Raw genomic sequence first — 57,671 nt, 5'->3', positions numbered from 1 at the left:
GCGTTGGCCGGGAGGCTGTTCATGATCTCGGCGCGGTTCGGCGAGGCGAACAGGCCCATACCGATGCCGTTGACCAGCAGGATGACCGCGAAGGCCCAGTAGTTGAAGTTGACCGGCAGGATCTCCAGCAGGATGAAGCTGATCGCCGTGATCACCATGCCGCCGGTGGTGAACCACTTCGTGCCCCACTTGTCCGACAGCACGCCGGAGAGCGGCGCGGAGGCGAGGAAGCCGACGGTCAGCGGGAGCATGTAGATCCCGGCCCACAGCGGCGTCTGCTCGAAGCTGTAGCCGTGCTGCGGCAGCCAGATGCCCTGCAGCCAGATGATCAGCACGAACTGCAGGCCACCGCGGCCGAGCGAGGCGAGCAGGTTGGCCAGGTTGCCGAGCGTGAAGGGCCGGTTGCGGAAGAGCGAGAGCTCGAACAGCGGGGCCGCGACCTTCGTCTCGATGATCCCGAAGATCACGAGCACGACGATGCCGCCGATGATGCAGCTCAGGACCATCGGGCTGCCCCAGCCCATGACGCTGTCGCCGTAGGGCTGGATGCCGTAGGTGATGCCGATCAGCAGCACGATGAGGCCCACCGCGAAGGTGATGTTGCCCCACCAGTCCATCTTCGCCCGCACGCGGCGGCCGTTGTCGTGCAGCTTGTAGTAGGCCCAGAAGGTGCCGAACAGGCCGAAGGGCACCGACACGACGAAGATTAGGTGCCAGTTCACGGGGCCCAGCAGGCCGCCGATCACCAGGCCGAGGAAGGAGCCGGCGATCGCGGCGACGCCGTTGATGCCCAGCGCGAGACCGCGCTGGTTGACCGGGAAGGCGTCGGTGAGGATCGCGCTCGAGTTCGCCATGAGGAACGCGCCGCCGATGCCCTGCACGATGCGCCAGGCGATCAGCCAGATGGCGGCGGCGTCGCCCTGTTGCCAGGTGACGGCGAGCAGGATCGACGAGATGGTGAAGACCGCGAAGCCGAGGTTGTACATCTTGACCCGGCCGAACATGTCGCCCAGCCGGCCGAAGCCGACGACCAGCACCGCCGTGACGACCAGGAAGCCCATGATCATCCACAGCAGGTAGCTGGTGTTCGACGACTCCAGCGGGTTGATCCCGATGCCGCGGAAGATGTCCGGCAGCGCGATCAGCACGATCGACGAGTTGATCGTGGCCATGAGCATGCCCAACGTGGTGTTGGACAGCGCGATCCACTTGTAACCGGGGCCGGGATCGCGGACCTCCCCCGGACGGTCGATGACGGCAGCCTGCTCGGCCGGCACGTGCCCTCCCATGGACGACGATTAGTTGTCTCAGGCTAACCGTTTCGGCGTGCCACGGTCGAGCGCGAAGTTCCGCGATCGTGGGTGTGATGTCCCACAGTGGAGTCGGCCGAGCACACTCCGTGAGGATCAGGCGTTGCCGTAGGCCTTCGTCGGAGTGACGAGAACGGCGACCCGGCCCTCCTCCCGCATCACGCGGTCGTAGGTCTCCCAGTCGTCGTGCGTGCCGCCGGCCGCGCTGAACACCGCCCGCAACAGCAGCCGCAGCTCCTCGGGATCGGTGTCGCCGGGGCCGACCAGCTCGCTCGTGCCGTCGACCGCCGCCCAGCGCCAGCCCGCCCGCCACAGCACCGACGTGGCCGGGCGCGCCCGCAGGTTGCGCAGCTTGACCGGCCCGTACGTCACGTAGCCGACGACCGGTGTCCCCGTCCGCGGGTGCGCGAGCACCCCGGCGTTGACGAGCGACGAGTGCGGGGTGCCGTCCTGCCGCACCACCGTGACCGACGCGAGCCCGTGCTCCTGCCCGACGATCCGCCGGGCCGCCTCCAGATCCACGCTCATGTCCCTCAGTGTGGACCCGGTCACCGGCGAAACCGTGAGACGCTCGGAGCATGTCCGACCTGTTGTCCACAGCTCCCCGCGCGCGGCTGCGCGACCTGCTCTCCGGGCCCGGCCCGCTCGTCGCCCCCGGCGCCTACGACGCCCTGTCCGCCCGGCTCGTCGAGCAGGCGGGCTTCGACGCCGTCTACATGACCGGTTTCGGGACGACGGCGGGCCTGCTCGGCCGCCCGGACGTCGGCCTGCTCAGCGCGGCGGAGATGGCGGACAACGCCCGTCGGCTCGTCGCGGCCGTCGACGTGCCGGTGATCGCCGACGGCGACACCGGCTACGGCAACGCGATCAACGTCCTGCGCACCGTGCAGACCTACGAGCAGGCCGGCGTCGCGGCGATCCAGCTCGAGGACCAGGTCACGCCGAAGAAGTGCGGCCACATGAGCGGCAAGGAGATCGTGCCGCTGCCGGAGATGCTCGGGAAGATCCGGGCCGCCACCGAGGCCCGTCGCGACCCGGAGTTCCTGATCATCGCGCGCACCGACGCGGTCGCCGTCGAGGGTGTGGCGCCGGCGATCGAGCGGGCCAGGGCCTTCCGCGACGCCGGTGCGGACCTGCTGTTCGTCGAGGCGCCGACCGCGGAGGCCGACATCGAGCGGATCGCGGGCGAGCTCGCGGGCGTGGCCCCGCTCGTCTTCAACTGGGCCGAGGGCGGGAAGACCCCGCCGCTCAGCCTGGAGCGCATGACCGAGCTCGGCTTCGCGCTGGTGATCTACCCCATCGGCACCCTGCTCGCGGCCACCGCCGGGATCCGCACGCTGCTGGAGACGCTGCGCAAGGACGGGACCCCGAAGGCCGTGCTGCCCGGGCTGCCCGCCTTCGACGAGTTCACCTCGCTCGTGGGGCTGCCCGAGGTGCAGGAGCTGGAGCAGCGCTACCGCTGAGCCCGGGTGCGCGGTTCGGTGGGGCGTCCGTCACGCGGAGGGCCGGTCCGCCTACGCTCCCCGGTCATGAGCGTGCCCGCGAGCGAGTCCGCGTCCCGCCCCGGCCGGATCCGGGTGGCCGTCGTCTTCGGCGGGCGCAGCTCGGAGCACGCGATCTCGTGCGTCTCCGCGGGCAGCGTGCTGACCCATCTCGACCGGGAGCGTTTCGACGTCGTCCCGGTCGGGATCGCGCCCGACGGGGCCTGGGTCCTCGGCACGGACGACCCGGCCGCCCTGCGGATCACGGACCGCGCGCTGCCGCAGGTCGACCCCACCGCCACCGCGCTCGCGCTGCCCGGCGACCCGACCCGCGGTGGCCTGCTGCGGCTCGACCCGGGGCGCGCCGGCGAGGTGCTCGCGGGCGTCGACGTCGTCTTCCCGGTGCTGCACGGCCCGTTCGGCGAGGACGGCACCGTCCAGGGCCTGCTCGAGATGGCCGGGCTCCCGTACGTCGGCGCCGGGGTGTTCGCCAGCGCGGCCGGCATGGACAAGGAGTTCACCAAGAAGCTCCTGGCGGCCGAGGGGCTGCCCGCCGGGCGGCTCGTGGTGCTGCGCCCGCAGACGCGGACCCTGTCGGCCGAGGACCGGGAGCGGCTCGGCCTGCCGGTGTTCGTCAAGCCGGCGCGCGCCGGGTCGTCGGTCGGGATCACGAAGGTGCGCGACTGGGCCGAGCTCGACGCCGCGATCGCCACCGCCCGGGTGCACGACCCGAAGGTGCTGGTCGAGGCCGCGATCGTGGGCCGCGAGGTGGAGTGCGGGGTGCTGGAGCTGCCCGACGGCACGCTGCGCGCCTCGGTGCCCGCCGAGATCCGGCTCGTCGGCGGGGCCGGCGAGTTCTACGACTTCGAGGCCAAGTACCTCGACGACGTCTGCGAGTTCGACATCCCCGCCAAGCTCGACGACGTCCTCACCGAGCGGCTGCGCGAGATGGCGATCGCCGCCTTCCGCGCCCTCGACTGCCAGGGCCTGGCCCGCGTCGACTTCTTCGTCGGCGAGGGCGGGGAGCTGACGGTCAACGAGGTCAACACCATGCCGGGCTTCACGCCCATCTCGATGTACCCGCGGATGTGGGCGCACACGGGCGTCGACTACCCCACGCTGCTCAGCACGCTCGTCGACACCGCGCTCGCCCGGGGCACCGGCCTGCGCTGACTGTGGTCAGCGGACGGCGACGGCGGTGCGGGGGAGGGTGCGGGCGATCGCGTCGGAGACCGTCTGGACCGGGCCGGTGCCGACCTCGGTGGGCGTCGTGAGCGCGACGTACACCTGACGGTCGACGGCGACGTAGGTCACCAGCGTCGGCTGCGGGGTGCCGTCGGAGATCGTGAGCCAGCTGACGCCGTTGACGTCCGTGAGTGTGGAGGTCGGCGTCAGCTCCTGGGGGCGCGGGAGACCGCAGCGCAGGACCACCGGTCGGGGCGCGGCCGCCCACGCGCGGGCGCCCGGCGGCACGGGCTCGGCGAGCGGTCGTGCGGGGAACGCGGGGTCGCCGGGGAGATCGGCGGGCAGCGCCGCGAGCAGGTTCGTGCAGGCAGGGGACGACGCGTCGGGGGCGTCGACGGGCGCGAGGGCGAGCGGGCCCGTCTCCGAGGCGGGGGCGGGCGCCTCGAACGCCCCCGCCCGCGCCGCGATCCCGAGGCCGGCCACGACCAGCGCGAGCAGGACCGGCAGGGCGATCGCGAGGACCACCGCCGGCCGTCGCAGGTCGGGGCCGTGCCGCGGGTCGGTCGGGGAGGACATGGGACGGGTCAGGCTCCTTCGGGCTCAGCCCAGCTTGACCACCGGGCAGGTCAGGGTCCGGGTGATGCCGGAGACCCCCTGCACCCGGGCGACCACGAGCTGGCCCAGCTCGTCGACGTCACCGGCCTCGGCGCGGACGATGACGTCGTACGGCCCGGTGACGTCCTCGGCGGTGACGACGCCCTGGATGGCACCGATCTCGGCGGCGACCGCCGCCGCCTTGCCGACCTCGGTCTGGATCAGGATGTAGGCCTGCACCACGGCGTGCCCCTTCCGGTTTGCTTGTCTGGAGACCCGCCGGACGGCATCCGACGGGAAAGTCGGACGCAACGTACCTGAGGAGAGCCCGTGTCCCCATCGTCGCGCACCCCGTCGGGGTCCACCGAGGCGAGCGACACACCGAGCCGAGCGGACGAAACGCCCGCACTGGCCACGATCGGGGAGTTCGGCCTCATCGAGCGGGTGACCCGGGACCGGGTCCAGCCGCCGGCGACGCTGCTCGGCCCTGGCGACGACGCCGCCGTCGTGGCCCAACCGGACGGGCGGGTCGTGGCGTGCGTGGACGTCCTGGTGGAGGGCGTGCACTTCCGGCTCGACTGGTCGGCGCCGGAACACGTCGGGCGCAAGGCGGTCGCGGCCAACCTGGCCGACGTCGCCGCCATGGGTGCGGTGCCCACCGGCCTGCTCGTCGGGCTCGCGGCGCCGCGCGACACCCCCGTCGAGATTCTCGAGGGGCTCGCCGCGGGGATGTGGGCGGAGGCCGGGGTGGTCGGCGTCGGGCTGGTGGGCGGCGACGTCGCCTCCTCGCCGACGCTCGTGGTCTCGGTCACCGCGCTCGGCTCGCTGGACGGGCGCGCCCCGGTGACCCGTGACGGCGCCCGGCCCGGCGACGTCGTCGCCGTGTGCGGGCGGATCGGCTGGGCCGCCGCGGGGCTCGCGGTGCTGACCCGCGGGTTCCGGGCGCCCGGCGCCCTGGTCGACGCGCACCGCGTGCCCACGCCGCCCTACGGCGCCGGACCCGCGGCCGCGCTCGCCGGCGCCACCGCGATGATCGACGTGTCCGACGGCCTGCTCGCCGACCTCGGGCACGTCGCCGCGGACTCGGGGGTGCGGATCGAGCTGCGGCGCGCGGCCTTCGCCGTCCCGGACCGGTTGGCGGAGGTGGCGCCGGCGCTCGGCGTCGACCCCGTCGACTGGATCCTCACCGGCGGCGAGGACCACGCGCTGGCCGCGACCTTCCCGGCCGGCACCGCGCTTCCGGAGGGTTTCGTCGAGGTCGGGCGGGTGGCCGAGGGGGAGGGCGTGGTCGTCGATGGCGAGCCCTACGCCGGGGCGCCCGGCTGGGAGCACTTCACCTGACAGGGCAGGGGGCAGTAGGCCGAGCTGCGGTGCCGGAGCCGCTGTCGCGCGGCTGCGGCACCACGACCGACGCGCTCAGCTCCGGCGGCGGAAGAGCCTGCGCAGCAGGGTGTCCGGCTTGCCCGGAACGGAGCGCTGCGGGTGGGCGAACGGGCGGTCGGCAGGGTCGACCGGCGCGATCGGGAGAGCCGGGATCGTCGCGGGCGCCGGAGACGACGCGAGGGGCTTCAGCACCTTCGTCGACGGCTCGGCGGAGGGCGGGGTCGTCGAAGGCTTCGCGGCGGGGGTCGACGACGGCGAGGACGGCGAAGACGGCGGCGCTGTGGGGGTCGTCGGCCCGGGCTGCGGGATCCGGGCACCGACGGTCAGCCGGCTCGGGAGCACGGGGCGCTTCACCGCCGGCGTCGGGCCCACAGCGGCCCGGGCCTCGGCGGCCCGGGCTTCGGCAGATCGGGTTGCGGCAGATCGGGTTGCGGTGCCCTCCGAACCCGACGGGGCGCGGGGCATCTCGACGGTGGTCTCCAGGTCGGACGGCTCGCCGGGCCCACCCGGACCCCGCTGATCCTTCGCCCCGACGGCCGGCTCGGTCTCCACCTCGGCCGGTTCGGCCTTCACCTCGGGCACCTCGGCCGGTTCGGCCTTCACCTCGGGCACCTCGGTCTTCACCTCGGCCGGCTCGGCCGGCGCCTCGAGTGCCTCGGCTCGGGGCGCGTCGCCGGGCTCGGCCGCGGGCGCCTCGGTGGGGGCGTCCGGGGGCGCCTCGCTGCCGGCTTCGGTCGAGGCCACCTCGTCGGCGGTGAGCTCCTCGACGAGTTCGACGGGAACGTCAGCCGCGGCCGGGCTCTCCGTCGACGGGACGGCGCGGGACTCCTGCGCGGCCTCGGCCACGGCGGGCTCCTCGACCGCCTCGTCCTCGGTGGGCTCGGCGGCCGGTTCGACCGCAGGATCGGCGGCCGGGGCGACCGCACGGTCGGCGGCCGCCTGCGCGTCGTCGGAGTCGGGCGAGGAGGTCGCGTCGGCGCCGTCGACGGCCCCCTTCGCCCCACCCGCCGCGGACGTGTCGCGCGCGTCCGCGGCGGGGGCGGTGCGGGGGCGCGGGCTCGGACGGACCCGCAGGTAGGTGGTGCGTTCGGCGGGCCGGATCGCAGAATCCCCCGTGGTGCCCGGCGACCTGGTCGGCGCGGTCGACTCCTCGGTGGTGCTACGTCCGGACTCGCTCACGGCCCGGCTATCGGGCGCACGGGCGACCCCGTTACGCCCCAACCGCTCATTCACAGCGATCAGGTGACCACCCACCGGTACCGGGGGTGGCCCGCGGCCGCTGGGCGGGAGCAACCCCGGTCGGGTACGCAGGAGCGGTGAACGCACGGTCCGCGTCGCTCGTCCTGGTCGGCCTGCTCGCGCTGTCGCTGAACCTGCGGGCGGCGCTGTCGGCCTACCCGCCCCTGCTGGGCGAGGTCCGCGGGGCGCTGGGGATCGACGCCGGCACCGCAGGGGCCGCGCAGACCGGGGCCATCCTCGCGATGGCCGTCGGCTCGCTGATCGGGCCGCGGGTGGGGGCGCGCTTCGGCGCGGTGCGGGCGCTCGGCGCGTCGGTCGGGCTCGTCGCGCTCGGCAGCCTGGTCCGCGGCGTCCCGGCGCTGGCCCCGCTGTTCATCGGGACGCTGGTGATCGGGCTGGGCATCGGCGTCGCCGGCGTGCTGCTCACGGCGGTGGTGAAGGACCGGCTCGCCGCCCGGGCGGGCATGGCGAGCGGCGCGTACGTCGTCGCGATGATGCTCGGCTCGACGATCGTCAGCGCCCTGGCCGTGCCGGTCGCCGTCGGGCTCGGCGGCTGGTCCTACTCGCTGGCGCTGTGGGCGGTGCCCGCCCTGGTCGCCGTCGGCGTGTGGGTCGCGATCATGCGCGGTGACACCGCCCCGCGCTCGGCCAACGCGACGGCACGCCGACGACTGCCCTGGCGCGACCCCTTCGCCCGGCTCACGGCGATGTACCAGTCCGGGGTGTCGCTCACCGTCTACGGCTCGCTGACCTGGGTCGCGCCGGCCTACGTCGACCGCGGCTGGAGCCCCGGCACCGCCGGCCTGCTCATCGCGGTGTGGAGCGTGGCCCAGATGCCGTCGGCGCTGCTCGTGCCGATCCTCGCCGAGCGCTCGGGGCACTTCCGCCGGTGGGCGCTGCTGATGGCGTCGGGCTCGGTCGTGGCGGTGCTCGGGATGGTGCTCCTGCCCGAACCGCCGGTGGTCGGGGCGTGGCTGTGGGTCGCGCTCATCGGGATCGGCTGCGGTGCGGGTTTCCCGCTCGGGCTGTCGGTCATCGCGCACCGGACCCCCGACGCGGCCGCCAGCGCGGCGACGAGCGGCCTCGCCCTCGGCGTCGGCTACACCGTGGCGGGGCTGGGGCCCCTGCTGATGGGCGTGCTCGTCGACCTGACCCACGGCTACGCCGCGGCGTTGCTGGTGCTGCTCGGCGCGGCGCTGCTGCAGATCGTCGCGACGGTCGGGATCGGCGACCACCGGCGCGAGGCCGCCGCCGCGACGACCTGAGAAAATCCCGGGACCGCGCGACCTGGCCGTCGCTACGCTGCCGCCGTGCCCTTCCTTTGACGCACGTCCCGCCCCCTGCCGCCGGCCGCCCGCGGTCCGGCGCGCCTCGTCGTCGGCTGGGCGGTGCTCGCCGACGCCGTGCCGCTCTACCCCCTCTACGCGCTGTTCTTCGCCGACCACGGCCTGTCCGGGGCGGAGATCTCGGCGCTGTTCGCGGTCTGGTCGGTCACCGGGTTGGTCGCGGAGGTGCCCTCGGGAGCGCTGTCCGACCGGTTCTCCCGACGGCGGGTCCTCGCCGCGGGTGGGGTCCTGCAGGCCGCGGCGTACGCCCTGTGGCTGCTCGCGCCCGGCTTCCCCGGGTTCGCCGCGGGCTTCGTCCTGTGGGGCGTCGGGACGTCGCTGTTCAGCGGCACCGTCGAGGCCCTGCTCTACGAGGCGCTGAGCGCCGCGGGCGCGGCCGACCGGTACGCGGGGGTGCGCGGCCTGGTGACCGCGGGCGGGCACGCCGCCCAGGTCCCCTCGGCCGTCGCGGCGACCGTCCTGCTCGCGACGGGTGGGTACGCGCTGGTCGGGTGGGTGAGTGTCGGCACCTGCCTCGGCGCCGTGCTGCTCACCTGTGCTTTTCCGGAGCCGCCCCGGGCCGGCCCGCCCGACGACGGCACGGACACCGCCGAGGACGCAGCCGAGGACGCAGCTGAGGACGCAGGCGGGGACACCGCCGAGGACCTCACCTACGCGCAGACCCTGCGTGCCGGGCTGGCGGAGGCCGTCGGCAGCCGCGTGGTCCGCGGTGTCCTGCTCGCCGCCGCGCTGGTCGGTGGGGCCGACGCCCTGGAGGAGTACTTCCCGCTGATCGTCGGGCAGCAGGAGGCGGTCGCGCTCGTCGCGGTGCCCGGCCTCCTGGTCCTGGTGGCGCTGGCGGGCGCGGTCGGTGCGGCGCTGGGCGGGCGGGCCGGCGGGCTGCGCGGACGCGGGCTCGCGGCGCTGGTGTCCCTGGCCGCCGCGGCCCTGCTGGCCGCCGGGCACGGGGGAGCGGTCGGCCTGGCCGCCCTCGGCACCTACTACGCCCTGCAGCAGTGCGCCCATGTCGTCACCGACACCCGGGTGCAGGAACGGCTCTCGGGCCGGGCCCGGGCCACGTCGACCTCGGTCTCGGCGCTGGGCACCGAGCTCGTCGCGCTCGCGGTGTTCGCGGCCTGGGGGCTCGGCGGGACGCCGGCGGTCGCCGTCGGCCTGCTGGTCCTGGCCCCGGCGCTGTGGTGGTTGCTGCGGCGGGCGTGAGCTCAGCCGGCGAAGCCGGGCACCCAGCGCTCGACCAGGCCGCGGGCCGCGACCGTGCAGTCGAGCCGGGCCAGGATGTTCATCCACCCCGACAGCACCCGCATGACCAGCGCGTACTCGGGCGGGAAGGAGAGCGCGCGGCCGGTGTCGCGGTAGGCCCGGTTGGTCGGGTTGGCCACCCGGGCCCCCTGGCGGGCGATCCACGCCTCGGTGAAGTGGAACGTCTCGACGCGCAGGGGGTCGGCCAGGGCCCCGACCCAGCGCAGGACGTCGGCCGATCCGGCGTCCGGGGCGAGGAAGCCCTCCGCGCGCAGCAGCGCGTCGAGGCCCTCGGCGTCCCCGTGCGCGGTGAGGCTCAGGATCCGCACGAGCACCGGCGGGATCCCGTCCGGCAGGCCGGCCGCGGCGCCGAAGTCGATCATGCCGAGCCCGCTGCCGTCGGCCAGCACGAGGAAGTTGCCGGGGTGCGGGTCGGCGTGCAGCAGCCCGACCCGCGCGGGGGAGGCGAACATCGTCTCGACGACGGTGTGCCCGAACCGGTCCCGGTCGGCCTGCGCGCCGCGCCCGCCGAGCATCTCGCGCAGCGGGAACCCGTCGAGCCACTCGGTGACCAGCACCTTCGGCGCCGATGCGACGACCCGGGGGATGCGGAGACCGGGCCAGTCGGCGAAACCGGCCGCGAAGGCGCGCTGGCGGTCCGCCTCCAGCCGGTAGTCGACCTCCTCCATCGTGCGCTCGCGCAGCTCGCGGACGAGGGCGCGGGCGTCGAGCGCCGGGAAGATGGCTCCGAACAGCCGGGAGAACCGCTCCAGCGTGCGCAGATCCGCATCGAGGGCGAGGTCGGCGCCGGGGTACTGCACCTTGACGGCGACGTCGCGGGGCCGCCCGTTCGACCCGCGCCACACGGCCCGGTGCACCTGGCCGATGCTGGCGGCCGCACGCGGTTCGTCGTCGAACTCGGTGAACCGCTCCCGCCAGCCGCGGCCGAGCTGCTCGGCGAGCATCCGGTGCACGTCCGCGACCGGCATCGGCGGGCTCGACGTCTGGAGCTCGGCCAGTGCCTCCTGGTAGGGCCCGGCGATCTCCGCCGGGATCATCGCGTCGTAGACCGACAGCGCCTGGCCGAGCTTCATCGCGCCGCCCTTGAGGGTGCCGAGCACCGCGAAGAGCTGCTCGGCGTTGCGGGCGAGGGTGGTGGCGGTGACCACGTCGGCGTCGGCGCCCGCGAGCGTGCGGCCCCAGCCGGTGACGGCCCGGCCGGCGAACGACAGGGGCAGCGAGGCGAGTCGCGCGGAGCGTCCGAACCCGTGGCGCGGGACGCCCCGGTCCGCCCTCTCGTCCGCCATCACGCCCCTTCCCGCGCTTCCTCCCGGCGACCGACGGTGACCCTACTGTCACGCGCCGGGAGGGACGAACGCGGTGCGCGGCTACTGGTCGGGGACCGCCGCGAGCAGCTTCTCCAGGGTGTTCCAGTTCCGGCCGGTGGTCGGGACCTTCCACGCCTTGCGCACGAACGCGGCCACATCGGGGGAGTTCGAGATCCCGTGCGGGCACCACTGGTAGATCCGCCCGTCGCGCACGACGATCCGGTCCGGGTCGAGCTCGGCGGGGCTGGGCGCGTCGGGCGGCGGCGCGCCGAAGAGCCAGAGCACGAGCATCCGCGACCCGTTGTCCGCGACGTCGCGCAGGGGATGGTCGTCGGCCGCGGCCTGCAGGTCGGCCCGGGTCAGCGCCAGCACCCGGATCTCCGTGCCGTACCGCTCGGTGAGGGCCGACTCGACCCGCTCGGCGACGACCTCGGCGGGCTCGTCCGCGGCGAGGACGGCGTTGCCGCTCTGCAGCAGCGTCGTCACCTGCGTGTACCCGAGGCCGGTGAGCAGCTCGCGCAGCTCGGCCATCGCGACCTTCTTGTTGCCGCCGACGTTGACGCCCCGGAGCAGCACGGCATAGCCCGACACGGCGGAAACGTACACCCGCCACGGCGACCCGACCGCTCACCGCACACGGAGCGCATCCGGCTGACCCCGGGGTCGATCCGGGGGTGTTCCCCCGTGACCGCCTTGTGACGTTCTGGGAGTGTGGTCCGAGTACTCCCCGAGACACCCGAGTGGGAAGGACCGTCCCGTGCAGCTCCTCGACGCCGGCGCCCTCGTGGCGCTCTTCGACGCCGTGCTGCACAGCGTGTGGCTGCTGCCGGTGCTCGCGGTGCTCATCGCGCTCGACGGGCCGTTCCCGGTCCTGCCCAGCGAGACCCTGCTGACGGTGGGGGCGGCCGCGGCGTTCGGCACCGGCGACGTGCTCGGCGTGCTCGGGCTGTTCCTGGCGTCGCTCGTCGGTTCGATGCTCGGCGACGTGCTCGTCTACTCCCTGGGCCGGAGCTCGAACCGAATCCTGCGCGGCGCCGGCCAGAAGGACGACGGGCTGGGTGCCTGGGTCCGCCGCAACCTCTGGAGCAGGCCGATCGTGGCCTGCGTCGGCGCCCGGCTCGTCCCCGGTGGACGGCTGGTCAGCACGGCGGCCTGCGGGCGGGTGCGGCTGCCGCTGCGGATGTTCCTGCCCGCCACCGTGGCCAGCTCCGCGGTCTGGAGCGTGTACATGCTGCTGGTCGGCGCGCTGCTCGGCCCGCTCACGAAGGGCAACCCGCTGCTCTGCCTCGCCGCCGGCATGATCATGGCGGTGGTCACGGCGGGCGGCTTCGAACTGGCTCGGCGCATCCGTCGCCGGGTGCTGGCCCGCCGGGCGGCCCGGGCCGCCGCTCTCGCCCCGGTTCCCGCCCCGAAGCCCGCGCTGGCGCGCTGACCCCGTTCGACCCTGCGGCCCGTCTCACGCTGAGACGGGCCACACGCGTGTGGGGCCCGAGAATGATCGGATGCGCGACGAGGCTTGGGTGGTCGAGGTGGGGGCGGCGAACGCGGCCTGGTTGGCTGCGGAGAGCCGGACGGCGCGGCTGGCGCGGGAGTACCGGCCCGTCGACCTCGGGGACGGCAGGGTCCGCTACAACGCCCGCGCGCTGGGCGCGGCCCGCGAGCTGGGCGAGGAGGAGGACGGCTTCCTCACCGACGACGCCGAGGGTCTGCGGGTGTGGATCGGCGACGACGCCTTCGAGCTCGAGCGCGAGTAGCGTACAGAAACGAGAGCACTGCTCTTGACTCCGGATCCGGAGTGCGGTTCACTCGTGTCCGTCGGAGAGCAGTGCTCTCGAACGAGACGAGGAGTCACGATGATCGAGCCGCAGCAGCGCTACCTGGTCCCGAAGAGCGGGACCGCCGTGTTCAACCGCGTGGTCGCCGCGCTGACCCGGGCCGGGATCAGCGTGATGGGGAGCCGTGTGCTGGCCGTGCGCGGCCGCACGAGCGGGCAGTGGCGCACCACGCCCGTGAACCTGTTGGTCGTCGAGGGGGAGCGGTACCTCGTCGCGCCGCGCGGGCACACGCAGTGGGTGCGGAACCTCCGCGCGGCGGGCACCGGGGAGCTGCGCCTGGGCCGGCGCACCGAGACCTTCACCGCCACCGAGATCGACGACGACGCGAAGCTCCCGATCCTCCGGGAGTACCTGCGGAAGTGGGCCTGGGAGGTCGGTGCCTTCTTCGAGGGTCTCGACAAGGACTCGCCCGACGACGCGCTGCGCGCGGCCGCCCCGGGGTTCCCCGCCTTCCGCATCCGGTGAGGATGCTGTCCGGTGCCGGTGGGGGCTCCCCAGTCCACCGGCACCGGTGTCGGGTTCAACGCGGCGGGCCGCCCGGGGTTTCGGTCGGAATCCCACGAATCCCACCAGTCCCGCCGAACGTCGGACGAGATGCGCCGATCGGTCGCTCCGCCGTCGAACTGCGTGCTCCGGCAAGGAACTCCCGGTGATCGCTCCGGGGTGACCGCGCGGCGCCGGACCGGACCTTCCGGACAACCTTCCCGAGCCCGGGCGGAACACGCGGGCCGGCGTTAGGTTCGTTCGGTGGTGGAACACTCGGGGCCCGACCGGCCCGCTCCCTCGAACGACGACAAGGACGCTGACCGACGGCCCGATACGCAGACCGACCAGGACGTGCAGGGCGGATCCGGCGGCGAGAGCACCCTCACCGTCCTGATCGCCGGGGGCGCCAACGCCGCGATCGGCGTCCTCAAGCTGGTCGCGGGCCTGCTCACCGGCTCGTCAGCGATGCTGGCCGAGGCCGCACACTCCGTCGCCGACACCACCACCGAGGGGCTGCTGCTGGCCGCGCTGCGCCGTTCGGCCCGCCGCCCGGACCGTCGTCACCCCTTCGGCTACGGCAAGGAACGCTTCTTCTGGGCGCTCATCGCGGCGGTGTCGATCTTCGTGTCGGGCGGCGTGTTCGCGATCTACGAGGGGATCTCGACGATCCTCGGGGAGAGCGCCGAGCAGACCCTGGTCTGGGTCGCCTACGGGGTGCTCGGCATCTCCTTCCTGCTGGAGGGCACCTCGTGGCTCCAGTCGGTGCGCCAGATCCGCGGCGAGGCCGCGACCGACGAGACGACCTTCTTCCGCTGGCTGCGTGCGACGGACGACCCCACGGTCAAGACCGTCTTCTTCGAGGACAGCGCCGCCCTGATCGGCCTGGTCCTCGCGTTCGGCGGCGTCGGGCTGCACCAGCTGACCGGCTCGGGGATCTGGGACGGCATCGCCTCGCTGCTGATCGGCGTGCTGCTGGCCGGTGTCGCCTACATCCTGGGCCGCACCAACAAGGGCCTGCTGATCGGCCGTCAGGCGGACCTGCGGCTCGTCACGGCCCTCCGCCGGGCGATGGAGGACCGGCGCGAGGTCGAGGCGGTCGTGGACCTGCTGACCATGCAGCTCGGGACGGACAGCGTGCTCCTCTGCGCCCGCCTGGACTTCGACGACGCGCTCGGTGCCGCCGACGTCGAACGGGCCTGCGTCGAGATCGACGCCGAGCTGCGGGAGCGCTACACCGACCTCGCCGAGATCTTCCTCGAGCCCGTCCCGCGGACCGACCCCGTGATGCGAGGGCGGGTGCTCGACCGCTACGGCCGCACCCTCGCCCCCGACACCTGAGCCCCGACACCTGAGCCCCGACACCTGAGCCCCGACACCTGAGCCCCGACACCTGAGCCCCGACACCTGGGGCCGCGGCACGTGCGGCGTTTCCGACCCCTGGCGTGCGTCCCGACACCTGAGGTGCCCCGAGAACGCCCCGAGGGCCCCGGCGCGCATATGCGCGGGGCCCTCGGGGGAGGACGTGCGTCAGGCGATCTGACGGTCCGTGGGGTTGATCGGGCGGGGCAGGAGCTCCCGCCCGGTCAGGAAGGCGTCCACCCCGGCGGCCGCGGAGCGGCCCTCGGAGATCGCCCACACGATCAGCGACTGCCCGCGGCCCATGTCGCCGGCGACGAACACGCCGTCGACGCTGGACATGTAGTTCTGGTCGCGCGCGACGTTGCCGCGCTCGTCCAGCTCCACCCCCAGCTCGGAGAGCAGCTTGCCCTTCTCGGGGCCGACGAAGCCCATGGCCAGCAGGACCAGGTCGGCCGGGATCTCCTGCTCGGTGCCCTCGACCGGCTCGAAGCCCTTGTCGGTCCGGGTGACCTGGACGAGGCGCAGCGCCTTGACCTTGCCGGAGCCGTCGTCGACGAACTCGGTGGTGTTGACCGAGAACAGCCGCTCGCCGCCTTCCTCGTGCGCCGAGGAGACCCGGTAGACCATCGGGTAGGTCGGCCAGGGCATGCCCTCGGTGCGGTGCTCCGGGGGCGTCGGCATGATCTCGAGCTGGGTGATCGACGCGGCCTTCTGCCGGTGCGAGGTGCCCAGGCAGTCCGCGCCGGTGTCGCCGCCGCCGATGATCACGACGTGCTTGCCCTCGGCGGTGATCGGCGGGGCGTCGAGATCGCCCTGCTGCACGTGGTTGGCCCACGGCAGGAACTCCATCGCCTGGTAGACGCCCTCGAGCTCGCGGCCCTTCGCCGGGATGTCCCGCCACGCGGTGGCCCCGCCGGCGAGCACGACGGCGTCGTACTCCTCGCGGAGCTGCTCGGTGGTGACGTCGACCCCGACGTCGACCGAGGCGCGGAAGTGCGTGCCCTCGGCCTGCATCTGCTCGAGCCGCCGGTCGAGCCGGGACTTCTCCATCTTGAACTCGGGGATGCCGTAGCGGAGCAGCCCGCCGATCCGGTCCGCCCGCTCGAACACGACGACCTCGTGCCCGGCGCGGGTGAGCTGCTGCGCGGCGGCCAGCCCGGCCGGCCCGGAGCCGACGACGGCGACCTTCTTGCCCGTCTTGGTCTGCGCGACCTGCGGGGTCACCCAGCCCTCGTCCCAGGCGCGGTCGATGATCTCGACCTCGACCTGCTTGATCGTGACGGCGTCGTCGTTGATCGCGAGCACGCACGCCGCCTCGCACGGGGCGGGGCACAGCGTCCCGGTGAACTCCGGGAAGTTGTTGGTGGCGTGCAGCCGCTCGATCGCCTCGCGCCAGTCCTTGCGGTACACGAGGTCGTTCCACTCGGGGATGAGGTTCCCGAGCGGGCAGCCCTGGTGGCAGAACGGGATGCCGCAGTTCATGCAGCGGCCCGCCTGCTTCTCCAGCGTGCCCCGCGGGAAGTCCTCGTAGACCTCGCGCCAGTCCATCAGGCGCAGGTCGACCGGCCTGCGCTTCGGGGTCTCGCGCGGTGTGGTCAGAAAGCCCTTCGGGTCACCCATGTGCGGCCTCCATGATCGCGGCGTTGACGTCGCGACCGTCCTTCTCGGCCTGCTCACGGGCCTGCAGGACGCGCTTGAAGTCCTTCGGCATGATCTTGCCGAAGCGCTCCACCGCCACGTCCCAGTCCTTGAGCAGGGCGCGGGCGACCGGGGAGTCGGTCTCCGCGTGGTGCTTCTCGACGTACTCCCGCAGGAACTCGCGGTCGGCGTCGTCGAGCGGGTCCATGTCGACCATCTCGGGGTTGACCCGATTGGCCAGCGTGCGGTCGTCCGCATCGAGGTCGAGCACATAGGCGGTGCCGCCGGACATACCGGCCGCGAAGTTGCGACCCACCTTGCCCAGCACGACGACCTTGCCGCCGGTCATGTACTCGCAGCCGTGGTCGCCCACGCCCTCGACGACCGCCACGGCGCCGGAGTTCCGGACGCAGAAGCGCTCGCCGACGATGCCGCGGATGAACATCTCCCCGGACGTGGCCCCGTAGAGGATCACGTTGCCCGCGATGATGTTCTCCTCGGCCGCGAACGGCGCCGCCGGGTCGGGCCGCAGGATCAGCCGGCCGCCGGACAGGCCCTTGCCGAAGAAGTCGTTCGTGTCGCCGATCATCCGCAGCGTGATGCCCTTCGGCACGAACGCGCCCAGCGACTGCCCGGCCGAGCCGGTCAGCGTGACGTCGATCGTGTCGTCCGGCAGGCCCTCGCGGCCCCACTTCTTGGTCAGCTCGTAGCCGAGCATGGTGCCGACGGTCCGGTTGACGTTGCGCACCGGCAGGTCCAGGCGGACCTTGTCGCCGTTGCGCAGCGCGCCCTCGGCCAGCTGGATCATGGTGTTGTCCAGCGCCTTCTCCAGGCCGTGGTCCTGCGCCTGGGTGCGGTGCCGGGAGGCGCCCTCGGGCAGCTCCGGGGCGTGGAAGATCGGCCGCAGGTCGAGCCCGCGGGTCTTCCAGTGGTGCACCGCGGCGTCGGTGTCGAGCATCTCGGCGTGGCCCACGGCCTCCTCGAGGCTGCGGAAGCCCAGCGCCGCCAGGTGCTCGCGCACCTCCTCGGCCACGAACCGCATGAAGTTCACGACGTACTCGGGACGCCCGTCGAACTTCTCGCGCAGCTTCGGGTTCTGCGTCGCGACGCCGACCGGACAGGTGTCCAGGTGGCAGACGCGCATCATGATGCAGCCGCTGACCACCAGCGGGGCCGTGGCGAAGCCGAACTCCTCGGCGCCCAGCAGGGCGGCGACGACGACGTCGCGGCCGGTCTTCAGCTGGCCGTCCGTCTGCACGACGATCCGGTCCCGCAGGTTGTTCGCCAGCAGCGTCTGCTGGGTCTCGGCCAGGCCGAGCTCCCACGGGCCGCCCGCGTGCTTGATCGAGGACAGCGGCGAGGCGCCGGTGCCGCCGTCGTGGCCCGAGATGAGCACGACGTCGGAGAAGGCCTTCGCCACGCCCGCCGCGACCGTGCCGACGCCGACCTGGCTGACCAGCTTCACGTGGATGCGGGCCCGCGGGTTGGCGTTCTTCAGGTCGTGGATGAGCTGCTTGATGTCCTCGATCGAGTAGATGTCGTGGTGCGGCGGCGGCGAGATCAGGCCGACGCCCGGCGTGGAGTACCGGGTCTCGGCGATCCAGGGGTAGACCTTGCCGCCGGGCAGCTGGCCGCCCTCACCGGGCTTGGCGCCCTGGCTGATCTTGATCTGGATGTCGTCGGCGTTGACCAGGTACTCGCTGGTCACGCCGAACCGGCCGGACGCGACCTGCTTGATCGCGCTACGCCGCGAGTCGCCGTTGGCGTCCGGGGTGAACCGCGCCGGGTCCTCCCCGCCCTCGCCGGTGTTCGACTTGCCGCCGAGCCGGTTCATCGCGATCGCCAGGGTCTCGTGCATCTCCTGGCTGATGGAGCCGTAGGAGATGGCGCCCGTGCCGAACCGCCTGACGATCGACTCGACCGGCTCGACCTCGTCGATCGGCACCGGCGGGCGCACACCCTCCTTGAAGGTGAACAGCCCGCGCAGCGTCATCAGCCGCTTGGCCTGGTCGTCGACCGCCTTCGTGTACTCCTTGAAGATCTCGTACCGGCCGGAGCGGGTCGAGTGCTGGAGCTTGAACACGGTCTGCGGGTTGAACAGGTGCAGCTCGCCCTCGCGCCGCCACTGGTACTCGCCGCCGACGGCGAGCGCGCGGTGGCTGGCCCGGGTCCCGTCGGCCGGGTAGGCGCGCCGGTGGTGCTTGAGCGCCTCCTCGGCGAGCACGTCGAAGCCGACGCCGCCGAGCCGCGAGGTGGTGCCGGTGAAGCAGGTCTCGACGACCTCGTGGCTCAGCCCGACGGCCTCGAAGATCTGCGCGCCGGTGTACGAGGCGACGGTCGAGATGCCCATCTTGGACATCGTCTTGCGCACGCCCTTGCCCAGCGCCTTGACCAGGTTCTTCGCCGCCGTCTTGGCGTCGACGCCCGGGATGTCGCCCCGCTCGGCGAGGTCCTCGACGGTCGCCATCGCCATGTACGGGTTGACCGCGGACGCGCCGAAGCCGATCAGCAGCGCGATGTGGTGCACCTCGCGGGCGTCGCCGGACTCGACGACCAGCCCGACCTGCGTGCGCGTGCGCTCGCGGACGAGGTGGTGGTGGACCGCGCCGGTGAGCAGCAGCGACGGGATCGGCGCGTGCTGGGGGTCGACGCCGCGGCTGGACAGCACGATCAGCCGGGCGCCGTTGTGGATCGCCTCGGAGACCTCGCCGCGGATCTCCTGGAGCCGCCGCAGCAGTCCCTCGCCGCCGTCGGACGCCTTGAACACGCCCTTGACGGTGTAGGTCGCGAAGCCCGGGAGGTCGCCGTCGTCGTTGACGTGGACGATCTTGGCCAGGTCGTCGTTGCCCAGGACCGGGAACGGAAGCACGATCCGCCGGCAGTTCGCCGGGCCGGCCTCGAGCAGGTTCTGCTCCGGGCCGAGCAGCGAGCGCAGCGAGGTCACGAGCTCCTCGCGGATCGCGTCCAGCGGCGGGTTCGTGATCTGCGCGAACAGCTGGATGAAGTAGTCGTAGATCTGCCGCGGCTTCTCGGACAGGAAGGCCAGCGGCGCGTCGTTGCCCATCGAGCCGATCGGCTCCGCCCCGGCGGCGGCCATCGGCTTGAGGAGGACGGTGAGCTCCTCCTCGGTGTAGCCGAAGGACTGCTGGCGGTGGGTGAGCTCGGAGTGCGCCGGCACCTCGCGCTGCCGCTCGGGCAGGTCCTCGAGCGCGATGCGGCCGGCGTGCAGCCACTCCTCGTACGGCAGGGAGGCGGCCAGCTCGCCCTTGATCTCCTCGTCGGCGACGATCTTGCCCGCCTCGGTGTCGACCAGGAACATCCGGCCCGGCTCCAGCCGGCCCTTGCGCACGACCTGCGCCGGGTCGACGTCGAGCACGCCGACCTCGGACGCCAGCACGACCAGCCCGTCCTCCGTGACCCAGTACCGGGCGGGGCGCAGGCCGTTGCGGTCGAGCACCGCGCCGATCTGCGTGCCGTCGGTGAAGGCGACGAGCGCGGGGCCGTCCCACGGCTCCATCAGGTTCGAGTGGAACTCGTAGAAGGCGCGCCGCAGCGGGTCCATCTCGGCGTGGTTCTCCCACGCCTCGGGGATCATCATCAGCACGGCGTGCGGCAGCGAGCGGCCCGACAGGTGCAGCAGCTCCAGCACCTCGTCGAAGGTCGCCGAGTCCGACGCGTCGGGCGTGACGATCGGGACCAGCCGGTCGAGGTTGCCCGGCAGCACGGAGGACTCCAGCAGCGCCTCGCGCGCCTTCATCCAGTTGCGGTTGCCGCGCAGGGTGTTGATCTCGCCGTTGTGGGCCACGTACCGGTAGGGGTGCGCCAGCGGCCACGCCGGGAAGGTGTTGGTGGAGAAGCGCGAGTGCACCACGGCCAGGGCCGAGGTCACGCGCGGGTCCGACAGGTCGGGGTAGAACGCCTCGACCTGCGGCTCGGCGAGCATGCCCTTGTAGACCACGGTCCGCGGGGACAGGCTCGGGAAGTAGACCCCGGTCTCGTGCTCCACCCGCTTGCGCAGGCAGAACGTGCGCCGCTCCAGCTCGATGCCGGTGGGCGGCGGCTTGACGATGCCGGTCTCGATGCCCGCCACGAACAGCTGGCGGAAGCCGGGCATGGCAGCCAGGGAGGTGGGGCCGAGGTCGGCCTTCTCCGGGTCGGTCGGCAGGTCGCGCCAGCCGAGCACGCGCAGGTTCTCGTCCGCGGCCAGCTCGTCGATCCGGGCGACGGCCTCGTCGGCCTTCGCCGCGTCGCGCGGGAGGAAGGCGATGCCGGTGGCGTACGCACCTGCCTCGGGCAGGTCGAAGTCGACGACCTCGCGGTAGAAGGCGTCCGGGACCTGGATCAGGATGCCCGCACCGTCACCGGTGTTCTCCTCGGCGCCACGGGCGCCGCGGTGTTCGAGCCGGAGCAGCGCCGTCAGCGCCTTCTCGACGATCGAGTGGTCGCGCCGGCCCTGCAGGTCGGCCACCATGGCGACGCCGCAGGCGTCGTGCTCGTGCTCGGGGGAGTAGAGCCCGCCGGGCGCCGGCGCGCTCGTCACCGGAGTGGTCTCCGTGGCGCCGGGGCGGTTGCTGATCGCAGCCAACAGCTCCTCCTGTCGTCTCGGTGCACCCCGACTTCGCATCGGGACGACGTGGACCGTGAGTGGTTCCACAAGGGGGTCCAGAATACAGCGATGCTCCGACGGAACGCTGACGCTGGTCCGTTCGGGTGCACCGTCCGGACTGCGCCTCAGTCGTCTCCAGCTGGTGTTCGGACGCACGTGTCTCGGCCGGTACCCACGTTCGGGCCCGGCCGGCGGCTTGCACTTGGGGACCGCACGCGGCGTCGGATGCGGTCTCTCCGGGGAAAGAGTGACACGCCGACGCGTTGATACGCCAGATCTGCCGGCCCGAACGGCTGTGACCTGCGTCGGAGCCCGTGCCGCCCGCCGCCGCGGGCGACCGGCCGGCGGTCGGTCCCTGCCCGTCCGGGCAGGTCAGGGCCCTCCACCCCGCCCGGATCGGCGGGCGGGCGACGACACTGGGGTGATGCAGTGCACGACTCACCCGGTTCGCCTTCCCGGCGTGACCGGGGCGACACCTGAACGGGCGCTCTCCCTCGCGGTGGGCGGACGGTGACGCCGCCGGTGCGCACCGTGCTCGCCGACGTCGCGCGGGCCGGTCCCTTCTTCGCCGTGTCCACCGAGCCCGCCGAGTCGGCCGACCCGACGTGGCGGCCCCTGCGGGAGCTGGTCACGGAGCCCGGCGCGCTGGGGGACCGGATCGCCCACGTCCGGCGGGTGCTGTCCGAGCAGGCCGGGCGGACGGTCGAGGAGCGGGTGGCGGCGTCGATCGCGCTGCAGGGGCTGGCCGCCCGGCTGGTCTCCGCCCCGCTCGCGGCCGTCGCGCTGCACGGCGTGCTGCCCGACCTCGGCCGGGACGCCCTGCACTGGCGGGTCTCGCTCACCGGCCCCTGGCCGCTGTGGGCGGACGCCGACCGCCCCGCGCGGGACCCGGCCGGACTGCCCGCGTTGGTGGCGGAGGAGATCGCGGAGCCGCTGGTCGAGGCCGTGCGTGCGCTCGTCCCGGTGTCCGCGCGGGTGCTCCGGGGCAACGTCGCCTCGTCCGTCGCGGGCGCCAAACGGGTGCTCGGTACGGAGCGGCCGGAGGCGGCGGTCCGCGCCGCGGGGCTCGCGGCGGCGGTCCTCGACCACCCGCTGCTCGCCGGGACGGGGGAGCGGCGCCCGCCCGCGCCGCCCGACCGCGGCTGGACCTTCCGCCGTCGCTCCTGCTGTCTCTACTACCGGCTCCCGGGCGGGGGCACCTGCGGGGACTGCGTGCTCTCCCGCTCGGCCTGAGGGGCGTCGAGCAGGACGTCGGCGATCGTCACGCTGACCACGGCGTCGAGGCCCGTCTCGGCGCGCACCCGCGCCGCCACGGCCCGCTGCACGGTGGCGGACAGGTCGCGGGTGTTGTGGCCCAGGGTGGTGACCAGGGTCAGTGCGACCTCGGCGCGGCCCTGCTGCACCGCGGCCGACGCCCCGGCCGCCGAGAGCGCGTCCCCGGCGGGCCGGTCGCCCAGCAGGGAGCCGGCCAGCCCGAGCAGCGTCTGGGCCAGGTCCGGCCGCAGGGCGACCACCCCCGGCACCTCCCGGGCGGTCGCCGCCGCGATCCGGGCGACGACGGCGTCGCCGACCGTGAGCCGCACCGGCGGGGTCACGGCTCGTCCCACAGGTCGACCACCGCGATGTCCACGCTGCGCACCGGCATCCCCAGGGCCTGCTCGCCCGCCGCCACCACCATCTGCCGGACCCGCGCCGTGACCGACGCCAGGTCGACGCCGAACCGGGCCGTCACGCTCATCGCGACGGTCACGCCGAAGGGGTCCGCGCCGTTCGTGCCGCCCGCCCCGGAGCCGGCGGGCTCGATCCGGCAGCTGCGGGCGCGCATGCCGTCCATCCCGTCGACGACGTGCCGCAGCACCCGGGCCGCGGCGGGGCGGCTCAGGCGCGCGGGGCCGGCGGGGGAGTCGAGCGGCACGAGGTCCTGCGGGCGGAGCTCGGCGGTCACGGTGTCGATCACCGCCCGCATCACGCCGTCGAGCACCGACGGCGGCGGCACCGGCCGCTCCGCCGCCATCCGGTGCACGACGTCGTCGAGCCCCAGGGCGTCGGCGGCCGCCGCCCGGCAGTGCGGGCAGTCCCGCTCGTGCGCGTCGAGGGTGCCCCCGACGGCGTGGTCCCAGACGTCGGCGGCGTCCCGGCCGCAGGCCAGCGGCTCGAGCCGCCCGTCCTCCGGGCCGGCCTCCGCCCTCCCGTCCGGGACGGTCCTGCCTACCTCCACGACCGCATCACCTCCGCCAGCCCCCGGCGCGCGCGGTGGAGCCGCCCGCGCACCGCGGTCTCCGACGCACCGGTGATCTCCGCGATCTCCGCGTAGCCCAGACCCTCCAGCTCGCGCAGCACGAAGCAGGCCCGCTGGTCGTCCGGCAGCGTGCGCAGCGCCGCCCGCAGGGCGGCCAGCCCCGCGTCGACCTCGGCGGCGTGCTCGGGCGCGCCCGCCTCCGGTGCCGCGAGCCGCTCCGGGGCCACCTCCGCGACCTGCTCCACCGAGACCGTGGCGCGCCGGCGGCGCAGCAGGTCGAGGCACCGGTTCGTCACGATCCGGTACGCCCAGGTGGTGAAGGCGGAGTCGCCGCGGAAGCGGTCGAGCCGGCGCCAGGCGTCGAGCAGCGACTCCTGCAGGGCGTCCTCGGCGTCGGCGGCGTTGCCGACCAGGCGCAGCGCGAGCCGGTACAGCGCGGCCTGGTGCCGCTGCGCGAGCACGGAGAAGGCGCGGACGTCGCCCTCGCGGGCGCGGACGACGAGCGTGGTGTCGTCGAGCTCCCGCTCGGCGGGCAGCGGCCCGGGCTCCTGCGGGGCGGCGGGGACCGGCGGCGGGCACACGTCCTCCCGCGCCCCCCTCGTCCGCATCGCCTGCACCACGGTTCCGCCCGACAGCTCCGACAGCCGTTCCCCCGACGACGACGCCAGTATGGCCGATGGTGACGCCGGTCACGAGAGCCGTGTCCCGGGCGGGCGCCGGGGGTAACCGCTCCGCGAGGCCCGACGCTAGTGGCCGGAGGGGCCGGCCGCGCGCCGGGCGTACGCGTCCAGGAGGTTCACGCGATGAGCATGAAGGACAAGCTGGACAACAAGTCCCAGGAGATCTCGGGCAAGGCCAAGGAGGCCGTCGGTCGCGCCACCGACGACGAGCGCCTCGAGGCCGAGGGCCGTACCGACCAGATGGGCGCCGACCTCAAGCAGGCCGGCGAGAAGATCAAGGACGTCTTCAGGCGCTGACGCCGTCCACCGAACCGCCCGACGGTGGCGCCCCCGGTTCCAGGGCGCCGCCGTCGCGTGTGTGGCACTAGCGTGTCCCGCGTGTCGGACCAGCCTCCCGCGCCACCCCTTCCGGAGCGGGTCGCCGCCGCGGTGCTGAGCCATCCCGCCGTCGCCCGGCTGGACGGCGGGCCCTTCGGCAGCGTCGCCTCCTATCTGCCCGGACGTCGGGTGATCGGAGTGCGGGCGGACGAGCCGGACGAGGCGCACGGGGGCTCCGCCGCCGGGCCGGTCGAGGTCTCCGTGGTCGTCCGCTGGCCCGCCGGCGTGTCGCTGCCGGTCCTGGCCGGGGAGATCGCCGCGCTGGTGCGGGACGTCGCGGGGGAGCGGCCGGTCGACGTGACGGTCGCGGACCTCGTCCCCGCGCCCGGTCCCGCAGACGCCCGCGGAGCCGGCCTCACCGCCGTTCCCGCGCCCGCCGCCGGAGCCCTCGCCGCGCCGGCTGGCGGCGGCCCGCCCACACGGCCCGGACCGGCCGGAACGCCCGGGGCACGTCTCGCCTAGACTCGCCCGGACACGTGCCCGGCGCGCGTGACCGCCCCTCCCGGCTCGGTTGATGCGGCGTCGTGCCGCCGGTCGCACCGAGGTACGAACCGAGCAGGCCCCGTCACACAGCAGAGCCACACAGCAGTCCGAGGAGTTCCACCGTGAAGAGCACCGTCGAGCACATCGGCCCGACACGCGTCAAGCTCACAGTCGAGGTGCCGTTCGACGAGCTCAAGCCCGACTTCGACCGCGCGTACAAGAAGATCGCGCAGCAGGTCCGCATCCCCGGCTTCCGCCCGGGCAAGGCGCCGGCCCGCATCCTCGACGCCCGGCTCGGCCGCGGCGTCGTGCTGGACGAGGTGATCAACGCGGCCGTCCCGGCCAAGTACTCCGAGGCCGTCCAGGCCGCCGAGGACGTCAAGCCGATCGGCCAGCCGAACATCGAGGTCACCGAGCTCGCCGACGGGGACAAGGTCGCCTTCACCGCGGAGGTCGACGTCCGCCCGGAGATCACGCTCCCGGACCTCGACGGCATCACCGTGCAGGTCGACGACGTCGAGGTGACCGACGAGCAGGTCACCGAGCAGCTCGACCAGCTGCGCGCCCGGTTCGGCACGCTGACCGGCGTGGAGCGCGCCGCGCAGGCGGACGACTTCGTCCAGATCGACCTCTCCGCCGCCGTCGACGGCAAGGAGATCGAGGAGGCCACGACGACCGGGTACTCGTACCAGGTCGGCCAGGGCGGCCTGATCGACGGCATCGACGAGGCCATCACCGGCCTGTCCGCCGGCGAGGAGAAGACCTTCACCTCGAAGCTGGTCGCGGGCGAGTACGCGGACCGCGACGCCGAGGTCACCGTCAAGGTCACCGCGGTCAAGGAGCGCCAGCTCCCCGACGCCGACGACGAGTTCGCCCAGCTGGCGAGCGAGTTCGACAGCCTCGACGAGCTCACCGCCGACCTGCGGGAGCGGCTCGGCCGGGTGCGCCGGATGGAGCAGGTCACCCAGGCCCGCGACAAGGTGCTCGACGAGATCGTCGACAACACCGAGGTCCCGCTGCCGGAGAGCATCGTCGAGGCCGAGGTCGAGTCCCGCCACCACGACGCGGTGCACGCGTTCGACCACAGCGACGAGCAGTTCAACGAGTTCCTCGAGAAGCAGGGCAAGACCCGCGAGGAGTTCGACACCGAGACGCGAGCCGAGGCCGAGAAGTCGGTCAAGACCCGCCTGGTGCTCGACGCGCTGGCCGACGCCGAGGAGGTCCAGGTCGGCGACCAGGAGCTCACCGAGCGGATCATCTACCAGGCCCAGCAGTACGGCATGGCGCCGGAGGAGTTCGTCCAGCGCATCCAGCAGGCGGGCCAGCTCGGCGCCATCTTCTCGGACGTGCGGCGGAGCAAGGCGCTGATCGTCGCCGTCCGCGCCGCCACCGTCACCGACGCCGCGGGCGAGCCGGTGGACCTGTCGGACCTGCTCGGCCCGGAGGACGGCGCCGTCGCGGTGGACGCCGGGGAGGCCCCGGAAGCCGCCGCCGAGGCTGCCGACGTCTCTGCCGACGCCCCCGCCGACGCCGAGGCGACCGAGGTCGTCGAGGCCCCGGCGGCCGACGACGCGTCCGACGCCGCGGTGGGCACCGAGGCAGCGGGCCCGGCGGCCGGCAAGGCCTGAGCGCACACGCCTGACCTGCACGGACGAGTGGTCGCTGCGCTGTCGGCGAACACGCGCCCCGTCCGCGGACGCGGGGTGCCGCAGCCGCGTAGGGTCGGGATCGAAGCAACGGAACGGGCCGCCGGCGGGACACGATCCCGCGGCGGCCCGCCGGAGAAGACGACCCCCGAGTGACGCCAGCAGAAGGCAGGGTGAAGTGAGTCAGCAGGACACCGGTCCGCGGTCGACCGCGGACCGCCTCGTGGAGGACCGCCGCGCGCTGCAGATGCGCTCGGCCCCCTCGAGCATGACGCTGTCCGACTCGGTGTTCGAGCGGCTGCTGCAGCAGCGCATCGTGGTGCTCGGGCAGCAGGTCGACGACGAGATCGCCAACCGGATCGCCGCGCAGATGCTGCTGCTCGCCGCGGAGGACCCCGAGGCGGACATCAACCTCTACATCAACTCGCCGGGCGGCTCGGTCACCGCGGGGATGGCCATCTTCGACACGATGGAGTTCATCCCCTGCGACGTGGCCACCACGGCGATGGGCCTGGCCGCGTCGATGGGACAGTTCCTGCTCTCGGCAGGCACCCCGGGCAAGCGCTTCGCGCTGCCGCACACCCAGATCCTGATGCACCAGCCGTCGGCCGGCGTCGGCGGCTCGGAGTCGGACATCCGCATCCAGGCCGAGCTGTTCCGCCGGCACAAGCAGGAGATGGCGGAGCTGATCGCCGGGCACACCGGGCAGACCGTCGAGCGGATCACCCAGGACTTCGACCGTGACCGGTGGTTCTCCGCGCAGGAGGCCCTTGAGTACGGCTTCGTCGACCACGTCATCTCGCGGGCGGGCGACCTCCCGCAGCCGAGCGAGAACGGGAGCTCGTCGTGAGCGGTTTCCAGATGCCCGGGGGCGGCGCGCCGAGGTCGGCGCAGAGCCGGTACGTGCTGCCGTCCTTCGTGGAGCGCACGAGCTACGGGGTCAAGGAGTCGAACCCGTACAACAAGCTCTTCGAGGAGCGCATCATCTTCCTCGGGGTGCAGATCGACGACGCGTCGGCCAACGACGTCATGGCGCAGCTGCTGTGCCTCGAGTCCGCGGACCCGGACCGCGAGATCTCGATGTACATCAACTCGCCCGGCGGCTCGTTCACGTCGCTGATGGCGATCTACGACACCATGCAGTTCATCCGCCCCGACATCCAGACCGTCTGCCTCGGGCAGGCGGCGTCGGCCGCGGCCGTGCTGCTGGCGGCGGGCACCCCGGGGCGGCGCCTCGCGGTGCAGAACGCCCGCATCCTGATCCACCAGCCGGCCACCGAGGGCTTCTACGGCCAGGTGTCCGACCTGGAGATCCAGGCCGCCGAGATCACCCGCATGCGCAAGCTGCTGGAGAGCACCCTCGCGCGGCACAGCGGGCGCACGCCCGAGCAGGTGCACGACGACATCGAGCGGGACCGGATCCTCACGGCCGAGGAGGCCAAGGAGTACGGGATCGTCGACGAGATCATCCAGAGCCGGAAGCTGTCCGCGGTCGGCTAGACCGTCGGCGGTGGCCCCGACCGTCGTCCGGCGGCCCGGGCCACCGCACCCACCCGCACCTGTTGTGGGGTGGAACGCAGAACGACCGCCTGCCGACCCGATTCCGACAGGGTCGCCGCGATCCTTCGCAGCGAGGGGCTCCGGCAGGTACCGTCATGACGACGTGGGTGCGCCCGGACGAGGGCGCGCCGGATGGGACTGGGGCTGCACTCATGGCACGCATCGGTGACGGCGGTGACCTGCTGAAGTGCTCTTTCTGCGGGAAGAGTCAGAAGCAGGTCAAGAAGCTCATCGCCGGGCCCGGCGTCTACATCTGCGACGAGTGCATCGATCTCTGCAACGAGATCATCGAGGAGGAGCTCGCCGAGACGGGCGACGTGAAGCTCGACGAGCTTCCGAAGCCGGCGGAGATCCACGAGTTCCTCGACCAGTACGTCGTCGGGCAGTCGGCCACCAAGCGCACGCTCTCGGTGGCGGTCTACAACCACTACAAGCGCATCCAGGCGGGTGACCGCGCCCGGGGCGACGGCGACGGCGTCGAGCTGGCGAAGTCGAACATCCTCATGCTCGGCCCCACCGGCTGCGGCAAGACCTACCTCGCGCAGACCCTCGCCAAGCTGCTGAACGTGCCGTTCGCGATCGCGGACGCCACGGCGCTGACCGAGGCCGGGTACGTCGGCGAGGACGTCGAGAACATCCTGCTCAAGCTCATCCAGGCGGCGGACTACGACGTCAAGCGGGCCGAGACCGGGATCATCTACATCGACGAGGTCGACAAGATCGCCCGCAAGTCGGAGAACCCGTCGATCACCCGGGACGTCTCCGGCGAGGGCGTGCAGCAGGCGCTGCTGAAGATCCTCGAGGGCACCACCGCCTCGGTGCCCCCGCAGGGGGGGCGCAAGCACCCGCACCAGGAGTTCATCCAGATCGACACGACGAACGTGCTGTTCATCGTGGCGGGCGCGTTCGCGGGCCTCGAGAAGATCATCTCGGACCGGGTCGGGCGGCGCGGGCTGGGCTTCGGCGCGGAGATCCGGTCGAAGTCGGACCTGGACAACTCCGAGAGCTTCGCCGACACGATGCCCGAGGACCTCATCAAGTTCGGGCTGATCCCCGAGTTCATCGGCCGGCTCCCGGTCGTGGCCTCGGTGACCTCGCTCGACAAGGACGCCCTGGTCAAGATCCTGACCGAGCCGCGCAACGCGCTGGTCAAGCAGTACCGCAAGCTCTTCGAGATGGACGGCGTCGAGCTGGAGTTCACCGACGACGCGCTCGAGGCGGTCGCCGACCAGGCGATCCTGCGGGGCACCGGCGCACGTGGCCTCCGCGCGATCATGGAGGAGGTGCTCCTCCCCGTCATGTACGACATCCCGAGCCGCACGGACGTGGCGAAGGTGGTCGTGACCGAGGAGACGGTGAAGGAGAACGTCAACCCGACGATCGTGCCGCGACGCCCGCAGCGCCGGGAGCGGGGCGAGCGCTCCGCCTGAGCGAGCTTCCGCGAACGCCCGCCCTCTCGTCGAGGGCGGGCGTTCCGCGTTCTCACCCGGCGCTTGATCGTCGTAGGCTCGCCCGGCGCTTGATCGTCGCAGGCGTGCGGTGAGGGCTGTCGACGGAACCCTCACCGCACTCCCGCAATGATCATGGACAGGCCCTGTGGGCGACCGGCTCACCACGATCGCTGTCGGCATCGTCCGAGGGATGTGGTGACGACCGTCAGGGCAGTCTCGTCACGATCACCCCGGCCGGCTCGACGAAGATCGCCGTCAGCGTCACGTGAGGGCTGTGCTGACGACCGTGGGGGCACCCTGGTAACGATCACCTCAGCCGGGCTTGGCCATGATCGCCGTCAGCGTGGCCTGAGGGCTGTGCTGACGACCGTGAGGGCACCCTCGAGACGATCATGGAGGCGGTCGGCTCGTTGCCTCGTCGTGAAGGCGGTCGTGTGCGCTGGGTGCAGTCGGCGGGCCACCTGTACGCATGCGGCGGTCGACCGTGACGGCGCCGGACCGTGATCGCCGCCGGTGTGCGGTGAGGGCTGGAGAGGGGACCGTGAGTGCATGCTCGCAGCGATCAACTCAGCCGAACTTGGCCGTGATCGCCGCCGGTGTGCGGTGAGGGCCGGAGAGGGGACCGTGAGTGCATGCTCGCAGCGATCAACTCAGCCGAGCTCGGTCGTGATCGCCGTCGGTGTGCGGTGAGGGCTGGAGAGGGGACCGTGAGTGCATGCTCGTAGCGATCAACTCAGCCGAACTTGGCCGTTGCCGCGGGTGACTCGCGGCTGTCGAGACGACCACCGCCGCACACTTGCAATGATCATGGACGGTCGCCCCCGGGCGCTCTGCCCGCACCACCGCGCCTCTGTTGCGTTGTGGTTCCATAACTCGCCCTGGCCTGGCGCCTCTGTCGCGTTGTGGCTCTATAACTTGCCCTGGGCTCGCGCCTCTGTCGCGTTGTGCTCCATCACTCGTCCTGAGCCTGGGCTCCGTTGCGTTATGGCTCCATAACGCCCTCGAAGTCGGGTTGTGGGCGTTATGACTCCCTGACGCTCAGCCGGTGAGCTTCTCGATGTCCTCTTCGCTGTAGCCGAGCTCGCCGAGGACCTCGGCGGTGTGCGCGCCCAGGGCGGGGACCTCGGCGTCGAGCGGCGGGGGCCAGGCGCTCGAGTCGACGGGCGGGACGGCCATCGGCACGGCCTCGCCGCCCGGCACCCGGACCCCCACGAACCGGGCGCGGGCGACCAGCTGCGGGTGCCGGGGGAGTTCGGCGACGTGCCCGACCGCGGACCAGGCGATGTCGGCCTCGTCGAGCAGCGCGCCGAGCCGCTGCTGGGTGAGCTCGGCGAAGCGGGTGTGCAGCAGCGCGTGCAGCTCGTCGCGGTGCTCCACCCGCGCCCGCACCGAGGCGAAGCGCTCGTCGACCGCGATCGCCGGGTCGCCGAGCACGGTCGTGCAGAGCCGCAACCACTCCCGCTCGTTCTGCACCGCCAGGTGGACGGCGCCGTCGGCGCAGGGGAAGGGCCCGTACGGCGCGATCGACGGGTGGTGCCCGCCGGAGCGCGCGGGCGCCCGCCCGGTGCCGAGCGCGTACAGCATCGGCTGGTGCATCCACTCGGTGAGCGCCTCGAGCAGCGAGATCCGCAGCGTGGCCCCCTCGCCCGTGCGCTCCCGGTGGAACAGCGCCGCCAGGACCGCGGACTGGACCTGCACCCCGGCCGCGATGTCGGCGACGGAGATGCCCGCGCGGGCCGTCACGTCGCCGTCACCGGTCAGCTCGAGCAGGCCGGCCTCGGACTGGATGAGCGCGTCGTACGCCTTGCGCCCGGCGGAGGGCCCGCCCTCGCCGTAGCCCGACAGCTCGCAGGTGATGAGCGAGGGCCGGCGGCCGCGGAGAGCGTCGCCGTCGAGGCCGAGCCGAGCGGTGGCGCCGGGGCCGAGGTTGGCCAGCACGACGTCGGCGGTGTCGACGAGGCGGAGCGCCGCGGCGAGCCCGTCCGCCGACTTCAGGTCGAGCACCACCGAGCGCTTGCCGCGGTTGATCCACGCGAAGTAGGAGGAGACGTCGCCGCAGGCGGCGTCGTAGCCGCGGGCGAAGTCGCCCCCGCCCGGTCGTTCGACCTTGACGACGTCGGCGCCGAGGTCGGCGAGCAGCCGCCCGGCGTAGGGCACGGAGACGGCGTGGTCGAACGACACCACACGGATCCCGGTCAGCGGTGCACTCACCCGCCCACTCCACCACACGGCGGGCACACGCCGGACGGTCGGCCGCCGGGGAAGCGAGGTATGCCACGAATTGCCGCGTCGACGACCACGACATACGGTTCGCCCGCACAACGCACGGAGGTGGCTGCGTGTCGGAAACGCCGGGGTTCCTCTCGCGGGAACGAATCGTGGCCTCACCGGGCTGGAGCCGCTGGCTCATCCCGCCTGCCGCGCTGTCGATCCACCTCGCGATCGGGCAGGTCTACGCGTGGAGCGCGTTCAAGGGTGCGCTGGAGAAGGGCCTGCACATCAGCGGCGTGCTCAGCGCGCTGCCCTTCACGCTGGGCATCGTGATGCTCGGCATCTCCGCGGCGGTGTTCGGCACGAAGGTCGACACCAACGGCCCGCGCTGGGCGATGGTGGTCGCGTCGACATGCTTCGTATCAGGCTTCCTGATCTCGGCGCTGGGCATCTGGCTGGGGCAGTTCTGGCTGGTCATCCTGGGGTACGGCGGCATCGGCGGGATCGGGCTGGGTATCGGCTACATCTCGCCCGTGTCCACGCTGATCAAGTGGTTCCCCGACCGGCCCGGCCTGGCGACCGGCATCGCGATCATGGGCTTCGGCGGCGGCGCGCTGATCGCCAACCCGTGGACCGCGTCGATGCTGTCGGCCTTCGGCGCCACGGGGAACGCCCCGGACCCGGACGGCATCGCGCTCGCGTTCCTCATCCACGGCGTGGTCTACGCCGTGTTCATGACGATGGGCTGGCTGCTCATCCGCGTCCCGGCCGAGGGCTGGAAGCCGGCCGGGTGGGATCCGGCGGTGCAGAAGGCGCGGACGATGGTCAGCACCGCGAGCGTCTCGGCCGCGAACGCCATCAAGACGCCGCAGTTCTGGCTGTTGTGGATCGTGCTGTGCTTCAACGTGACCGCCGGCATCGGCATCCTCGAGCGGGCCAACCCCATCTACCAGGACTTCTTCCGCGACGCCTCGCCGGCGCAGACGCTCACCGCCGCCGCCACGGCCTTCGTGTCGATCCTGTCGCTGGCGAACATGCTCGGCCGCTTCGTCTGGTCGACGGTCTCCGACCTCATCGGCCGCAAGAACATCTACCGGCTCTACCTGGGCCTCGGGGCGCTGCTCTACGTGGCGCTGACGTTCATCGGCGAGGGCAACAAGGCCGTCTTCCTGATCTGCACGGTCCTGATCCTGTCGTTCTACGGCGCGGGGTTCTCGACGGTCCCGGCGTACCTGCGCGACCTGTTCGGCACCTACCAGGTCGGCGCCATCCACGGCCGGCTGCTCACGGCCTGGTCCACCGCGGGCGTGCTCGGCCCGATCATCGTCAACGCCTTCGCCGACGCGCGGGCGGACGTCCCCGGCCCGGCCAAGTACACCCCCGCCTTCACGGTGATGATCGTGCTGCTGGTGCTCGGCTTCGTGGCCAACGAGCTGGTGCGACCGGTGGCGGACAAGTGGCACGAGCCGGATCGGGCCGCACGCAGCGAGGAGGCACGGGCATGAGCACGAGCACACCGGACCGCACGGGCCGCCCGCCCGTCGCCCTCGTCGTGCTGGCGTGGGTGTGGGTCGCGGCGCCTTTCCTGTACGGGCTGATCGCCCTGCTGCTGAAGATCCCCGCGGTCTTCTCCGGCTGAGCGTCCCGCGGCCGGTCCGCGGGCACTTCGGCCGGGGTTCGCCCCCCGTGCTCCGGGGTACCTTCCCGGCGTGAGTGACGACGCGAAGGCCATGTCGGAGTGGATCACCGCCGTGACCCGCGAGCTGGGGCTCGAGGGCCAGGTGGACAGCGAGAAGAGCGTGAACGCGGTGCTCGACCTGACGTCGGACGTCGCGCACGGCGTGAGCCGGCCGGCCGCGCCGGTGACCGCCTTCCTGATCGGCGTGGCCGCGGGACGGGCGGAGGAGCCGCAGGTCGCCGCCGCGGACTACGCGCAGAAGATCTCCGCCCTCGCCGAGGGCTGGGACGCCGACGCCGAGCGCGGCGTCCCGTCGAACGATCCCGACAACCGGGGCTGAGAGCTCAGCCCGACACGTCCAGGTGCGCCACGACCTTGGTCGGGCGCACCCGGACCAGCAGCTCCCCGGGGACCCCGTTGCGCTTCCCGAACTCCTCCGCCCGGTCGGCGCCCATGTAGCGCCGGCCAAGCGCGGTGGCGGTCCGGAGCAGCTCGACGGGGTCCTCGCTCGTCTCGGCCAGGCCTTGGACCTGCACGAACGCGTACGGCGGCGCCGGCAGGTCGACCGCCAGCGCGACCCGCGGATCGCGCGCGAGCGCCCGGCCCTTCGCCGTGTCCCTGCCGGTGTTGAAGATCAGCGTGCCGTCCTCGACCAGGAACCACACCGGGGCGGCCAGGGGGCGGCCGTCCGTCGCCGTCCAGGCCAGCATCCCGGTGCGGGTGCCGTGGTTGAGGAACTCGACGATCTCCGGGGTCAGCTCCGTGCTCATGGCGCCAACGTAGATCGGGAACCGGCGCGGGGCAGGCCCGGCCCGTCCACTCGTCGCTGCGGATGGCCCCCGCTACCGTGACCGCGTGCGGACGGTGTCGGCGATCGGGCGGGCGGCCCAACGGCTGGTCTCCCGCCCCGTGCCGGTGCCGGTGGCGGCCGTGAAGGTCCTGTCCGGCGAACGCAGGCCGCTCATCGGCGAGGCGCTGGGGGAGCAGCGGCACGGGGGCGCGCGGCTCGACCAGGTCGACGGCACCACCTGCGGCAGCGCGGTGCTCCTCGCGCTCGCCACCTGGGCGGACCCCGCCGAGGTGGAGCGGCTGGAACTGCGCGAGACCGACGGGGGCGGGATCGTCCGCGGGTTCGCCGCCCGTTACGACGCGCGCCAGCACGAGATCCACGCCGCCACCAACCGCTTCTGGCCGCGGGCGCTCGGCACCACCCCCTGGGGCTTCCTGCGCTGGCTGCACACCCACGCCCCCGCGGCCGGCCGCTACCGCATCCGGTTCGTCGACGACGCCTCGCCGGCGGACACCCACACCGCGATCCGGGAGGTCGAGGCCGCCCTCGCCGCGCGGCGGCCGGTCCCGCTGCTCGTGGGGTCGCTGGTGCCCCGGCACTACTGCCTCGCCCTGCGGATCGCCGACGACGGGACCTGGCGGGTCTACGAGCCCACCAGCGGGGCGGTGCGCGCGCTCGACCCCGGCCTGGTGCGCGCCCGCCGCCTCGCCCCGGTGCTCGGCTTCGACCACCTGCACGTCGTGTTCCTGCCCGTGCGAGGCCGGTGACCGGGCGCCACCCACCCGCGGAAACGTGTCGTACCGGGCTCGTAGACTCGACGGCGTGACCGAGACCCTCCCAGCGCGCACCGCACCCCTCCCGCCGAAGTGGAACCCGGCGGAGGTAGAGGGTGTCCTGTACCAGCGGTGGGTCGACCGCGGCTACTTCGAGGCGGACCCGGCGTCGGGCAAGCCGCCGTACTGCATCGTCATCCCGCCACCGAACGTGACGGGCAGCCTGCACCTCGGGCACGCCATGGACCACACGCTGATCGACGTCCTGACCCGGCGCCGCCGCATGCAGGGGTACGACGCGCTGTGGCTGCCGGGCATGGACCACGCGGGCATCGCCACCCAGAGCGTCGTCGAGCGCCGGCTGGCCGAGGCCGGCGAGCCGACGCGCCGCGAGCTCGGCCGCGAGGAGTTCGTCCGCCGCGTCTGGGAGTGGAAGGCCGAGTCCGGCGGCGCGATCCTCGGCCAGATGAAGCGGCTGGGGGACGGGGTCGACTGGACCCGCGAGCGGTTCACGCTCGACGAGGGCCTCTCCCGCGCCGTCCGGGCCGTCTTCAAGAAGATGTTCGACGAGGGGCTGATCTACCGGGCGGAGCGCCTGGTCAACTGGTCGCCCGCCCTGCAGAGCGCCATCTCGGACATCGAGGTCGACCACAAGGAGGTCGAGGGCGAGCTCGTCTCCATCCGGTACGGCGAGGGCGAGGACTCGGTCGTCGTCGCCACCACCCGCGTCGAGACGATGCTGGGCGACACCGCCGTCGCGGTCCACCCGGAGGACGAGCGCTACGCCCACCTCGTCGGGCGCACCGTCCGCATGCCCATCACCGGGCGGGACGTCCCGGTCATCGCCGACCCGTACGTCGACCCCGAGTTCGGCACCGGCGCGCTGAAGATCACCCCGGCGCACGACCCGAACGACTTCGAGATGGGCCGCCGGCACGACCTGCCGATGCCGACGATCATGGACGAGTCCGGGGTCATCGCGAACTCGGGCACGGAGTTCGACGGCATGGACCGGTTCGCCGCACGCGAGGCCATCCGCGAGCAGCTGCGCGCCGAGGGCCGGATCGTCGCCGAGAAGCGGCCGTACACCCACTCCGTCGGGCACGACTCGCGCACCGGCGTCCCGATCGAGCCGCGGCTGTCGCTGCAGTGGTGGGTCAAGGTCGAGTCGCTGGCCAAGGCCTCCGGGGACGCGGTCCGCTCGGGCGAGACCTCGATCCACCCGCCGGAGATGGCCTCCCGGTTCTTCGACTGGGTCGACAACATGCACGACTGGTGCATCTCCCGGCAGCTGTGGTGGGGCCACCGCATCCCGGTCTGGTACGGCCCCGACGGCGAGACGGTCTGCGTCGGGCCGGACGAGGAGCCGCCGACCGGCGAGGGCTGGCGCCAGGACGAGGACGTCCTCGACACCTGGTTCTCCTCGGGGCTGTGGCCGTTCTCCACGCTCGGCTGGCCGGAGGAGACCCCGGACCTGGAGCGGTACTATCCGAACTCCGTCCTGGTCACCGGCTACGACATCCTGTTCTTCTGGGTCGTCCGGATGATGATGTTCGGCACCTACGCCATGGGCCGCTCGCCGTTCGAGCACGTCTACCTGCACGGCCTCATCCGGGACGAGCACGGCCGCAAGATGTCGAAGTCCAAGGGCAACGTCATCGACCCGCTCGAGCTGATCGACGCCTACGGGGCCGACGCGCTGCGGTTCACCATCGCCCGCGGGTCCAACCCGGGCACGGACATGTCGTTGTCCACGGAGTGGGTCGCGGGCTCGCGAAACTTCACCACCAAGCTGTGGAACGCCGTCCGGTTCGCGCTGGCCAACGGCGCCGACCCGGCGCTGCCCCTGCCCCAGGAGCCCACCGACGCGGACCGCTGGATCCTCGGCCGGCTGCGCGAGGTCCGGGAGCAGACGGACGCGCTGCTGGAGGACTTCCAGTTCGCCAAGGCCACCGAGGGGCTCTACCACTTCACCTGGGACGAGCTCTGCGACTGGTACCTCGAGCTGGCCAAGCCGCAGTTCGACGACCCGGCCACCGCGGAGGGCACCAGGGCCGTCCTGGGCCACGTCCTGGACGCGCTGCTGCGGATCCTGCACCCGATCGTCCCGTTCGTCACCGAGGCGCTGTGGACCGCCCTGACGGGCGGCGAGACGGTCGTCACGGCCACGTGGCCGGGTGCGGACACCGGGCTCCCGGTCGACGCGGCGGCCGTCGCGCGGGTCGAGGCGCTGCAGAAGCTGATCACCGAGGTCCGCCGGTTCCGCACCGAGCAGGGCCTGCCGGACCGCAGGTCGGTCGCGGCGGCACTGGTCGGGCTGGAGGCGGCGGGCCTGGCCGGGCACGAGAAGGCCGTCCGCTTCCTGACCCGCCTCGACCCGACCGGCGCGGACTTCGCGCCGACCGCCACGGTCGAGGTCGCGCTCGGCTCTGTCGACGGCGCCTCCGCGGGAGGAAGTGCGTCGGCGGGTGCGACCGCGGGAGGAAGTGCGTCGGCGGGTGCGACCGTCCACGTCGAGCTGGACACCTCGGGGGCGATCGACGTCGCCGCCGAGCGCGCCCGGCTGGGGCGTGACCTCGCGGCCGCGCAGAAGGAGCTGGAGCAGGCCGAGAAGAAGCTCGGGAACCCCAAGTTCACCGAGAAGGCCCCGGCCGCGGTCGTCGACGGGATCCGGGCCCGGCGGGAGGCCGCCGTCGCCGAGATCGAGCGGGTCACGGCCCGGCTCGAGGGGCTGCCGGCCTCATGATCCTCGTGAGCCCGGCCCGGCGCGCGAGGGGCGCGGAGCGGTGACGGATCCGGAGCCCCCGGAGGGCGAGGGCGAGGTCCGCGCCCCCGAGGAGCAGACCCAGGACGCGGTGATCTCCCACGTCCTGGACCAGATCCGCGGGTCCGACACCCCGGACGTCGTGCCCGCGCAGTCCACGGCGGCGGGGTACGCCGAGTTCCTCGCCGTCGAGGCCGAGCTGGACCGGCGCTGGCCGGAGACGGTCATGGAGCCGTCGCTGGACCGGATCCGCGCGCTCGTCGAGGTCCTCGGAGACCCGCAGAACGGCTACCCGGTCGTGCACCTGACCGGCACGAACGGCAAGACGTCGACGGCCCGGATGGTCGACGCGATCCTCTCCGAGATCGGGCTGCGCACGGGCCGCTACACCAGCCCGCACCTGCAGCGGGCCACGGAGCGGATCAACCTGGACGACCGGCCGGTCTCGCCCGAGCGGTACGTGCAGGCCTACCGGGACGTCGAGCCGTTCGTGGACCTGCTCGACGCGAAGAACGAGATCAGGCTCAGCAAGTTCGAGGTGCTCACGGCCATGGCGTACTCGGCGTTCGCCGACGCGCCCGTCGAGGCCGGGATCGTCGAGGTCGGGCTGGGCGGGCGCTGGGACGCGACCAACGTCGTCGACGCCCGGGTCGCCGTGATCACCCCGGTCGGGCTCGACCATGCCGAGTACCTCGGCACGGACCTGCTCGGGATCGCGCGGGAGAAGGCCGGGATCATCAAACCCGGCTCCGTCGCGGTGCTCGCCGCACAGGACAAGGGCGTGGCGGAGGTGCTGATCGAGCGCTGCGCCGAGGTCGACGCCCAGGTGGCCCGCGAGGGCGCGGAGTTCGGCGTGCGCGAGCGGGAGCTGGCCGTGGGCGGGCAGCGGCTCGAGCTGCAGGGACTGTCGGGCCGGTACGACGACATCTTCCTGCCGCTGCACGGCGAGCACCAGGCGTCGAACGCGGCGATCGCGCTGGCCGCGGCGGAGGCCCTCGTCGGGGCCGGGCCGCAGCAGCCGCTGGATCCCGACGCGGTGCGGGCGGCCTTCGCGTCGGTCACCTCGCCCGGGCGACTGGAGCCGATGCAGGGCGGGCCGGGACGGCCGACGGTGCTGATCGACGCCGCGCACAACCCGCACGGCGCCCGCGCGCTGGCCGCCGCCCTGATGTCGGAGTTCCGGTTCACGCGGCTGGTCGCGGTGATCGGCGTGATGCGGGACAAGGACGCGAAGGGCCTGCTGGAGGCACTCGAACCCGCGGTGCACGAGGTCGTGGTGACCAGGAACTCGTCGCCGCGCGCGATGGACCCGGACGAGCTGGCGGCGCTCGCCGTCGAGGTGTTCGGGCGGGACCGGGTGAGCGTCGAGCCACAGCTGGCGGCGGCGATCGACCAGGGCGTCGAGCTGGCCGAGGAGGCCGGGGACTCGGGCGTCGGGGTGATCGTCACCGGCTCGGTGGTGACCGCGGGCGAGACCCGGTCGATCTTCGGGAAGGAGCCGGCGTGAGCACGGTGACCAGGGGCCGGGCCGGCGTGGGCGCGGCGACCCCCTGCGGGACCGGGAGCGGGGTGCAGGCGTGAGCACGGAGCCGGTGCGACCGCCCGCCACGGACCCGATGAAGGGCTTCCGCGGCGTGTGCGCGGGGCTGCTGGTGCTCGAGGCGATCGTGGTGCTGCTCGGGGTGCTCGTCGTCGCGAAGTTCACCCAGGGTGCGCTCAACCCGGTCGCGATCACCGTCGTGCTGGTGCTCGGGGTGCTGATGATCGTCGCGTCGGGGCTGCAGCGCCGGCCCTGGGGGCTGGGGTTCGCGCTGGTCCTGCAGGCCGGGCTGCTGGCCACCGGGGTCTTCCACTTCTCCCTGTTGGCGATCGGGCTGCTCTTCGTCCTGGTGTGGGGCACGGTGCTGTGGATGCGCCGGGAGGTCGCCCGTCGGATGGCCCGCGGCGAGCTGCCGTCCCAGCAGCAGTAGCGGCCCGGTGAGGACCCGTCGCGTGGCGTCGCTACGCTCCGGCGCGTGACTGAACGCACCCTGGTCCTCGTGAAGCCCGACGGCGTCGCCCGGAACCTGATCGGCGAGTGCCTGGCGCGCATCGAGCGCAAGGGCCTCACACTGGTGGCGCTGGAGATGCGCACCGTCGACCGCGAGCTGGCGAGCCAGCACTACGCCGAGCACGACGGCAAGCCCTTCTTCGAGTCGCTGCTCGAGTTCATCACCTCCGGCCCCCTGGTCGCGGCCGTGGCCGAGGGCCCGCGCGCGATCGCGGCGTGGCGGCAGATCGCCGGCGGCACCGACCCCGTGGAGAAGGCCACCCCGGGCAGCATCCGCGGCGACTTCGGCCTGGAGACCCAGTCGAACCTGGTGCACGGCTCGGACTCGCCCGAGTCCGCGGAGCGCGAGATCAAGCTCTGGTTCCCGAACCTGTGACGGTGGGCGGGCTCGCCCCCGTCCTCGATCCCACCGGCCTGGAGGCGGCCTTCGCCGACCTCTGGGTCGGGGTGACCCGCGCGGGCGGGGCCGTCGGTTTCCCGCCGGACGCGCCGGAGGGCGAGATCCGCGACCTCGCCGGGGCGACGCTCGCCGAGGTCCGTGCCGGGCGGCTGCACATGCTCGCCCTGCGGGACGGGGCTGCGCTGGTCGGCACGGCCTTCCTGCAGCCCGGCGCGGGTCCCGTCGTCGCGCACCGGGCGACCGTGCTGCGGCTGATGATCCACCCGGACCGGCAGCGGCAGGGGCTCGGCGGACGGCTGCTGGCCGCCGCCGTGGGCCGGGCGCGGGAGCTCGGGTTCGGGCAGCTGCTGCTGTCGGCCCGGGGCGGCACCGGGCTCCCCGGCTTCTACACCGGCCAGGGCTGGACCGAGGTGGGCCGCTTCCCGCGCGCCCTGCGGCTCGGCGCGGACGACGTCCGCGACGAGCACTGGTTCCAGCTCGAGATCGGGCCGGGTCCCCGGAATCGACGAGAAAGTGTCGGTCCGGCCCGTTAGCGTTCCGGACGTGGGGGACGGAATGGTCCAGGCGCGGGACCTGCGCAAGCGCTTCGGCGCGTTCGAGGCCGTCCGCGGGATCGACGTGGACGTTGCCCAGGGCGAGGTCTTCGGCTTCCTGGGGCCCAACGGGGCGGGCAAGTCCTCGACCATGCGGATGATCGCCTGCGTCTCGCCCCGAACGTCGGGATCGCTGCAGGTCCTGGGGATGGACCCGGACCGGGACGGGCCACGGATCCGGGCCCGGCTCGGCGTCGTCCCGCAGCTGGACAACCTCGACACCGAGCTGTCGGTCCGGGAGAACCTCGAGATCTACGGCCGCTATTTCGGGCTGCCGCGCCGGCACGTGCGGGCCAAGGCGGCGGAGCTGCTGGAGTTCGCCCGGCTCACCGAGCGGGCCGAGGACCGGGTGGAACCGCTGTCCGGCGGCATGAAGCGCCGGCTCACGATCGCCCGCTCCCTGGTCAACGACCCCGACCTCCTCCTGCTCGACGAGCCGACCACGGGCCTGGACCCGCAGGCCCGGCACCTGCTGTGGGAGCGGCTGTACCAGCTCAAGCGCGAGGGCGTCACCCAGATCATCACCACGCACTACATGGACGAGGCCGAGCAGCTGTGCGACCGGCTCGTCGTGATGGACGGCGGGGTGATCGTGGCCGAGGGGTCGCCCGCCGAGCTCATCGAGCGATGGTCGACGCGGGAGGTGCTGGAGCTGCGGTTCGCCCCGGCGGACCGGCCCGGGGCGGCGGACCTGGAGCGGCACGCCGAGCGGGTCGAGATGCTCCCGGACCGGGCGCTGCTCTACACCGCCGACGGGGAGCGTTCCCAGGCCGCGCTGCACTCCGCCGGGTTGCGGCCGCTGTCCGCGCTGGTGCGGCGCTCGACCCTGGAGGACGTGTTCCTCCGCCTCACGGGCCGGACACTGGTGGACTGATGGCGGTCGAGGAACGCGCACCCGCCCGTGCGACCCCGGCGGCGGCACCTCGGTGGGTGCACGGGGTGCTGCTGGTCGTCGAGTCGTTCTGGCGCTGGTACCGGCGCAACTGGCGCGCCACCGCGGTGTCGTCGGTGCTGCAGCCGCTGCTGTTCCTGCTCGCGTTCGGCCTCGGCTTCGGCAGCCTCATCGCGACCCGCCCCGGGGCCGAGGCGGCCACCGGCGGCGTGCCGTACCTGGTCTGGCTCGCCCCGGCGCTGCTGGCGATGTCCACGGTGCAGAGCGCGGCCTTCGAGATGACCTACCCCGTGCTGTCCGGGTTCAAGTGGCAGCGCGTCTACCTGGGCATGGCGGCCACCCCGCTCACCGGCGCCCAGATCGCCCTCGGCCACCTCGTCTGGGTCGCGGCCAAGATGACGCTCACCGGCGCGGTCTACCTCGTCCTGATCGCGGTGTTCGGCGGGGCCGCGTCGATCGGGGTGCTGGGCTCGCTCGGCGCGGCGGTGCTGACCGGGGCAGCCGTGGCGGCGCCGGTCATGGCGTTCTCGGCGAGTCGGGAGGACGAGGGCGCGGCGTTCAACGCGTTGTTCCGGTTCGTCGTGCTGCCCATGACCTTGTTCTCCGGCACGTTCTTCCCGGTCGCGGCGCTGCCGGCGTGGGTGCAGCCGCTGGCGTGGATCTCGCCGCTGTGGCACGGCACCGAGCTGGCCCGTGCCGCCGCACTGGGCACCGGCACGGCCGGGGCGGTGCTCGGCAACCTCACCTACCTGCTCGCGCTGCTCGCCGTCGGCGTGTGGCTGTCGGTGCGGCTGTTCACCCGGAGGCTCGCGCCGTGACCGCTGCCGACACCGCCACGCGCTCGGCTCCGGGGTGGGCGCGGCTGCTGCCCGGCGGCAGCTACGCGGGCCGCTCGCGCATGCTGCTGCTGCGGTCCGCGACCGCCTCGCGCCGCACCTGGCCGGCGATCGTGTCCGGGTTCGCCGAGCCGGTGTTCTACCTGCTGGCGATGGGGTCGGGGCTGGGCTCGCTGGTCGGCGAGCTGCCCGGGCCGGACGGGCGGCCGATCTCCTACGCCGCCTACATCGCCCCGGGGCTCCTGGCCGCGTCCGCGATGAACGGGGCGGTCTTCGACGCGACGTTCAACGTCTTCTTCAAGCTCAAGTACAACCGGCTCTACGACGCGATGCTGGCCACCCCGCTCGGCCCGGTCGACATCGCGCTCGGCGAGATCGGCTGGGCGCTGCTGCGCGGCGGGCTCTACGCCACCGGCTTCCTCTCGGTCATGGCGGTCGCCGGGCTCATCACGTCACCCTGGGCGCTGCTTGCGCTCCCGGCCGCACTGCTGGTCGCGTTCGCGTTCGCGGCGGTCGGGATGGCGGCGACCTCGTTCATGCGCTCCTGGCAGGACTTCGACCTGGTCACCCTCGCCGTGCTGCCGATGTTCCTGTTCGCAACGACCTTCTACCCGCTGGGCGTCTACCCCCGGCCGCTGCAGATCCTCGTCGAGTGCCTACCCCTGTTCCACGCGGTCGAGCTGATGCGTGGGCTCACCACCGGGGCGGTCCAGATCGGCCTGCTCGGCCATCTCGCGTACTTCCTGGTCATGGCTGCGGTCGGGGTTGTCGTCGCCGCGCGCAGGCTGGAAGCGCTGTTGCTGCGGTGACCCTGGTCCGTGTGCCGATCCGTGCGCCGATCCCTGCGCCGGCCGTTCCGACCGCACCACGGAGCCGGCCAGGGCCACCAGGCCCAGCAGCCCGGTGAGCCACGCGCCGAGGGCCACGGGGCAGCGGGTCACCGTCTGCGCCGCGGCCAGCACCGAGGTGGCCCCGGCGGCGGCCAGCGCGACCTGGTGCGGCCAGCACGGCAGCCGGCCGGAGCGGGCCAGCGCGCCGGTGACCAGCGCGAGCACCGCGAGCCCGAGCAGCAGCAGGACCGGTACCCGGCCGGCCCGCCCGAGGCCCAGCAGCGTCCGGATGTGCCACTGGGCCACGCGCGTGACCGGGACGTCGTGCCACGGCGACCCCCACCACCGCAGCCCGAGCGCAGCCACCGCGAGCAGGGCCGCGGCCGTGCCCGCCTCGCGCAGCCGGGGCAGCTCACGCGGCGTGGGACGGGGCCGCCGGCGCACCGGCGGGGCCGTCGGGGACACCGCGCTCATCACCGCTCCCTCGCTCCTTCCGTGACGCGACGCTGCCCGGAACGCTAGGGACCGACGGGGAGCGGGTCGCCCGTGCGAGCCCCCGGATCCGGGCGCGCCCACCCCCCGTGCGGGGGTGGGGCCAGCACCACCTCCGCACCGCCCGGGCCGGGGCCGGGGACCCTGCTCACCCGGGCCGGATCGCCCTGGGCCCGCGCCACGCGCGCTTGCTACCGTCGCCGTCGCCGTCGCGTTCGCGTCACGAAGGGGATGATCATGATCACCGGAAGTCTCGTCGCGCTGGTCACCCCCATGCGGGAGGACGGCTCGATCGACCACGAGGCACTGGAGCGACTCGTCGAGCGGCAGGTGCTGGCCGGGACCGCGGCGATCGTGTCCGTGGGCACGACCGGCGAGTCCTCCACGCTGTCGGTCGAGGAGCACACGGACGTCATCCGCCGCACGATCAACGTCGTCGCTGGACGGGTCCCGGTCATCGCGGGCACCGGCGCGAACAACACCGACGAGGCCATCCACCTCACGAAGTCCGCCGCGGCCGCCGGCGCCGACGGGGCTCTGCTGGTCACGCCGTACTACAACAAGCCGCCGCAGGAGGGCCTGTTCCGGCACTTCAAGAAGGTCGCCGAGGCCGTCGACATCCCGCAGTACCTCTACAACGTCCCCGGCCGCACCGCCTGCGACATGCTGCCCTCGACCGTCGAGCGGCTCGCCGAGGTGCCGAACATCGTCGGACTCAAGGAGGCCAAGGGCGACCTGGACCGGGTGCGCGACCTCGTCGCGCTCGGGCTGACGGACTTCGCGCTCTACTCCGGCGACGACGCCACCGCCCGCGCCAGCATGCTCGCCGGCTTCCACGGCGACATCTCGGTCACCGCGAACGTCGCGCCCGAGGCGATGGCGCGCATGTGCAAGGCGGCCATCTCCGGCGACGCCGAGGAGGCGGCCACCATCGACGCCGACCTCGCCGGTCTGCACCGCGCCCTGTTCGCCGAGCCCAACCCGATCCCGGTGAAGTGGGCGCTGGCCGAGATGGGGCTGATGCCCCGGGGCATCCGGCTGCCGCTGGTCCCGCTCGACGAGTGGCACCACGAGGACGTCCGCGCCGCCCTGCGCATCGCCGGCCTCCTCGACTGACCGCGGTCCCCGGGCACCTGCCCGGGAGCGTCCGGATCGAGGCGGCGGCTCGGCCTCGAGGCCCGCGATCGGGCACCGCGACGAACGTCGTCGCCCCCGGCCCAGCGCTGCATCAGCGCTCGGCGCTGCGGCATGTGCCCGGCGCGCCGCACCCGCCCGGCGCGCCGCACCCGCCCGGCGCGCTGCACCCGCCCGGCGGGCTGCACCCGCCCGGGCGCCGCACCCGCCGGCGCTGCCACACCCCTCGGTCGCGACACACCCAGGCGCCATGTGCGGTACAGCCGTTCGCGAGACCGCGGCGGGTCAGTCGCGGAGGAGGGCGGGGTTGTCGTGCGGCAGGGCCCGGGCCCGCGCGTCGGCGGCGGCGTCGGTGTCGCCGAGCCGGGCGCGGTGCCGGGCGGCGCGCACCGCGTACTCCGCCAGTCCCGTGTGCTCGGCGCGCCGGGCCAGCAGCGCGGCCTCGCGCAGCGCCGCGGCCCGGTCGAGGTCCGAGGTGATCCCGCAGAGCGTGTCGCGCAGGTGCAGCTCGATCCAGCAGCACACGTCGGCGTCGGCGACGAGGGTGGCGCAGGCACCGTCGAGGGCCGTCGCGGCCGCGGCCGGGTCGCCCAGCCGGGCCCGGGCGACGGCGAGGCCGCGGCTGGTCAGGGCGATCCAGCAGGCGTCGTCGAGGACCTCGGCGAGGGTGTGGGCGTCGGCGAGGACGGCCTCGGCCTCCGCCACGCGGTCCTCCCGGAGCAGGACCTCGCCGTGCAGAGCGTCGATCCACGGCCGCATCGACGTCCACCCGAGCTCACCGGCCATCAGGCGGGCCTCGCCCACGTCGGCGGCGGCCGCCTCGTCCTCGCCGCGTTGCAGCCGGGCCCGGGCCCGCATGGCGATCGCGGCGGTGAACGCGCGGGGCCGGTCCGCGGTCTCGGCGAGCGCGACGGCGGCGTCGAGCTCGCGCACCGCCCACTCCGAGAGCCCGGTGTCGATCAGCGCGAACCCGCGCACGTGCGCGACGCCCGCCCGCTGCTCCGGCCGCTCCCCGGCCGCGGCGTCGGCGCTCGCGAGCATCCGCAGCGCCGTGGTGGGGGCGCCGGTGGCCGTGGCGACGAAGCCGAGCTCGCGGCGGGCGAGCGAGGCGATGTCGGCCAGGCCCTCGCGCGTGGCGAGCCGGTCGGCCTCGCGCAACGCGGCGGCGGCGCCGGGGTCCGAGCTGGCGACGGCGTGGACGTACCCGCGCCCGTAGTGCGCGAGCGCCTCGGCCAGGACGACGTCGTCGCCCAGCTCCCGGGCCCGCCGGACCGCGCCGGCGAGGATCGCCGTGCCGTCGCGGGCCGCCCCCGAGTCCATCACCTGCTCGCCCACCCGGACGAGCTCGCGCACCGCGGCCCGGCTGGCGGGGGACTGGCGCCGCGGCCGGTGCCGCCGCTGCAGCCGCGCCCCGTCCCGGGCCAGGGCGTGCCGGCGGCCGTGCAGCCACGCGGCGAACTCGGGCACGTCGGGCTCGGCGCACTCGAGCAGCGGCAGGGTGGCGTCGGCCAGCGGCCAGCCGGCGGGTGCGCGCCCGGCCAGGACGTCGACGACGTCGACCCGGACGCCGTCGGCGAGCTCGCAGGTCAGCGGGTCGCCCTCGATCCGGACCGCGTCCCCCACGGCGCGACGCACCTGGCTCAGCGTCCAGCGCAGCGCGGCCTGCGGGTCCTCGGCGTCGGGGAACAGCTGGTCCTGGACCCGCCCGCGGGGGACCGGCCCGGTCGAGGTCAGCAGCAGCGCGAGCAGCGCCCACGGCTTGCGCCCCCGGGGGACGGGAGGGCGCGGCCCGCGCGTCTCGACGCGCGGCGGCCCGAGCAGGCGGACCACGACGGCGGGCCCCGCCCCGCTGTCGTCCCCCCGTCCCGCCCCGCCCGGATCCATCCGCGTCCTCCCGTCCGCTGGGAAGGAGCCCAGGATGGCAGCGCCCGATACGTCCGACGTCGTCCGTTCGGCCGGATTCGGCCGTCCGGCTCAGGCGCGTTCGGCCGTGACGAGCAGGTACTCGGACTCCCAGACGCCACCGGTCCGCGTCCGGGTGAGGAGGTCGAGGAAGGCGGCGTCGAGCTCGGCGGTGCGGGCCGGGTCGCCGGCCACGTTCCGGTAGACCGCGATCGTGGGGCCGTAGTGGCGCTTCCACCACTCGCGGAAGTCCTGCGGCGAGTCGCTGACGTCGAGGGTGCAGGTGCGCTTCTCGGCGCGGAGGGCCCGCACGCCCGTGCCGAACAGCTCGCGGACGTGTTCCTCGCTGCCCCACAGCGGTGCGGGCCGGGCGCCCGGCGGGGGTGGCGGCGCGAAGGGCTTCATGGTGGCGAAGAGCTGCCCGACGAAGCCCTCGGGCGTCCAGTTGATCAGCCCGATGGTGCCGCCGGGCCGGCAGACCCGCAGCGTCTCGGCCGCGGTGCGCTCGTGGAACGGCGCGAACATCGACCCCACGCACGAGATCACGACGTCGAACTCGCCGGTCTCGAAGGGCAGCGACTGGGCGTCGGCCTCGACCCACTCCAGGTACAGCCCGCGTGCGCGGGCGATCCGGCGGCCCTGCTCGAGCAGCTCCGGGGTCAGGTCGGACGCGACGACCTCGGCGCCGGCCGCCGCGGCCGGGATCGAGGCGTTGCCGGTGCCCGCGCCCACGTCGAGCACGCGCTGCCCGGACCGCACATCGACGGCCTCGACGAGGACCGCGCCCAGGCCGGGGATGAGGTCGGCGGCGACCGTGCCGTAGTCGCCGGCGGCCCACAGCGCGCGGTGCCGGGGGCCGATGGTGCGGATCGGGTCGGTGGTGGGGGTGCTCATGGGGGCTCCTCGTCGGACGTCCGCTCGGTGGTGGCGGTCACGGGGAGCGTGGCGGGGGAGCGTGTGCGGAACCGTGTGCGGAGGAGGAACCGGCGCGGGGCTACCCTGGGTCCGCGTGAGCGCTGTGCTGTCAGGGTCCGTCTTCCCGGCCCTCGAACCGCTGCTGCCGCGTGTGTCGAAGCCCGTGCAGTACGTCGGTGGCGAGCTGAACGCGCAGACCAGGCCGTGGGAGTCCGCCGAGGTCCGGTGGGCGCTGCTCTACCCGGACGCCTACGAGGTCGGCCTACCCAACCAGGGCGTCATGATCCTCTACGAGGTCCTCAACGAGCGCGCCGACACCCTCGCCGAGCGCTGCTACGCGGTCTGGCCGGACCTCGAGGAGCTCATGCGCGAGCACGGGGTGCCGGCCTTCACGGTCGACTCGCACCGCCCGGTCGGCGCGTTCGACCTGCTCGGCGTCAGCTTCTCCACGGAGCTGGGCTACACCAACCTGCTGACCACGCTCGACCTCGCCGGCATCCCGCTGCACGCCGCCGACCGCGACGAGAGCCACCCGGTCGTCGTCGCGGGCGGGCACGCCGCCTTCAACCCCGAGCCGATCGCCGACTTCGTCGACGTCGCCGCGCTCGGGGACGGCGAGGAGGTGGTCGGCGACATCACCGACGTCGTCAAGGCGTGGAAGGCCGAGGGCCGGCCCGGCGGCCGGCGCGAGCTCCTCATGAGGCTCGCGAACACCGACGGCTGCTACGTCCCGTCGCTGTACTCGGTGACCTACGAGAACGGCGCGATCGCGGCGGTCACGCCCGAGCCGGGAGCGCCGGCGACCGTCCAGAAGCGCACCACCAGCGACCTCGACGAGTGGCCCTACCCGAAGGCCCCGCTGGTCCCGCTGGCCGAGACCGTGCACGAGCGGGCCAGCGTGGAGATCTTCCGCGGCTGCACCCGCGGCTGCCGGTTCTGCCAGGCGGGCATGATCACCCGTCCGGTGCGCGAGCGGTCGCTGCAGGGGATCGGCGCGATGGTCGACCAGGCCGTCCGCGCCTCCGGGTTCGACGAGGTCGGCCTGCTCAGCCTGTCGAGCGCCGACCACTCCGAGATCGCCGACATCACCAAGGGCCTGGCGGACCGCTACGAGGGCACCAACACCTCGCTGTCGCTGCCGAGCACCCGCGTCGACGCCTTCAACATCGACCTGGCCAACGAGATCAGCCGCAACGGCCGCCGCTCCGGGCTCACCTTCGCCCCCGAGGGCGGGTCCGAGCGGATCCGCCGGGTGATCAACAAGATGGTGTCGGAGGAGGACCTCATCCGCACCGTGTCCGAGGCGTTCGCGCAGGGCTGGCGGCAGGTCAAGCTGTACTTCATGTGCGGGCTGCCCACCGAGGAGGACGAGGACGTCCTCGAGATCGCGGGCATGGCGCACCGGGTCATCCAGGCCGGCCGCGCCGCCTCGGGCCGCAACGACGTGCGCTGCACCATCTCCATCGGCGGGTTCGTCCCGAAGCCGCACACGCCGTTCCAGTGGGCGGCGCAGGCGCACCCGGACGTCGTCGACGCCCGGCTGCGCAAGCTCCGCGAGGCCGTGAACAGCAACAGGAAGCTGGGCCGCAACATCGGCATGCGCTACCACGACGGGCAGCCCTCGCTCATCGAGGGCCTGCTCGCCCGGGGCGACCGCCGGGTCGGCGCGGTGATCGAGCGGGTGTGGCGCGAGGGCGGCCGGTTCGACGGCTGGTCCGAGCACTTCTCCTACGACCGCTGGATCACGGCGGCGAAGGACGAGCTGGAGCCGCTCGGCGTCTCGCTGGACTGGTTCACCACCCGGGAGCGCGAGGAGGGCGAGATCCTGCCCTGGGACCACCTCGACTCCGGGCTGGAGCGGGACTGGCTCTGGGCGGACTGGCAGGACGCGCTGTCCGGCCGGGAGCAGGACGACTGCCGTTGGACCCCGTGCTTCGACTGCGGGGTGTGCCCCTCGACGGGCGCCGACATCGAGGTCGGGCCGAGCGGCACGACGCTGCTCCCGCTGACGGTGGTGAACCCCGTCGGACGGGAGCTGGGTGGCTGAGGAACCGCAGCCGGCCGGGTCGCAGTCGGCGGGCACCCGGCAGATCACCGTCCGCGTCGCGGACGAGCGCGACGTCGAGGCCCTCGCGAGGCTGCGCCGCGCCTGGACCGAGGAGCGGGCCGGCCGCCCGGTCTCCGACCAGGGCTTCGAGGCGGCGTTCGCGCAGTGGGCGCGCGTCGAGCAGCCCCGGCGGACCTTCTGGCTGGCCGAGATCGGCAGCGACCGGGCGGGCTGGACGCCGATCGGCTCGATCAACGTCGTCGAGATCGTCCCGATGCCCCGGCCCGGGACGCGCGCGGGCAAGGTCGGGCAGGTGGGCAACGCCTTCGTGCTCGAGGCCTTCGCCGACCGCGGGGTCCCGCGCGCCCTGCTGCAGGCCGTCGTCGACCACGCCCGGGACCGCCGGTACCGGCGGCTGATCCTCGCCCCGACCGCCCGCAGCACGACCTTCTACCGCCGCGCGGGCTTCCGGCCGGCGGGGGAGACCCTGCTGGTCCTCGAGCCGGGGGCGGGGTAGCCCGTCAGACCACGCCCCGGTGCTGCAGGTAGCGGAACATGCCGATCCCGGGGAGCACCGGCAGCCAGTAGGTCAGCAGCCGCGAGGTCAGCGTCGCCGCGACCGCCGGCGCGGGGGCCACGCCGACGGCGACGAGCCCGGCCACGAGCAGCGCCTCCACCGCGCCGAGGCCGCCGGGCGTCGGGGCGATGTGCCCGAGGGTCTGCCCGACCACGAACACCACCAGCACCTCCAGCCACGGGAAGTGCGGGTCGAAGGCGGCCAGGCAGGTGGCCAGGCCGAGCGCGGAGACCAGGTGGTACGCGGCGGCGCCGCCGAACAGCTGCGCGGCCCGCACCGGGCGGCGGATCGCCCCCCACAGCTGGCGGACGACCTGCAGGCCGGGGCGGACGATCCGCCGCCGGCCCAGCGGTGACCCGAGGACCAGCCCGGCGAGGACGAGGATCCCGGCGATCGCGCCCAGCAACGGCCAGCCGGTGGGGATCTTGACGAACCGGAGCGTCCCGGTGATGCCCACGGCGAAGACCCCGACCACGCAGATCACCCCCGAGACCACGCCGGTCGCCGCCAGGTTGAGCATCGTCACCCCGACGGCGAGCGAGCGGCGCAGCCCCAGCTTCTCCATGAACGCGATGTTGATCCCGAAGAAGCCGACTCCGCCGGGTGTGGTCCGGCCGGTGAAGGCGGCCGCGACCTGCACCTCCACGGTGCGCCGGAACGGCAGGTGGGCGTCGCAGGAGCCCAGCAGGGACACCGCGGACAGCACGATCGCCAGCATCCCGGTGAACACGGCCAGCGCGAGCCACCACCAGTTGGCGCCGCGGAGCAGGTCGAGCGTCTGCGGGAGGTCGGCGAACTGGGGCAGCAGAAGGTAGATCGCGCCGCCGAGGAACAGCATCGTGACCAGCGCGCGCGGCCGCACGGGCGACGGGTAGCTCGGCAGCGGGCGCCCGATCCGATCGGCCAGCGCCTCGCGCAGCTCGCTGAACAGGTAGTGACCCTCGGCGATCTGCTCCCGGACCCCGCGGTGCAGGGCGAGGGGCTGCAGGTAGGCCAGCGCCGCCTCGAGCCGGTCCGCGGAGAGGGCCCGGTGGGCCGCCGTGACGGTCCGGTCGACACCGACGATGGCGACCAGCGTGATCAGCACGTCGGCGAGGTCCTGGGCCAGCAGCGCCGGGCTCGCCCCGACCTGGCCGAAGGTGAAGTTCAGCAGCCAAGGGTTCCCCTCGGCGTCCACCAGGATGTTGTCGGCCTGCAGGTCGTGGTGGGCGATGTGGGCCCGGCCCAGGAGCGCGACCTGCGTGCAGATCGCGTCCAGCAGGGGGTCGTCGATCTGCGCGGTCGGCAGGTCGGCGAGCCGCCGCCCCTCGACCACCCGGTGGACCAGCACCGGCGAGCCGTGCTCGATCACGCAGGCCAGCTCCACGTGCGGGGTCCGCACCCCGGCCGCCTCGGCCAGGCGCGACACGTACGCCTCGTGCTCGACCTCGTGGTGGGTGCTCGAGAGGCGGGGGACGTCCTGGACGTCGATCGTGGCGAGCAGCCGGCGGAAGCGGTACCAGGGCCCCGCCCGTCGGTGCAGCCGCGCCACCGTGCGCGCCACGAGCCGCCCGCCGTCCCGGGTGGTGATCGTGAAGCGGCGCGGGCCCAGCAGGTGGGTGCGCTCCTCCTGGATCCCGTCCGGGCGCAGCCCGGCCAGCTCCAGGGTGCGGCGCACCGCCTCGACGGAGGTCCGGCGCCCCGGCGCCCCGCCGACGAGGTGCGACGCCGAGCCGGCCCCCCAGCCGACGACCGCGCCGGCGAACACCGCGAGCGGCAGCACGCCCAGGTACACCTCGGCCAGCGCGACCGCGGCCGCCACGACCCAGGCGCCGGAGGTGGCCTTGCGCGGCAGGTACGGGGCGACGGCCGTGACCAGCGCGGCCGCGATGGCCGTGTGGGTCGCGGCGAAGGCGAACCCCTCCGGCCCCGGGAGCCGCAGTCCGGTCTCGACCAGGAGCTCGGGCGGGACGGGCCGCGCCGTGACGAGGTGGCCGAGCGCCGTCGTCGCCACCCACGCGACGACGCCGGCGGCGACCATCTGCAGCGCCGCGCGAACGTGCTTGACGTAGAGGGCGATCGCCGCCGCCCCGGCCACGCCGACCCACGACCCCACCCAGAGCAGCCCTCTGGCGACCGGTGCGAAGCCGGCGGGAAGGGCGCCGATCTCCTCGAAGATCGCCGCCTCCACGGGGTTGACCACGCCGTCGGCCGCGAACGTGCACAGCGTGACGACCGCGGCCGCGACGAGGACCCGCACGATGTCGCCCGGGCGCCGGCCGACGGAGAACCGCCGCAGCGAGTGGGGCCCGGGCGAGATGATCGGACCCTCAGGGGCGTCCTCCGTCGCGTCGTCCTTCCCACCCTTCCGTGGTGCCGGCACGCCGATCCCGCGCGGGCCCTCGTCGTCCGCCTGCCCGGTGCCGTCGCCGGCCCGTTCCTCGAGGCTGCTGCTCTCGTCCACGCTCCCGACCCCGCCCTCGACCTCGCTCCCGTTCCCGGTGCGCCGCGTCCGGCGTCCGTGCCGACCATGCCGACCGTGCCGACCGTGCCGAGTGTGTCCCCGGAAGTGCCGCACCCCAACCGCCGGATCGGGGCTCCGTCGGCGACCGCCCGGGCGGGCGCGGCGGGTGGGCGGGCGCCGGGAGCGCGGGGGCCGGGGCCTACCCTTGCCCGCATGGCTCGAGTGCGACCCGGGGAGGCCGCGAACCCCGCACCGCCGACGGTGCAGCGCATCCGCGTGCGCTTCGCCAAGCGCGGGCGGCTGCGGTTCCTGTCGCACCGTGACGTGGCCCGCAGCGTGGAGCGCGCGGTGCGCCGCGCCGGCGTCCCCGTGTCGCACTCGCACGGATTCAGCCCGCACCCGCGCATCTCGTGGATCGGCGCGGCCCCGACCGGCACGGCCAGCGAGGCCGAGTACCTCGAGATCGGCCTCACCCGCGAGGTCGATCCGGAGGTCGTGCGGGCGGCGCTCGACGCGGCCCTGCCCGAGGGCCTCGACATCCTCGACGCGGTGGTCGCCGAGCCGCCGGCCCTCGCGGACCGGGTCGACGCGAGCCTGTGGCGGATCGCCCTGCCCGGTGTTCCCGAGGGGACGCTGCGGGCGGCGGTCGAGGCGCTCCTGGCGCGCGACGCGCTCGTGGTCGAGCGGGTCATGCCGGCCGGGCGACGGGAGATCGACGTCCGGGCGGCGGTCGTGTCGGCGACCGTCACGGCCTGCGACGATGCGGCCGCGGGCGGCCCGCCGGCGGGTGACGTACCGGGCGGGGTCACACCGGAACCGGACGCCGCCGGGCCGGACTGTGCGATACTGACCGCGGTCGTACGGCAGACGACACCCGCTGTTCGACCCGACGACGTGTTGGGCGCACTCGACGTTGTCGCAGGTCTGAAGCCGCCGGTGCCCGCGAAGGCGACCCGGATGGCGCAGGGCCTGCTCGACGACCGGGGCCGCCTCGCCGATCCGCTCGGTCCCGGCCGGGTCACCGCCCGGGCCTGACCGCCGCGGAGCGGTGCGACGCCGGCCCGGGGTGGGCCGGTCGGACGCGACGTCGAGCACACCGAGCGACCAGGATTGCCCGGCCCGCACCGCGGGACGGGAGAACGCGTGAGGCCCCTGTGCGGCCGCCCTCGAGGGGCGCCCGGGGGCGAAGGAGTTGGATGTCGATCAACGATGCGCCCGCCGGGGGTTCCGGCGGGCAGTTCTCCGTGTCGGAACTGCCGGAGAAGCTGCGTGTGCACGCCCTCGCCCGGCTGATCGGGCGGACCAGCAAGGAGGTTCTCGCGGCGCTCGCCGATCTCGGCAACGCCGCGCGGAGCGCACAGGCCGGCGTCGACCGGAAGACGGCCGAGCAGGTCGTCACCGCACTGCTCGGTGAGCAGGCCGTCGCGGAGCCGTCCGCTGCACCCGCCGCCGAGCCCGCTGCCGAGCCCGGGGCCCGGTCCGCCTCCCCCGAGCCCGCCGCCACGGTGGAGCCCGCCGCCCCGGAGACGGCCCCCACCGCCGAGACGGCCGCAGAGGCCGCCGCCGAGACCACCGGTGCCGGGCAGGGGTCCTCCCCGGCCGCCGAGCAGCCCGTCGCGGACACCCCGGCCGCGCAGACCGACGGCCCCCTCTCCCCGGTCTTCGCCCCGCCCGCACCGCTCTTCCAGGCTCCCCAGCCCGATGCCGCTCCGGCCCGCGGCCGGCGCCGGAAGGCCACCACGCCGGCCGAGCCCGCCGGGACCACCGAGGCCGCCACCGGGACCACGGACACCGGCGCCGCCCCCGCCGAGGACGAGACCGCCCCGAAGCCCCGGCGCTCCCGCCGCCGCAGCGGCAAGGCCGAGCCGGAGGCCGCCGAGGAGACCACCGGGACCCCGGCCGAGGCCACCCCGGCCGAGGAGCCGGAGGCGACCGACGACAGCGAGGCGGCCGAGACCGCCGACGGGGCCGACGGGTCGGACGAGGGCGACGACGACGGCGCGGCCCGCCGCCGTCGGCGCCGGGGCCGTCGCGGACGCGGCCGTGGCCGCGGGGACAACGGCGAGGCCGGCGACGACACCGACGGCGACACCGCGGAGGCCGGCGACGGCCCCGAGGACGCCGGAGACGCCGCGGAGTCCGACGAGTCGGCCGAGGACGCCGAAGCCGAGGACGAGGACGCCGACGAGGCCGAGGGCGAGGCCGGCGGTTCGCGCCGCCGTCGTCGCCGTCGCCGTCGCCGTGGCGCGGGCGACGCGTCCGACGAGCGCGGCGACGACGACCCGCCGAACACCGTGACGAAGGTCCGGCAGGGCCGGGACAAGGACCGCGACAAGGACTCCCGCGACTCCCGCGACTCCGGCGACGACGGGGTGCAGTCCGTCCGCGGCTCCACCCGGCTCGAGGCCAAGCGCCAGCGCCGCCGGGACGGCCGCGACGCCGGCCGCCGGCGGCCCCCGATCCTGTCCGAGGCCGAGTTCCTGGCCCGCCGCGAGTCCGTCGAGCGGTCGATGGTGGTCCGGCAGAGCGGGCCGCGCACCGAGATCGGCGTGCTCGAGGACGGGGTGCTGGTGGAGCACTTCGTCGCCGGCGGCGGCAACGGGTCGTCGGACCGGTCGGCGCCCGCGTCGATGGTCGGCAACATCTACCTCGGCCGCGTGCAGAACGTCCTGCCGAGCATGGAGGCCGCGTTCGTCGACATCGGCCGCGGTCGCAACGCCGTGCTCTACGCCGGCGAGGTCGACTGGGACGCCGCCGGGCTCAACGGCAAGGCCCGCCGCATCGAGCAGGCCCTGAGCAGCGGCGACAGCGTGCTCGTCCAGGTCACGAAGGACCCGGTCGGGCACAAGGGCGCCCGGTTGACCACGCAGATCAGCCTGGCCGGCCGCTTCCTGGTCTACGTGCCGAGCGGTGGCGCGGCGGGGATCTCCCGCAAGCTGCCCGACGTCGAGCGCAAGCGCCTCAAGGACATGCTGAAGGAGATCGTCCCGGCCGACGCCGGCGTGATCATCCGCACGGCCTCCGAGGGCGTCAGCCACGAGGCGCTGGAGCGCGACGTCCGCCGGCTGCAGGCGCAGTGGGAGGTCGTCAAGGAGAAGTCGGAGAAGACCGGCCCGAAGGCACCCAAGGCCCCCGCGCTGCTCTACGAGGAGCCCGACCTGCTGGTCAAGGTCGTCCGGGACCAGTTCAACGAGGACTTCTCCTCGCTGACCGTGTCCGGCGACGACGCGTGGGAGACCGTCTCGGACTACGTCGCGCACGTCGCGCCGGAGCTGGCCGACCGCCTGCACCGGCACGTCGGGCCGAAGGACGTCTTCGCCGAGCACCGGATCGACGAGCAGCTGCTCAAGGCGCTGGACCGGAAGGTCTGGCTGCCCTCCGGCGGCACGCTGGTGATCGACCGCACCGAGGCGATGACGGTCATCGACGTCAACACCGGCAAGTTCACCGGCTCCGGGGGCAACCTCGAGGAGACCGTCACGCGGAACAACCTGGAGGCGGCGGAGGAGATCGTCCGCCAGCTCCGGCTCCGCGACATCGGCGGCATCATCGTGGTCGACTTCATCGACATGGTGCTCGAGGCCAACCGCGACCTGGTGCTGCGCAGGCTCACCGAGTGCCTGGCACGGGACCGCACCCGCCACCAGGTGGCCGAGGTGACCTCGCTCGGCCTGGTCCAGATGACCCGCAAGCGGGTCGGCGGCGGGCTGCTCGAGCACTTCTCCACCCCGTGCGAGCACTGCCGCGGCCGGGGCGTGATCGTCTCGACCGACGGCGACCACGTGCACCCGGTGGACGACACCGCGGGTGGCGGCGGCGGCGAGGGCGGCCGCAAGCGCGGCCGGCGCCGCGGCGAGGACCGCGCCGAGCACACGCACGCGCCGAACACCCGCAGCGCGGCGGCGGCCGCCGCCGAGATCGTGGCGGCCGCACGGCACGCGAGCGGGACCGCGCCCGCCGACGTCGCCGACGTCGAGGACACCGACACGCCGGCGGGCGTCGCCGGGCCGGCCGCGGTCACCGAGGTGGTCGAGGCCACCCCGGCCCCGGTCCTCCCGGCCCCGGTCGCCGAGACCCCCGAGGCGCCCGTGGGCATGGACGAGCCGGACACCGGCCGTCCCGCCCGGCGGCGTGGCCGGCGCCGGGCCGAGCGGCCGGCCGGCAGCTCGGGCAGCGCCGAGGCCGTCGTCGTGACGGCGGAGGTGCCGGAGGAGCCCGCGAAGGACACCGCTGAGGACTCCGCGGAGGACTCCGCGGGGGCCCCCGAGGCGGCGACGCCGGCCCCGGGTACCGGCCCCGAGTCGGCGGCCCCGGCTCCGGAGGCGGCCCCCACCGAGGCGGCGTCGGCCGGAGCGGTGTCGGCCGAGGCGGCCCGGGCTGCGGCTGCGCCCCAGGACGGGCCGGAGGACGGGTCCCAGGACGTGCCTCCGACGACGTCGAACGGGCACGCCCCGGAGCCTGCGGCGGCGACCCCCGCCGTCGCGGAGCCCACCGGGCCGGCCGAGCCCACCGGGCCGGCCGGGTCCACCGGGGCGGCCGACGCCCCGGCCAGGCCGGAGAAGCGTCGCCGGGTCACCCGCTCGGCCGGCGCGCCCAGCACGGCGGCCGAGCCTGTCGTCGTCACGGCCCCGTTGCCGGACTCCGGTTCCGCCCCCGCGGCACCGCCACGGCCCGAGCCGGCGAACGACACGGCCGTCACCTCCCGTCCGCGCAGGTCGCGGCGGGCGGCGTCGCGCCCGGCGGGCCCGCCGAGCGAGGGCGAGGCAGCCGGCACCGTCACGCTCCCGGTGAGCTCGTCCGTCGGGGCGGGGGCGCCGGGCGGCCCGGAGGGATCGACCGGGGGGGACCCGGTTTGACCCTGCGATTTCCCCTTCCGTA

50 protein-coding genes (1 of these 50 only partly in view) are annotated in these 57,671 nt (G+C 74.0%); 33 read left to right on the top strand and 17 right to left on the bottom strand.

Annotated elements, in window-relative coordinates:
* On the bottom strand, positions 1-1,178 hold the 5' end (the start) of the coding sequence (locus LWC33_RS12680; protein WP_308190939.1) for an MFS transporter. 1,465 nt of this gene lie to the left of the window's left edge; only the first 1,178 of its 2,643 coding nucleotides appear in the window; its start codon is at positions 1,176-1,178; the stop codon falls past the left edge of the window.
* 228 nt (positions 1,179-1,406) lie between these two features.
* Positions 1,407-1,838, bottom strand: a complete 432-nt coding sequence (locus tag LWC33_RS12675; RefSeq protein WP_233304515.1) for a TIGR03618 family F420-dependent PPOX class oxidoreductase — start codon at positions 1,836-1,838, stop codon at positions 1,407-1,409.
* Between the two features lie 50 nt (positions 1,839-1,888).
* On the opposite strand from LWC33_RS12675, the gene LWC33_RS12670 reads away from it, so the two are divergent.
* Complete coding sequence (locus LWC33_RS12670) at positions 1,889-2,773, top strand: isocitrate lyase/PEP mutase family protein (protein WP_233304513.1); 885 nt, start codon at positions 1,889-1,891, stop codon at positions 2,771-2,773.
* A 66-nt stretch (positions 2,774-2,839) separates the two neighbouring features.
* The gene (locus LWC33_RS12665; protein WP_233304512.1) at positions 2,840-3,964 is read left to right on the top strand and encodes a D-alanine--D-alanine ligase family protein; all 1,125 of its coding nucleotides are present in this window, start codon (positions 2,840-2,842) and stop codon (positions 3,962-3,964) included.
* A gap of 6 nt (positions 3,965-3,970) precedes the next feature.
* Here the strand turns inward: LWC33_RS12665 and LWC33_RS12660 are convergent, their stop codons facing one another.
* Together LWC33_RS12660 and LWC33_RS12655 are read right to left on the bottom strand one after the other, a co-directional pair.
* On the bottom strand, positions 3,971-4,552 hold the full coding sequence (locus LWC33_RS12660; RefSeq protein WP_233304510.1) for a DUF3515 domain-containing protein: 582 nt from the start codon (positions 4,550-4,552) through the stop codon (positions 3,971-3,973).
* A 24-nt stretch (positions 4,553-4,576) separates the two neighbouring features.
* A complete protein-coding gene (locus tag LWC33_RS12655) occupies positions 4,577-4,813 on the bottom strand; it encodes an Lrp/AsnC ligand binding domain-containing protein (protein ID WP_233304509.1) in 237 nt (78 codons plus the stop codon).
* A gap of 87 nt (positions 4,814-4,900) precedes the next feature.
* Between LWC33_RS12655 and LWC33_RS12650 the strand changes: the two genes are divergently transcribed.
* Complete coding sequence (locus tag LWC33_RS12650) at positions 4,901-5,911, top strand: thiamine-phosphate kinase (RefSeq protein ID WP_308190937.1); 1,011 nt, start codon at positions 4,901-4,903, stop codon at positions 5,909-5,911.
* Positions 5,912-5,986: 75 nt separating this feature from the next.
* On the opposite strand, the gene LWC33_RS12645 is transcribed toward LWC33_RS12650, so the two are convergent.
* On the bottom strand, positions 5,987-7,132 hold the full coding sequence (locus LWC33_RS12645; RefSeq protein WP_233304508.1) for a hypothetical protein: 1,146 nt from the start codon (positions 7,130-7,132) through the stop codon (positions 5,987-5,989).
* Between the two features lie 137 nt (positions 7,133-7,269).
* On the opposite strand from LWC33_RS12645, the gene LWC33_RS12640 reads away from it, so the two are divergent.
* Together LWC33_RS12640 and LWC33_RS12635 are read left to right on the top strand one after the other, a co-directional pair.
* The gene (locus LWC33_RS12640; RefSeq protein WP_233304507.1) at positions 7,270-8,457 is read left to right on the top strand and encodes an MFS transporter; all 1,188 of its coding nucleotides are present in this window, start codon (positions 7,270-7,272) and stop codon (positions 8,455-8,457) included.
* Positions 8,458-8,595: 138 nt separating this feature from the next.
* Complete coding sequence (locus LWC33_RS12635; RefSeq protein ID WP_233304506.1) at positions 8,596-9,738, top strand: MFS transporter; 1,143 nt, start codon at positions 8,596-8,598, stop codon at positions 9,736-9,738.
* A gap of 2 nt (positions 9,739-9,740) precedes the next feature.
* Here LWC33_RS12635 and LWC33_RS12630 read toward each other — a convergent pair whose 3' ends face one another.
* Positions 9,741-11,084 (bottom strand): ABC1 kinase family protein, encoded by a 1,344-nt coding sequence (locus LWC33_RS12630; protein ID WP_233304504.1) that lies wholly within the window; start codon positions 11,082-11,084, stop codon positions 9,741-9,743.
* Positions 11,085-11,165: 81 nt separating this feature from the next.
* Positions 11,166-11,696 (bottom strand): DUF1697 domain-containing protein, encoded by a 531-nt coding sequence (locus LWC33_RS12625; protein ID WP_233304503.1) that lies wholly within the window; start codon positions 11,694-11,696, stop codon positions 11,166-11,168.
* 166 nt (positions 11,697-11,862) lie between these two features.
* On the opposite strand from LWC33_RS12625, the gene LWC33_RS12620 reads away from it, so the two are divergent.
* The 4 genes from LWC33_RS12620 (at position 11,863) to LWC33_RS12605 (ending at position 14,764) form a co-directional block, all read left to right on the top strand.
* The gene (locus tag LWC33_RS12620) at positions 11,863-12,537 is read left to right on the top strand and encodes a DedA family protein (RefSeq protein WP_233304502.1); all 675 of its coding nucleotides are present in this window, start codon (positions 11,863-11,865) and stop codon (positions 12,535-12,537) included.
* A gap of 70 nt (positions 12,538-12,607) precedes the next feature.
* Complete coding sequence (locus tag LWC33_RS12615; RefSeq protein ID WP_233304501.1) at positions 12,608-12,859, top strand: hypothetical protein; 252 nt, start codon at positions 12,608-12,610, stop codon at positions 12,857-12,859.
* A 99-nt stretch (positions 12,860-12,958) separates the two neighbouring features.
* Positions 12,959-13,405 (top strand): nitroreductase family deazaflavin-dependent oxidoreductase, encoded by a 447-nt coding sequence (locus LWC33_RS12610; protein ID WP_233304500.1) that lies wholly within the window; start codon positions 12,959-12,961, stop codon positions 13,403-13,405.
* 372 nt (positions 13,406-13,777) lie between these two features.
* Positions 13,778-14,764, top strand: a complete 987-nt coding sequence (locus LWC33_RS12605) for a cation diffusion facilitator family transporter (RefSeq protein ID WP_233304546.1) — start codon at positions 13,778-13,780, stop codon at positions 14,762-14,764.
* Positions 14,765-14,953: 189 nt separating this feature from the next.
* Here LWC33_RS12605 and LWC33_RS12600 read toward each other — a convergent pair whose 3' ends face one another.
* Positions 14,954-16,405 carry a glutamate synthase subunit beta gene (locus LWC33_RS12600; protein WP_233304499.1) on the bottom strand — a complete coding sequence of 484 codons (1,452 nt, stop codon included), beginning with the start codon at positions 16,403-16,405 and terminating at the stop codon, positions 14,954-14,956.
* Positions 16,398-20,963 carry a glutamate synthase large subunit gene (gene gltB / locus LWC33_RS12595; RefSeq protein WP_372476601.1) on the bottom strand — a complete coding sequence of 1,522 codons (4,566 nt, stop codon included), beginning with the start codon at positions 20,961-20,963 and terminating at the stop codon, positions 16,398-16,400. The genes LWC33_RS12600 and gltB overlap by 8 nt, the downstream gene beginning before the upstream one ends.
* Positions 20,964-21,539: 576 nt before the next feature.
* Between gltB and LWC33_RS12590 the strand changes: the two genes are divergently transcribed.
* The gene (locus LWC33_RS12590; RefSeq protein WP_233304498.1) at positions 21,540-22,262 is read left to right on the top strand and encodes a (2Fe-2S)-binding protein; all 723 of its coding nucleotides are present in this window, start codon (positions 21,540-21,542) and stop codon (positions 22,260-22,262) included.
* On the opposite strand, the gene LWC33_RS12585 is transcribed toward LWC33_RS12590, so the two are convergent.
* From LWC33_RS12585 to LWC33_RS12575, 3 genes are read right to left on the bottom strand one after another with little or no spacing between them, the layout of a single operon-like run.
* Positions 22,205-22,624, bottom strand: coding sequence for an Asp23/Gls24 family envelope stress response protein (locus LWC33_RS12585; RefSeq protein ID WP_233304497.1), 420 nt, complete (start codon positions 22,622-22,624; stop codon positions 22,205-22,207). The two genes, LWC33_RS12590 and LWC33_RS12585, sit on opposite strands and share 58 nt — an antisense overlap.
* Positions 22,621-23,247 (bottom strand): Asp23/Gls24 family envelope stress response protein, encoded by a 627-nt coding sequence (locus LWC33_RS12580; RefSeq protein WP_233304495.1) that lies wholly within the window; start codon positions 23,245-23,247, stop codon positions 22,621-22,623. The genes LWC33_RS12585 and LWC33_RS12580 overlap by 4 nt, the downstream gene beginning before the upstream one ends.
* Complete coding sequence (locus LWC33_RS12575) at positions 23,238-23,876, bottom strand: RNA polymerase sigma factor (RefSeq protein WP_233304493.1); 639 nt, start codon at positions 23,874-23,876, stop codon at positions 23,238-23,240. Before LWC33_RS12575 ends, LWC33_RS12580 begins: the two co-directional genes overlap by 10 nt.
* Positions 23,877-24,071: 195 nt before the next feature.
* Between LWC33_RS12575 and LWC33_RS12570 the strand changes: the two genes are divergently transcribed.
* The 6 genes from LWC33_RS12570 to clpX all read left to right on the top strand — a co-directional run bounded on the left by LWC33_RS12570 (position 24,072) and on the right by clpX (position 29,445).
* On the top strand, positions 24,072-24,245 hold the full coding sequence (locus LWC33_RS12570; protein ID WP_233304491.1) for a CsbD family protein: 174 nt from the start codon (positions 24,072-24,074) through the stop codon (positions 24,243-24,245).
* 81 nt (positions 24,246-24,326) lie between these two features.
* Complete coding sequence (locus LWC33_RS35950) at positions 24,327-24,788, top strand: hypothetical protein (RefSeq protein ID WP_308190936.1); 462 nt, start codon at positions 24,327-24,329, stop codon at positions 24,786-24,788.
* Between the two features lie 143 nt (positions 24,789-24,931).
* A complete protein-coding gene (tig, locus tag LWC33_RS12560) occupies positions 24,932-26,437 on the top strand; it encodes a trigger factor (protein WP_233304489.1) in 1,506 nt (501 codons plus the stop codon).
* Between the two features lie 265 nt (positions 26,438-26,702).
* Positions 26,703-27,305, top strand: coding sequence for a ClpP family protease (locus tag LWC33_RS12555; RefSeq protein ID WP_051737195.1), 603 nt, complete (start codon positions 26,703-26,705; stop codon positions 27,303-27,305).
* Positions 27,306-27,316: 11 nt separating this feature from the next.
* Positions 27,317-27,955 carry an ATP-dependent Clp protease proteolytic subunit gene (locus LWC33_RS12550; protein ID WP_233304543.1) on the top strand — a complete coding sequence of 213 codons (639 nt, stop codon included), beginning with the start codon at positions 27,317-27,319 and terminating at the stop codon, positions 27,953-27,955.
* 212 nt (positions 27,956-28,167) lie between these two features.
* Positions 28,168-29,445, top strand: a complete 1,278-nt coding sequence (gene clpX / locus LWC33_RS12545; protein WP_037043315.1) for an ATP-dependent Clp protease ATP-binding subunit ClpX — start codon at positions 28,168-28,170, stop codon at positions 29,443-29,445.
* 1,059 nt (positions 29,446-30,504) lie between these two features.
* Here the strand turns inward: clpX and LWC33_RS12540 are convergent.
* Entirely contained in the window at positions 30,505-31,677 is a 1,173-nt protein-coding gene (locus LWC33_RS12540; protein WP_233304488.1) for a CaiB/BaiF CoA transferase family protein, read from the bottom strand.
* 128 nt (positions 31,678-31,805) lie between these two features.
* Here LWC33_RS12540 and LWC33_RS12535 point away from each other — a divergent pair, with 128 nt between their 5' ends.
* The 3 genes from LWC33_RS12535 to LWC33_RS12525 all read left to right on the top strand — a co-directional run bounded on the left by LWC33_RS12535 (position 31,806) and on the right by LWC33_RS12525 (position 33,695).
* Positions 31,806-33,182 (top strand): OFA family MFS transporter, encoded by a 1,377-nt coding sequence (locus tag LWC33_RS12535; protein WP_233304487.1) that lies wholly within the window; start codon positions 31,806-31,808, stop codon positions 33,180-33,182.
* Entirely contained in the window at positions 33,179-33,316 is a 138-nt protein-coding gene (locus tag LWC33_RS12530; protein WP_232870863.1) for an MFS transporter small subunit, read from the top strand. Before LWC33_RS12535 ends, LWC33_RS12530 begins: the two co-directional genes overlap by 4 nt.
* Positions 33,317-33,386: 70 nt before the next feature.
* Positions 33,387-33,695: a DUF6457 domain-containing protein gene (locus LWC33_RS12525; protein ID WP_233304486.1), complete on the top strand. Its 309-nt coding sequence runs from the start codon at positions 33,387-33,389 to the stop codon at positions 33,693-33,695.
* 4 nt (positions 33,696-33,699) lie between these two features.
* On the opposite strand, the gene LWC33_RS12520 is transcribed toward LWC33_RS12525, so the two are convergent.
* Positions 33,700-34,125, bottom strand: coding sequence for a PPOX class F420-dependent oxidoreductase (locus LWC33_RS12520; RefSeq protein WP_233304484.1), 426 nt, complete (start codon positions 34,123-34,125; stop codon positions 33,700-33,702).
* An 85-nt stretch (positions 34,126-34,210) separates the two neighbouring features.
* Between LWC33_RS12520 and LWC33_RS12515 the strand changes: the two genes are divergently transcribed.
* The 10 genes from LWC33_RS12515 (at position 34,211) to dapA (ending at position 44,891) form a co-directional block, all read left to right on the top strand.
* On the top strand, positions 34,211-34,912 hold the full coding sequence (locus LWC33_RS12515; protein ID WP_233304483.1) for a hypothetical protein: 702 nt from the start codon (positions 34,211-34,213) through the stop codon (positions 34,910-34,912).
* 55 nt (positions 34,913-34,967) lie between these two features.
* Complete coding sequence (locus LWC33_RS12510) at positions 34,968-37,664, top strand: valine--tRNA ligase (RefSeq protein ID WP_233304481.1); 2,697 nt, start codon at positions 34,968-34,970, stop codon at positions 37,662-37,664.
* Between the two features lie 40 nt (positions 37,665-37,704).
* Positions 37,705-39,189, top strand: a complete 1,485-nt coding sequence (gene folC / locus LWC33_RS12505; RefSeq protein ID WP_372476599.1) for a bifunctional tetrahydrofolate synthase/dihydrofolate synthase — start codon at positions 37,705-37,707, stop codon at positions 39,187-39,189.
* 70 nt (positions 39,190-39,259) lie between these two features.
* The gene (locus LWC33_RS12500; protein ID WP_233304480.1) at positions 39,260-39,652 is read left to right on the top strand and encodes a DUF4233 domain-containing protein; all 393 of its coding nucleotides are present in this window, start codon (positions 39,260-39,262) and stop codon (positions 39,650-39,652) included.
* A 45-nt stretch (positions 39,653-39,697) separates the two neighbouring features.
* Positions 39,698-40,108: a nucleoside-diphosphate kinase gene (gene ndk / locus LWC33_RS12495; protein WP_233304479.1), complete on the top strand. Its 411-nt coding sequence runs from the start codon at positions 39,698-39,700 to the stop codon at positions 40,106-40,108.
* Positions 40,109-40,110: 2 nt separating this feature from the next.
* Complete coding sequence (locus LWC33_RS12490) at positions 40,111-40,665, top strand: GNAT family N-acetyltransferase (protein ID WP_233304478.1); 555 nt, start codon at positions 40,111-40,113, stop codon at positions 40,663-40,665.
* A gap of 22 nt (positions 40,666-40,687) precedes the next feature.
* A complete protein-coding gene (locus LWC33_RS12485; protein ID WP_233304540.1) occupies positions 40,688-41,599 on the top strand; it encodes an ABC transporter ATP-binding protein in 912 nt (303 codons plus the stop codon).
* Positions 41,599-42,435, top strand: coding sequence for an ABC transporter permease (locus tag LWC33_RS12480; RefSeq protein WP_233304476.1), 837 nt, complete (start codon positions 41,599-41,601; stop codon positions 42,433-42,435). Before LWC33_RS12485 ends, LWC33_RS12480 begins: the two co-directional genes overlap by 1 nt.
* Positions 42,432-43,262, top strand: coding sequence for an ABC transporter permease (locus LWC33_RS12475; protein WP_233304474.1), 831 nt, complete (start codon positions 42,432-42,434; stop codon positions 43,260-43,262). Before LWC33_RS12480 ends, LWC33_RS12475 begins: the two co-directional genes overlap by 4 nt.
* 750 nt (positions 43,263-44,012) lie before the next feature.
* Positions 44,013-44,891 carry a 4-hydroxy-tetrahydrodipicolinate synthase gene (dapA, locus tag LWC33_RS12470; protein ID WP_233304472.1) on the top strand — a complete coding sequence of 293 codons (879 nt, stop codon included), beginning with the start codon at positions 44,013-44,015 and terminating at the stop codon, positions 44,889-44,891.
* Between the two features lie 303 nt (positions 44,892-45,194).
* Here the strand turns inward: dapA and LWC33_RS12465 are convergent, their stop codons facing one another.
* Together LWC33_RS12465 and LWC33_RS12460 are read right to left on the bottom strand one after the other, a co-directional pair.
* Positions 45,195-46,793, bottom strand: a complete 1,599-nt coding sequence (locus LWC33_RS12465; RefSeq protein WP_233304471.1) for an AfsR/SARP family transcriptional regulator — start codon at positions 46,791-46,793, stop codon at positions 45,195-45,197.
* A gap of 90 nt (positions 46,794-46,883) precedes the next feature.
* A complete protein-coding gene (locus LWC33_RS12460) occupies positions 46,884-47,705 on the bottom strand; it encodes a class I SAM-dependent methyltransferase (RefSeq protein ID WP_233304470.1) in 822 nt (273 codons plus the stop codon).
* Positions 47,706-47,829: 124 nt separating this feature from the next.
* On the opposite strand from LWC33_RS12460, the gene LWC33_RS12455 reads away from it, so the two are divergent.
* Together LWC33_RS12455 and LWC33_RS12450 are read left to right on the top strand one after the other, a co-directional pair.
* Positions 47,830-49,773, top strand: a complete 1,944-nt coding sequence (locus LWC33_RS12455; RefSeq protein WP_233304539.1) for a TIGR03960 family B12-binding radical SAM protein — start codon at positions 47,830-47,832, stop codon at positions 49,771-49,773.
* Entirely contained in the window at positions 49,766-50,290 is a 525-nt protein-coding gene (locus tag LWC33_RS12450; protein ID WP_233304469.1) for a GNAT family N-acetyltransferase, read from the top strand. Before LWC33_RS12455 ends, LWC33_RS12450 begins: the two co-directional genes overlap by 8 nt.
* Before the next feature lie 4 nt (positions 50,291-50,294).
* Here LWC33_RS12450 and LWC33_RS35945 read toward each other — a convergent pair whose 3' ends face one another.
* On the bottom strand, positions 50,295-52,793 hold the full coding sequence (locus tag LWC33_RS35945; RefSeq protein WP_233304468.1) for a lysylphosphatidylglycerol synthase domain-containing protein: 2,499 nt from the start codon (positions 52,791-52,793) through the stop codon (positions 50,295-50,297).
* A 213-nt stretch (positions 52,794-53,006) separates the two neighbouring features.
* Here LWC33_RS35945 and LWC33_RS12440 point away from each other — a divergent pair, with 213 nt between their 5' ends.
* Positions 53,007-53,828, top strand: a complete 822-nt coding sequence (locus LWC33_RS12440; RefSeq protein ID WP_233304467.1) for a TIGR03936 family radical SAM-associated protein — start codon at positions 53,007-53,009, stop codon at positions 53,826-53,828.
* 161 nt (positions 53,829-53,989) lie between these two features.
* A complete protein-coding gene (locus LWC33_RS12435; RefSeq protein ID WP_233304466.1) occupies positions 53,990-57,649 on the top strand; it encodes a translation initiation factor IF-2 N-terminal domain-containing protein in 3,660 nt (1,219 codons plus the stop codon).
* Positions 57,650-57,671: the final 22 nt, after the last annotated feature.

This window comes from Pseudonocardia terrae (assembly GCF_021343995.1).
GTDB lineage: Bacteria > Actinomycetota > Actinomycetes > Mycobacteriales > Pseudonocardiaceae > Pseudonocardia > Pseudonocardia terrae.
Note: the sequence above shows the minus strand (reverse complement) of the source record. Positions and strands in the feature narration are given on the sequence as shown.

Coding starts and splice junctions, on each gene's coding strand:
- LWC33_RS12570 (WP_233304491.1), top strand. CDS start 24,072: ATGAGCATGAAGGACAAGCTGGACAACAAGTCCCAGGAGATCTCGGGC.
- LWC33_RS12615 (WP_233304501.1), top strand. CDS start 12,608: ATGCGCGACGAGGCTTGGGTGGTCGAGGTGGGGGCGGCGAACGCGGCC.
- LWC33_RS12665 (WP_233304512.1), top strand. CDS start 2,840: ATGAGCGTGCCCGCGAGCGAGTCCGCGTCCCGCCCCGGCCGGATCCGG.
- LWC33_RS12575 (WP_233304493.1), bottom strand. CDS start 23,876: ATGCGGACGAGGGGGGCGCGGGAGGACGTGTGCCCGCCGCCGGTCCCC.
- LWC33_RS12480 (WP_233304476.1), top strand. CDS start 41,599: ATGGCGGTCGAGGAACGCGCACCCGCCCGTGCGACCCCGGCGGCGGCA.
- LWC33_RS12555 (WP_051737195.1), top strand. CDS start 26,703: ATGCGCTCGGCCCCCTCGAGCATGACGCTGTCCGACTCGGTGTTCGAG.
- LWC33_RS12520 (WP_233304484.1), bottom strand. CDS start 34,125: ATGAGCACGGAGCTGACCCCGGAGATCGTCGAGTTCCTCAACCACGGC.
- LWC33_RS12530 (WP_232870863.1), top strand. CDS start 33,179: ATGAGCACGAGCACACCGGACCGCACGGGCCGCCCGCCCGTCGCCCTC.
- LWC33_RS12660 (WP_233304510.1), bottom strand. CDS start 4,552: ATGTCCTCCCCGACCGACCCGCGGCACGGCCCCGACCTGCGACGGCCG.
- LWC33_RS12610 (WP_233304500.1), top strand. CDS start 12,959: ATGATCGAGCCGCAGCAGCGCTACCTGGTCCCGAAGAGCGGGACCGCC.
- LWC33_RS12670 (WP_233304513.1), top strand. CDS start 1,889: ATGTCCGACCTGTTGTCCACAGCTCCCCGCGCGCGGCTGCGCGACCTG.
- LWC33_RS12440 (WP_233304467.1), top strand. CDS start 53,007: ATGGCTCGAGTGCGACCCGGGGAGGCCGCGAACCCCGCACCGCCGACG.
- LWC33_RS12550 (WP_233304543.1), top strand. CDS start 27,317: ATGCCCGGGGGCGGCGCGCCGAGGTCGGCGCAGAGCCGGTACGTGCTG.
- LWC33_RS12675 (WP_233304515.1), bottom strand. CDS start 1,838: ATGAGCGTGGATCTGGAGGCGGCCCGGCGGATCGTCGGGCAGGAGCAC.
- LWC33_RS12485 (WP_233304540.1), top strand. CDS start 40,688: ATGGTCCAGGCGCGGGACCTGCGCAAGCGCTTCGGCGCGTTCGAGGCC.
- clpX (WP_037043315.1), top strand. CDS start 28,168: ATGGCACGCATCGGTGACGGCGGTGACCTGCTGAAGTGCTCTTTCTGC.
- LWC33_RS12435 (WP_233304466.1), top strand. CDS start 53,990: ATGTCGATCAACGATGCGCCCGCCGGGGGTTCCGGCGGGCAGTTCTCC.
- LWC33_RS12465 (WP_233304471.1), bottom strand. CDS start 46,793: ATGGATCCGGGCGGGGCGGGACGGGGGGACGACAGCGGGGCGGGGCCC.
- LWC33_RS12600 (WP_233304499.1), bottom strand. CDS start 16,405: ATGGGTGACCCGAAGGGCTTTCTGACCACACCGCGCGAGACCCCGAAG.
- LWC33_RS12460 (WP_233304470.1), bottom strand. CDS start 47,705: ATGAGCACCCCCACCACCGACCCGATCCGCACCATCGGCCCCCGGCAC.
- LWC33_RS12630 (WP_233304504.1), bottom strand. CDS start 11,084: ATGGCGGACGAGAGGGCGGACCGGGGCGTCCCGCGCCACGGGTTCGGA.
- dapA (WP_233304472.1), top strand. CDS start 44,013: ATGATCACCGGAAGTCTCGTCGCGCTGGTCACCCCCATGCGGGAGGAC.